The sequence below is a fragment of the Marinobacter sp. NP-4(2019) genome (assembly GCF_003994855.1).
In the GTDB taxonomy this organism is placed as follows: Bacteria; Pseudomonadota; Gammaproteobacteria; order Pseudomonadales; family Oleiphilaceae; genus Marinobacter.
Genome location: NZ_CP034142.1, coordinates 1,729,463 through 1,787,133, shown reverse-complemented (window position 1 = coordinate 1,787,133; position 57,671 = coordinate 1,729,463). Strand labels below are relative to the sequence as shown.

The 57,671-nt window shown below is 57.4% G+C and carries 53 protein-coding genes and 2 rRNA genes (2 of these 55 running past the window's edge); 23 read left to right on the top strand and 32 right to left on the bottom strand.

Annotation, left to right across the window (positions count from 1 at the left end; translation table 11 throughout):
* Positions 1 to 740, bottom strand: partial view of a DUF2066 domain-containing protein gene (locus EHN06_RS08155; protein WP_127331852.1) — the 5' portion only. Its footprint begins 511 nt before the window's first position; the window shows 740 of its 1,251 coding nt (coding positions 1-740); it begins with the start codon at positions 738 to 740; its stop codon lies beyond the left edge, outside the window.
* Between the two features lie 193 nt (positions 741 to 933).
* Between EHN06_RS08155 and purM the strand changes: the two genes are divergently transcribed.
* The 3 genes from purM to EHN06_RS08140 all read left to right on the top strand — a co-directional run bounded on the left by purM (position 934) and on the right by EHN06_RS08140 (position 3,545).
* Complete coding sequence (gene purM, locus EHN06_RS08150) at positions 934 to 1,998, top strand: phosphoribosylformylglycinamidine cyclo-ligase (protein WP_127331850.1); 1,065 nt, start codon at positions 934 to 936, stop codon at positions 1,996 to 1,998.
* On the top strand, positions 1,995 to 2,669 hold the full coding sequence (purN, locus tag EHN06_RS08145; protein ID WP_127331848.1) for a phosphoribosylglycinamide formyltransferase: 675 nt from the start codon (positions 1,995 to 1,997) through the stop codon (positions 2,667 to 2,669). The genes purM and purN overlap by 4 nt, the downstream gene beginning before the upstream one ends.
* A 78-nt stretch (positions 2,670 to 2,747) precedes the next feature.
* Complete coding sequence (locus EHN06_RS08140) at positions 2,748 to 3,545, top strand: DUF3108 domain-containing protein (RefSeq protein ID WP_127331846.1); 798 nt, start codon at positions 2,748 to 2,750, stop codon at positions 3,543 to 3,545.
* Here the strand turns inward: EHN06_RS08140 and EHN06_RS08135 are convergent.
* From EHN06_RS08135 to apbC, 4 genes are all read right to left on the bottom strand, one after another.
* Positions 3,542 to 4,813: a valine--pyruvate transaminase gene (locus EHN06_RS08135; protein ID WP_127331844.1), complete on the bottom strand. Its 1,272-nt coding sequence runs from the start codon at positions 4,811 to 4,813 to the stop codon at positions 3,542 to 3,544. The genes EHN06_RS08140 and EHN06_RS08135 overlap by 4 nt on opposite strands.
* Before the next feature lie 62 nt (positions 4,814 to 4,875).
* Positions 4,876 to 5,475 carry a YjaG family protein gene (locus tag EHN06_RS08130; RefSeq protein WP_127331842.1) on the bottom strand — a complete coding sequence of 200 codons (600 nt, stop codon included), beginning with the start codon at positions 5,473 to 5,475 and terminating at the stop codon, positions 4,876 to 4,878.
* A 40-nt stretch (positions 5,476 to 5,515) separates the two neighbouring features.
* Entirely contained in the window at positions 5,516 to 6,082 is a 567-nt protein-coding gene (dcd, locus tag EHN06_RS08125; protein ID WP_127331840.1) for a dCTP deaminase, read from the bottom strand.
* Positions 6,083 to 6,412: 330 nt separating this feature from the next.
* Complete coding sequence (gene apbC, locus EHN06_RS08120; protein ID WP_127331838.1) at positions 6,413 to 7,513, bottom strand: iron-sulfur cluster carrier protein ApbC; 1,101 nt, start codon at positions 7,511 to 7,513, stop codon at positions 6,413 to 6,415.
* Positions 7,514 to 7,702: 189 nt separating this feature from the next.
* Here apbC and metG point away from each other — a divergent pair, with 189 nt between their 5' ends.
* The 8 genes from metG to nth are packed head-to-tail and all read left to right on the top strand — an operon-like array spanning position 7,703 to position 15,920.
* Complete coding sequence (gene metG, locus EHN06_RS08115; RefSeq protein WP_127331836.1) at positions 7,703 to 9,736, top strand: methionine--tRNA ligase; 2,034 nt, start codon at positions 7,703 to 7,705, stop codon at positions 9,734 to 9,736.
* 37 nt (positions 9,737 to 9,773) lie between these two features.
* Positions 9,774 to 10,355 (top strand): electron transport complex subunit RsxA, encoded by a 582-nt coding sequence (gene rsxA, locus EHN06_RS08110; protein ID WP_127331834.1) that lies wholly within the window; start codon positions 9,774 to 9,776, stop codon positions 10,353 to 10,355.
* 27 nt (positions 10,356 to 10,382) lie between these two features.
* Positions 10,383 to 10,961: an electron transport complex subunit RsxB gene (gene rsxB / locus EHN06_RS08105; protein WP_127331832.1), complete on the top strand. Its 579-nt coding sequence runs from the start codon at positions 10,383 to 10,385 to the stop codon at positions 10,959 to 10,961.
* Positions 10,961 to 12,781: an electron transport complex subunit RsxC gene (rsxC, locus tag EHN06_RS08100; RefSeq protein ID WP_127331830.1), complete on the top strand. Its 1,821-nt coding sequence runs from the start codon at positions 10,961 to 10,963 to the stop codon at positions 12,779 to 12,781. The genes rsxB and rsxC overlap by 1 nt, the downstream gene beginning before the upstream one ends.
* Positions 12,782 to 12,803: 22 nt before the next feature.
* Positions 12,804 to 13,856, top strand: coding sequence for an electron transport complex subunit RsxD (gene rsxD / locus EHN06_RS08095; protein WP_127331828.1), 1,053 nt, complete (start codon positions 12,804 to 12,806; stop codon positions 13,854 to 13,856).
* Positions 13,857 to 13,859: 3 nt separating this feature from the next.
* A complete protein-coding gene (rsxG, locus tag EHN06_RS08090; RefSeq protein WP_127331826.1) occupies positions 13,860 to 14,561 on the top strand; it encodes an electron transport complex subunit RsxG in 702 nt (233 codons plus the stop codon).
* 2 nt (positions 14,562 to 14,563) lie between these two features.
* Positions 14,564 to 15,280, top strand: a complete 717-nt coding sequence (locus EHN06_RS08085; RefSeq protein WP_127331824.1) for an electron transport complex subunit E — start codon at positions 14,564 to 14,566, stop codon at positions 15,278 to 15,280.
* Position 15,281: 1 nt separating this feature from the next.
* The gene (gene nth, locus EHN06_RS08080) at positions 15,282 to 15,920 is read left to right on the top strand and encodes an endonuclease III (protein WP_127331822.1); all 639 of its coding nucleotides are present in this window, start codon (positions 15,282 to 15,284) and stop codon (positions 15,918 to 15,920) included.
* Positions 15,921 to 15,993: 73 nt separating this feature from the next.
* Here the strand turns inward: nth and EHN06_RS08075 are convergent, their stop codons facing one another.
* The 17 genes from EHN06_RS08075 to EHN06_RS07995 form a co-directional block, all read right to left on the bottom strand.
* Positions 15,994 to 16,569 carry a chalcone isomerase family protein gene (locus EHN06_RS08075; protein ID WP_127331820.1) on the bottom strand — a complete coding sequence of 192 codons (576 nt, stop codon included), beginning with the start codon at positions 16,567 to 16,569 and terminating at the stop codon, positions 15,994 to 15,996.
* Positions 16,570 to 16,770: 201 nt separating this feature from the next.
* On the bottom strand, positions 16,771 to 17,769 hold the full coding sequence (gene rpoS / locus EHN06_RS08070; protein ID WP_127331818.1) for an RNA polymerase sigma factor RpoS: 999 nt from the start codon (positions 17,767 to 17,769) through the stop codon (positions 16,771 to 16,773).
* 192 nt (positions 17,770 to 17,961) lie between these two features.
* Positions 17,962 to 18,360, bottom strand: a complete 399-nt coding sequence (locus EHN06_RS21760; RefSeq protein WP_228257472.1) for a murein hydrolase activator EnvC family protein — start codon at positions 18,358 to 18,360, stop codon at positions 17,962 to 17,964.
* A 679-nt stretch (positions 18,361 to 19,039) separates the two neighbouring features.
* Complete coding sequence (locus EHN06_RS08060) at positions 19,040 to 19,924, bottom strand: DUF368 domain-containing protein (protein WP_127334387.1); 885 nt, start codon at positions 19,922 to 19,924, stop codon at positions 19,040 to 19,042.
* Between the two features lie 53 nt (positions 19,925 to 19,977).
* Positions 19,978 to 20,634: a protein-L-isoaspartate(D-aspartate) O-methyltransferase gene (locus EHN06_RS08055; RefSeq protein ID WP_127331816.1), complete on the bottom strand. Its 657-nt coding sequence runs from the start codon at positions 20,632 to 20,634 to the stop codon at positions 19,978 to 19,980.
* Positions 20,634 to 21,398, bottom strand: a complete 765-nt coding sequence (surE, locus tag EHN06_RS08050; protein ID WP_127331814.1) for a 5'/3'-nucleotidase SurE — start codon at positions 21,396 to 21,398, stop codon at positions 20,634 to 20,636. The genes EHN06_RS08055 and surE overlap by 1 nt, the downstream gene beginning before the upstream one ends.
* 67 nt (positions 21,399 to 21,465) lie before the next feature.
* Positions 21,466 to 22,566 carry a tRNA pseudouridine(13) synthase TruD gene (gene truD / locus EHN06_RS08045; protein ID WP_127331812.1) on the bottom strand — a complete coding sequence of 367 codons (1,101 nt, stop codon included), beginning with the start codon at positions 22,564 to 22,566 and terminating at the stop codon, positions 21,466 to 21,468.
* A complete protein-coding gene (gene ispF, locus EHN06_RS08040) occupies positions 22,563 to 23,042 on the bottom strand; it encodes a 2-C-methyl-D-erythritol 2,4-cyclodiphosphate synthase (protein WP_127331810.1) in 480 nt (159 codons plus the stop codon). Before ispF ends, truD begins: the two co-directional genes overlap by 4 nt.
* Positions 23,043 to 23,072: 30 nt before the next feature.
* On the bottom strand, positions 23,073 to 23,774 hold the full coding sequence (ispD, locus tag EHN06_RS08035; RefSeq protein ID WP_127331808.1) for a 2-C-methyl-D-erythritol 4-phosphate cytidylyltransferase: 702 nt from the start codon (positions 23,772 to 23,774) through the stop codon (positions 23,073 to 23,075).
* Between the two features lie 9 nt (positions 23,775 to 23,783).
* Complete coding sequence (locus EHN06_RS08030) at positions 23,784 to 24,056, bottom strand: septum formation initiator family protein (protein ID WP_127331806.1); 273 nt, start codon at positions 24,054 to 24,056, stop codon at positions 23,784 to 23,786.
* Positions 24,057 to 24,259: 203 nt separating this feature from the next.
* Positions 24,260 to 25,555 (bottom strand): phosphopyruvate hydratase, encoded by a 1,296-nt coding sequence (gene eno, locus EHN06_RS08025; protein WP_127331804.1) that lies wholly within the window; start codon positions 25,553 to 25,555, stop codon positions 24,260 to 24,262.
* Between the two features lie 210 nt (positions 25,556 to 25,765).
* Positions 25,766 to 26,611: a 3-deoxy-8-phosphooctulonate synthase gene (kdsA, locus tag EHN06_RS08020; protein WP_127331802.1), complete on the bottom strand. Its 846-nt coding sequence runs from the start codon at positions 26,609 to 26,611 to the stop codon at positions 25,766 to 25,768.
* Positions 26,612 to 26,613: 2 nt separating this feature from the next.
* Positions 26,614 to 28,242: a CTP synthase gene (locus EHN06_RS08015; protein WP_127331800.1), complete on the bottom strand. Its 1,629-nt coding sequence runs from the start codon at positions 28,240 to 28,242 to the stop codon at positions 26,614 to 26,616.
* Positions 28,243 to 28,329: 87 nt separating this feature from the next.
* A complete protein-coding gene (tilS, locus tag EHN06_RS08010; protein ID WP_127331798.1) occupies positions 28,330 to 29,688 on the bottom strand; it encodes a tRNA lysidine(34) synthetase TilS in 1,359 nt (452 codons plus the stop codon).
* A complete protein-coding gene (gene accA / locus EHN06_RS08005) occupies positions 29,672 to 30,625 on the bottom strand; it encodes an acetyl-CoA carboxylase carboxyl transferase subunit alpha (protein WP_127331796.1) in 954 nt (317 codons plus the stop codon). Before accA ends, tilS begins: the two co-directional genes overlap by 17 nt.
* A 149-nt stretch (positions 30,626 to 30,774) precedes the next feature.
* On the bottom strand, positions 30,775 to 34,257 hold the full coding sequence (dnaE, locus tag EHN06_RS08000) for a DNA polymerase III subunit alpha (RefSeq protein WP_127331794.1): 3,483 nt from the start codon (positions 34,255 to 34,257) through the stop codon (positions 30,775 to 30,777).
* Positions 34,258 to 34,301: 44 nt separating this feature from the next.
* Complete coding sequence (locus tag EHN06_RS07995) at positions 34,302 to 34,769, bottom strand: TlpA family protein disulfide reductase (RefSeq protein WP_228257435.1); 468 nt, start codon at positions 34,767 to 34,769, stop codon at positions 34,302 to 34,304.
* 69 nt (positions 34,770 to 34,838) lie between these two features.
* Between EHN06_RS07995 and arsC the strand changes: the two genes are divergently transcribed.
* The 4 genes from arsC to EHN06_RS07975 are packed head-to-tail and all read left to right on the top strand — an operon-like array spanning position 34,839 to position 38,015.
* Positions 34,839 to 35,192: an arsenate reductase (glutaredoxin) gene (arsC, locus tag EHN06_RS07990; RefSeq protein ID WP_127331790.1), complete on the top strand. Its 354-nt coding sequence runs from the start codon at positions 34,839 to 34,841 to the stop codon at positions 35,190 to 35,192.
* A 13-nt stretch (positions 35,193 to 35,205) separates the two neighbouring features.
* On the top strand, positions 35,206 to 35,808 hold the full coding sequence (wrbA, locus tag EHN06_RS07985) for an NAD(P)H:quinone oxidoreductase (RefSeq protein ID WP_127331788.1): 603 nt from the start codon (positions 35,206 to 35,208) through the stop codon (positions 35,806 to 35,808).
* 44 nt (positions 35,809 to 35,852) lie between these two features.
* A complete protein-coding gene (locus EHN06_RS07980; protein WP_127331786.1) occupies positions 35,853 to 36,221 on the top strand; it encodes a DUF2069 domain-containing protein in 369 nt (122 codons plus the stop codon).
* A 12-nt stretch (positions 36,222 to 36,233) separates the two neighbouring features.
* Complete coding sequence (locus EHN06_RS07975; protein ID WP_127331784.1) at positions 36,234 to 38,015, top strand: GspE/PulE family protein; 1,782 nt, start codon at positions 36,234 to 36,236, stop codon at positions 38,013 to 38,015.
* Between the two features lie 8 nt (positions 38,016 to 38,023).
* Here EHN06_RS07975 and EHN06_RS07970 read toward each other — a convergent pair whose 3' ends face one another.
* The 8 genes from EHN06_RS07970 to smrA form a co-directional block, all read right to left on the bottom strand.
* Positions 38,024 to 39,070 (bottom strand): DUF3080 domain-containing protein, encoded by a 1,047-nt coding sequence (locus EHN06_RS07970; protein WP_416332545.1) that lies wholly within the window; start codon positions 39,068 to 39,070, stop codon positions 38,024 to 38,026.
* 54 nt (positions 39,071 to 39,124) lie between these two features.
* Complete coding sequence (mtnC, locus tag EHN06_RS07965; RefSeq protein WP_127331782.1) at positions 39,125 to 39,817, bottom strand: acireductone synthase; 693 nt, start codon at positions 39,815 to 39,817, stop codon at positions 39,125 to 39,127.
* On the bottom strand, positions 39,817 to 40,374 hold the full coding sequence (locus EHN06_RS07960; RefSeq protein ID WP_127331780.1) for a 1,2-dihydroxy-3-keto-5-methylthiopentene dioxygenase: 558 nt from the start codon (positions 40,372 to 40,374) through the stop codon (positions 39,817 to 39,819). Before EHN06_RS07960 ends, mtnC begins: the two co-directional genes overlap by 1 nt.
* Positions 40,371 to 40,997 carry a methylthioribulose 1-phosphate dehydratase gene (locus EHN06_RS07955; protein ID WP_127331778.1) on the bottom strand — a complete coding sequence of 209 codons (627 nt, stop codon included), beginning with the start codon at positions 40,995 to 40,997 and terminating at the stop codon, positions 40,371 to 40,373. Before EHN06_RS07955 ends, EHN06_RS07960 begins: the two co-directional genes overlap by 4 nt.
* Before the next feature lie 54 nt (positions 40,998 to 41,051).
* Positions 41,052 to 43,265, bottom strand: coding sequence for a xanthine dehydrogenase family protein molybdopterin-binding subunit (locus EHN06_RS07950; RefSeq protein ID WP_127331776.1), 2,214 nt, complete (start codon positions 43,263 to 43,265; stop codon positions 41,052 to 41,054).
* Position 43,266: 1 nt separating this feature from the next.
* On the bottom strand, positions 43,267 to 43,746 hold the full coding sequence (locus EHN06_RS07945) for a (2Fe-2S)-binding protein (RefSeq protein WP_127331774.1): 480 nt from the start codon (positions 43,744 to 43,746) through the stop codon (positions 43,267 to 43,269).
* A gap of 82 nt (positions 43,747 to 43,828) precedes the next feature.
* Positions 43,829 to 44,023 carry a hypothetical protein gene (locus EHN06_RS07940; RefSeq protein ID WP_127331772.1) on the bottom strand — a complete coding sequence of 65 codons (195 nt, stop codon included), beginning with the start codon at positions 44,021 to 44,023 and terminating at the stop codon, positions 43,829 to 43,831.
* A gap of 66 nt (positions 44,024 to 44,089) precedes the next feature.
* Entirely contained in the window at positions 44,090 to 44,671 is a 582-nt protein-coding gene (gene smrA, locus EHN06_RS07935) for a DNA endonuclease SmrA (protein WP_127331770.1), read from the bottom strand.
* Positions 44,672 to 44,832: 161 nt separating this feature from the next.
* Here smrA and EHN06_RS07930 point away from each other — a divergent pair, with 161 nt between their 5' ends.
* From EHN06_RS07930 to EHN06_RS07895, 8 genes are all read left to right on the top strand, one after another.
* Positions 44,833 to 46,749, top strand: coding sequence for a putative nucleotidyltransferase substrate binding domain-containing protein (locus EHN06_RS07930; RefSeq protein ID WP_127331768.1), 1,917 nt, complete (start codon positions 44,833 to 44,835; stop codon positions 46,747 to 46,749).
* A gap of 17 nt (positions 46,750 to 46,766) precedes the next feature.
* Positions 46,767 to 47,474 carry a PolC-type DNA polymerase III gene (locus EHN06_RS07925; RefSeq protein WP_127334385.1) on the top strand — a complete coding sequence of 236 codons (708 nt, stop codon included), beginning with the start codon at positions 46,767 to 46,769 and terminating at the stop codon, positions 47,472 to 47,474.
* 209 nt (positions 47,475 to 47,683) lie between these two features.
* Complete coding sequence (locus EHN06_RS07920; protein WP_127331766.1) at positions 47,684 to 47,947, top strand: DUF4212 domain-containing protein; 264 nt, start codon at positions 47,684 to 47,686, stop codon at positions 47,945 to 47,947.
* Between the two features lie 6 nt (positions 47,948 to 47,953).
* Positions 47,954 to 49,720: a sodium:solute symporter family protein gene (locus EHN06_RS07915; protein WP_127331764.1), complete on the top strand. Its 1,767-nt coding sequence runs from the start codon at positions 47,954 to 47,956 to the stop codon at positions 49,718 to 49,720.
* 97 nt (positions 49,721 to 49,817) lie between these two features.
* Positions 49,818 to 50,324 (top strand): hypothetical protein, encoded by a 507-nt coding sequence (locus EHN06_RS07910; RefSeq protein ID WP_127331762.1) that lies wholly within the window; start codon positions 49,818 to 49,820, stop codon positions 50,322 to 50,324.
* 52 nt (positions 50,325 to 50,376) lie between these two features.
* Positions 50,377 to 53,895 carry a PAS domain-containing hybrid sensor histidine kinase/response regulator gene (locus tag EHN06_RS07905; protein WP_127331760.1) on the top strand — a complete coding sequence of 1,173 codons (3,519 nt, stop codon included), beginning with the start codon at positions 50,377 to 50,379 and terminating at the stop codon, positions 53,893 to 53,895.
* Positions 53,892 to 55,535, top strand: a complete 1,644-nt coding sequence (locus EHN06_RS07900; RefSeq protein WP_127331758.1) for a tetratricopeptide repeat protein — start codon at positions 53,892 to 53,894, stop codon at positions 55,533 to 55,535. Before EHN06_RS07905 ends, EHN06_RS07900 begins: the two co-directional genes overlap by 4 nt.
* 5 nt (positions 55,536 to 55,540) lie before the next feature.
* The gene (locus EHN06_RS07895; RefSeq protein ID WP_127334384.1) at positions 55,541 to 56,245 is read left to right on the top strand and encodes a sensor histidine kinase; all 705 of its coding nucleotides are present in this window, start codon (positions 55,541 to 55,543) and stop codon (positions 56,243 to 56,245) included.
* Between the two features lie 129 nt (positions 56,246 to 56,374).
* Here the strand turns inward: EHN06_RS07895 and rrf are convergent.
* Together rrf and EHN06_RS07885 are read right to left on the bottom strand one after the other, a co-directional pair.
* Positions 56,375 to 56,489: ribosomal RNA gene (gene rrf / locus EHN06_RS07890) — 5S ribosomal RNA — on the bottom strand.
* 85 nt (positions 56,490 to 56,574) lie between these two features.
* Positions 56,575 to 57,671, bottom strand: a 23S ribosomal RNA gene (locus EHN06_RS07885) (it continues 1,796 nt past the right edge of the window).

The following is a 57,671-nucleotide window of genomic DNA, read 5'->3' as shown; positions in this document are numbered from 1 at the left end:
CCAATGACTTTCTCTGCCAGCTCCCTCTGATTTCCGGCGGTCACAGACTGTTCGCCTTCGTCCATTCCCATGCCGTCGAATATCCAGCCGGCACGCCATTGACTCCCGGAGCGACTCACCCGGACCAGTGCCATCAAATCATGATCGAGACTCTCTGAAGCCGATTTCACGCGGTTGGTAAACTGCCCCCAGATATCTGACAGCAGCTCACGGTCCCCCGCCATCGACTCAGGAGGAAGATTGATTGGTAATCCGCGATCAGCAGCGGCCTGGCGGAAGGCCACTGCCCACTGACTGCGAGTGTCGTCAGCACCTGCGCCGGAGGTTAGCAACGCCCGGGAGCCGCGATCCTCAACCGCAATCCAGGCCAACGTCAGGGGCCGGTTTGCCCCCCATACCGGGGCATCAACCGACGCCAGAGCCCTGTTAACGCCCACCGCACCAAAGCTCATCCGGAGGCGATCGCCCTCTTCCCCGCGAAGCAGTTGATAGGACTGGAGCAGGGATTCGGCATCCTCGAGGAGCGATTGCACACCCGCCTTACCGCGAATGCCGCTGCTTCCGGATACCCGGATAAAGACCTGTTCGAGACCATCGGCGTAGCCTTGACGGAGTTCCTCGGGCTGTCCCCCTGCGACCGGCACCTCCACCGTGTACAGTCCGGTCACGGTCACCGCTCCGGCGGGAAAGGCCGCCAACAGCGCCAGGGCACCGGCTAACGGCAAGATACGCCTGAACATACGCGTGGCCCGTGTCGAAATTCGTCCTGATAATGACATGAAACACCCTGCAATTCGCCTGAATGGCGCATAGGATACACCAAGGCCCAAGTCGTGAGTAGCTAACGGGGATTTCGGAAAATCAATTTGGAGCGCCACCCCTCACCTGTTAAAATCCGCCGCCTGACCCACTGGCCAAACGGTTAAGTACACCATGAGCGAACAGAAGCCCTCCCTCACCTATCGCGATGCCGGCGTTGATATCGACGCAGGTAACGAACTCGTCAACCGCATCAAGGACACCGCAGCCCGCACGCGGCGCCCGGAAGTGCTTGGAGGGCTGGGCGGTTTTGGCGCCATGGTTTCCATTCCCGCCGGCTACCGCGAGCCTGTACTGGTATCCGGCACTGACGGCGTTGGCACAAAGCTGCGGCTGGCCATGCAACTGCAAAAGCACGACAGCATCGGCATTGATCTGGTCGCCATGTGCGTGAACGATCTCGTGGTCGGCGGAGCCGAACCCCTGTTTTTCCTCGATTACTACGCTACCGGCAAGCTGAATGTCGATGTCGCTGCCCAGGTGGTGGCCGGCATCGGTGAAGGCTGCGAACAGGCAGGCTGCGCACTGGTGGGCGGAGAAACCGCGGAAATGCCGGGCATGTACGAAGGTGACGACTATGACCTGGCGGGCTTCTGTGTCGGCGTAGCCGAACGCAGTGAGATCATTGACGGTAGCCGGGTACAGAATGGTGATGCACTGATCGCATTGGGTTCCTCGGGACCGCACTCCAACGGCTACTCGCTCATTCGCAAAATCATTGAGGTCAGCAAGGCCAACCTGAACCAGCCTCTGGGCGACAGCACCCTGGCCGACGCACTGATGGCCCCCACACGCATCTACGTCAAGAACCTGCTGCAACTGTTCCGTGAAGTGGACGTGCGGGCACTGTCACACATCACCGGTGGAGGTCTGCCAGAGAACATTCCCAGGGTACTTCCGGATGGCTCCGTCGCCGCAATCGACACCTCAAGCTGGACACTGCCAACGGTCTTCCAGTGGCTTCAGGATGCCGGCGGCGTTGCCATTGAGGAAATGTATCGTACCTTTAACTGCGGCGTCGGCATGATTGTCTGTGTACCGGCCAACCAGAAAGACCTCGCTCTCGACACACTGAACTCCATGGGCGAAAAGGCCTGGCAGATTGGCGTGATCGAAAGCGCGGACGACGCCTCAGCAAAATCCGTCGTTCGCTACGCTCCGGGACTGCTTGCAGAATGAATGCCGATCCAGCACCAAAACCCCGTATTCTGGTTCTCGCTTCTGGCAGCGGGACCAACCTTCAGGCGTTGATTGACGCCAGCCGCGAACGGGACTTCCCGGGACAAATTGTGGCGGTTGGTTGCAACAATCCACAGGCGTTTGCGTTGGAGCGGGCAGCCCAGGCCAACATTGATACGTTCGTGGTGAACCATAAGGATTACGGATCACGGGAAGAGTTTGATGGCGCGCTAATGGCGGAGATTCGCCGCCACAACCCGGATCTCGTCGTCCTGGCGGGATTCATGCGCATCCTGACGACTGATTTCGTGCGGGCATTGCGGGGCACCATGCTGAACATCCACCCCTCCCTGCTGCCCAAATACACTGGATTGAACACTCACCAGCGCGCCCTTGAGGCGGGTGACAAGATCCACGGCGTTTCCATCCATTTCGTCACCGAGGAACTGGATGGCGGCCCCGTCGTCGCCCAGGCGGAAGTCACGATCGATCCGGATGACACACCGGAATCCCTCGCGGAGAAGGTCCGGGAAAAAGAGCACCTGCTGTACCCGATCGTGGTGCGCTGGTTCTGTGAGGGACGCATCCAGCTTGGCAGCGACTATGTGCTGTTTGACGGCGAGTTGCTGAAGCAACCCATGCGACTACCCGATGAGCGGGTTGCTCACTAAACAGATTGTCATCCTCCCGCGTGACCGGACAGGCTACACTGGCTGCATCATGTAGCCATGCGCAACAGGAGTGACACCATGACTGCGTCCCTTAGGGGCAGATTTCCCGCCATCGTTTTCGCTTGGGCGACCCTGACACTGCCAGCCATCTCCGCGCTGGCAGAGGAGGCACGGCAGCATACCGGCGACTCACAGCAGCAAACACAGCAAACTCGCACCCAGGAACCCGAATACCCCCCTCTCCTGCCACTGAAGGCCAGCTACAGCGCGTCCATGGACAAGGGCATCTCTCTCAGCGGCAGCGCCACCCGAAGCCTGGCAGAGCGCGAGGACGGCACCTGGATCTACAGAACCGATGTGGACTCGTTCATTGCGGATATCGAGGAGTCACTGGTCCTGCGCTGGGAAAACAATCAGGTGGTGCCCCTCAGGTACCGTTACAAGCTGTCGGGTTTCCTGATCCGCGATCGTGAGGAAGCCATTGATTTTGACTGGGACAACCGGGTGGCAACCGGCCACCATGAGGGAGACAGCTTCTCTGTGGCGCTGGAGGATGGCGCACTGGATCCAATGGGCTATCAGCTCCAACTCCACCAGGACATACGCGCAGGCAAGAGAGAGATGGTGTATCGCGTGATTGACGAGGGTGACTTTGACACCGACCGTTTCGCGGTGATTGATGAGGAGACACTGCAAACCGACCGGGGCAAGATCACTACCGTCAAGGCTGAGAAAGTTCGCGACGCTGACAGTAAACGCCAGACCCTGATGTGGTTCGCTCCGGATCAGGAATACCTGCTGGTCCGGCTGTTACAGGTTGAGCCGGACGGCAGCCGCTACGAAATTACCATTGATGAAGCGGAAATCCGGCGCTAGCCCCGATGGGTCGCCCACACCGCCCTGACCTCTTCCGCAATAATGCGCAGGCCTTCCGCCACTCTGTCATCATCCTGTGAGTAGGTGACCCGCAGGCACTCGTGGCGGTGTTTCCAGCTTTCGTCCGGCAGACCGGGGAAGAAGTAATGACCGGACACTACCAGCACACCCCGGGCCTTGAGACGCTGATAGAGTTCCAGACTGCTGATCGGCAAATCCGGGAACCATAACCACAGGAACATGGCCCCCTCGGGCTTGTGGACATACCAGTGGCAGCTGTCCTCGCCCATGGCTTCCCGGAAAACAGCCACCGCTTTCTCCATCTTGGCCTTGTAGAACGGGCACACCACATCCCGACTCAGGGACAGAATCTCACCGGAACGCACCAGTGGGTCTGCCAGCATCGCGCCAAAGCTGCCAGTGGCCAGGTTCATGATGGCATTGATTCCGGAAAGTGCCTTGATTACTGGTTCAGCGGCAATAACAATCCCGGTGCGGGCCGCTGGCAAACCGAGCTTGGACAGGCTCAGACAGAGAATGATCTGCTCGTTCCAGGTCGGCGTCGCATCGACAAACAAAAGGCTCGGGAACGGCGTGCCATAGGCGCCATCCACGATCAGCGGCACATCATGCTGGCGAGCCAGTTGCTCAAGCCGCGCCAGTTCTTCATCGGTGATGACGTTGCCGGTCGGGTTGGTGGGCCTGGATACGCAAATGGCACCGGTTTCGCCCGTGACTTCGACTGCGTCGAAATCCACCCGGTATTTGAATTCATGGGCGTCGGTAAACGAGATATCCGGCTGTACGGCATGGAACAGGCCTGGCTCGATGCCGGCATCCGCGTAACCGATGTATTCCGGCGCCAGCGGCAGCAGTATGTGCTTTCGCAGGCCGTCGCCATATTCTCCGCCAAACATGTTGAAGAGCATGAAAAAGGCGGCCTGGCTGCCATTGGTAAGCGCGATGTTCTCGGGGGTGAGCCCCCAGCCATACTCACGGTTGAGCAGATCCGCCAGGGAGGCGATAAACTGCTTTTCACCCTGGGGCGGATCGTAGATGCCCACAAGGCGGCGCATATCGGCCGGTGTCTGACAGATATCCGCCAGTATTTCCTGAACCCTCTGTTGAATCTCGGGAATATGTCCCGGATTGCCTCCTCCCATCATGATCATGTCGTCACCGGAGGCCAGCGCATTACCCAGGTCATCCATCAACGAGGTGATGCCGGCATCGGCGGTAAATTTCCGACCAAAAGCTGAAAGTTTCATGAAGCTTTCCAATTCAACAAGGGGTTACGGGTTCAGTGTAGGACAGACGGGACACCAGCGATTCAGCCTTCCAGAGAAACACCCAGGTTGCTCACGCCTTCGTTGGCGGCTTGCTGGCGCAATCGCTCGACAAACTGGCTGGTGGGTGTGCGCTGGCGCTTGAGGTCAAGTACCAGATCCCGCTGGAATGCCTTGTCTTCTTTCATCAGCGGGTGCTGGTCCAGCAGCCTGACCAGCTCGTCCTCATCGAGGTCTTCACCTTCGGACATTTCCACGAAGTTCATGACCGTCGTGGTGGCAATTCCGGAGGCTTCCGTTGCCCGATGCTTGCCCGGATTGAGTCGGTTCAGCAGCGCCTGTTCCAGCAACTGGCAGAAATCGAATGCCGGATAGACTCCGTAGGCGTCGTAGGCGTTCACGTCCGGCGACAGGGTCTCCAGCTTGGCCAGTAATTGTGGAATGGCGGCTTCGGAGGCGTCCTTCTGCAGCATCTCCCAGCCCAGGTCCATGAGCTGGCGCATCTTGGCGCCGGTTTTCAGTCCGACGGCATCGGCAAACAATGCGTAGTTGGGGAACGAGCGCTCGGCCAGCGCCAGCAGGAAGGCGCATTCCCGCCAGCCCTGGAGTTGTGACACCGCTTTTAGAAACTGATTGGCGTTCAAGTCAGCCTCCGGTATTGCTCGGGAAATCGGCAGGATTTCCTCATGTCTTGGGCAACGTGACGCCGGTCTGGCCAAGGTATTTGCCGCCCCGGTCCTTGTAACTGGTTTCGCAGATTTCGTCGGACTCGAAGAACAGCATCTGGGCCACGCCTTCGTTGGCGTAAATTTTCGCCGGCAGGTTGGTGGTGTTGGAAAATTCCAGGGTGACCTGCCCTTCCCACTCGGGCTCCAGTGGTGTCACGTTGACGATGATGCCACAGCGTGCGTAGGTGGATTTGCCCAGGCAGATGGTGAGTACGCTGCGGGGGATGCGGAAGTATTCTACGGTCCGCGCCAGTGCAAAGGAGTTTGGCGGGATGATGCAGACGTCACCGGTGTAGTTCACGAAGCTGTTGTCGTCGAAGTTTTTGGGGTCGACGGTGGCTGAGTGGACGTTGGTGAAGATTTTGAATTCGTTGCTGCAGCGTACGTCGTAGCCGTAGCTGGAGGTACCGTAGGAGATGACCCGGCCTTTTTCGGTTTCACGGACCTGGCCGGCCTCGTAGGGCTCGATCATGCCGTGTTCGGCGGACATCCGGCGAATCCACTTATCGGATTTGATGCTCATGGGTGAAGGTCTCGTATCCACTGGGAAAAATTGACGCCGTAGTTTACCCGTTACCGAGGTGTCTGTCGAAGCCCGTCAATCTCTCAGACCCGGGGGCTGCAGTCGCGGAAATCACTGACCAAAAACCGCTACAAGCACCCCTGCGGGGTCCAGCCAGCAATCACAGATTGCTGTCGTTCGGCTGTCGCATGAAGCTTCGCTTCATAAACGCTCGGCCTCACCCATGTGCGATTCTCTCAGGCCATCCCTGGCCTTCGAAATTTTTGGTCAGTGATTCCCGCAACTGCGAACAATCTCCGCAGTGAGGTTCAGCAAGCCCAAAATCCGGTATTAGTGCTCGGTCACCGATACGCTGGAAATCGACCCGCTCAGGTTCCGCTCTCTGGTAGACAGCTCTGCCCCAACCCTCCGGGCAATATCCCGGTAACGGCGGGCCACTTCCGAGTCCGGCTCGGCGACTACAGAGGGGATGCCGCCATCGGTCTGTTCGCGGATGGTCATGTGCAGGGGCAGTTGGCCAAGTAACGTAGTGTCGTACTCTTCCGCAATGCGTTCGCCGCCGCCGTGGCCGAACAGGGGTTCTTCGTGGCCGCAGTTGCTGCAGATGTGGACGCTCATGTTTTCCACCACGCCCAGCACCGGGATGTCGACTTTGCGGAACATTTCGATGCCTTTTTTGCCGTCCAGCAACGCGATGTCCTGCGGGGTGGTGACGATGACGGCGCCAGTCACCGGAACTTTCTGGGCCAGGGTGAGCTGGATGTCGCCGGTGCCGGGGGGCATGTCGACGATGAGGTAGTCAAGTTCGTTCCACAGGGTCTGTTGCAGCAGTTGCATGACGGCGCCGCTGACCATGGGGCCGCGCCAGACCATGGGGGTTTTGTCGGTGACGACGAAGGCCATGGAGTTGGCCTGCAACCCGTGGGCGTCCATGGGGACGAAGTATTTGTTTTCGCGGGTGTCGGGGCGTTTGCCCTCGGGTACGCCGAGCATCATGCCGATGCTGGGGCCGTAGATGTCGGCGTCGAGGATGCCGACTCTGGCGCCTTCGGCCTGGAGGGCCAGGGCGAGGTTGACGGCGGTGGTGGATTTGCCAACGCCGCCCTTGCCAGAGGCCACGGCGATGATGTTTTTCACGCCGGGCACCGAGGGCAGGTCTTTCTGGACTTTGTAGGCGTGGATTTTCTGGCCGACGTGAACCTCAGCGCTTTCAACGCCTTCGACGTCTTCCAGGGCGTTGGTGACCAGTTGTTTCAGGGCGCCGGCGATGCCTTTTGACGGGTATGGCAATTCCACCATGAGGGTCACTTTGCCGTTGTCATCCGCGGTCAGGGACTTGACGGCGCCTAGTTCGTATAGGTCCTGGTTACGGTATGGATCGCGGTACTCGCGAACTGCCGCTTGTAACGCCTGTTCTGAAATCTGGGTCATCGGGTTCTCCGGAATAAGCTCATGCTCTATTTTAAGCACGGAAACAGGTGTTTCGGATGAAAAATATCTGTCCGGAAGGTATCATCTGTGCCCGTTTCTGGCCATACAGAGTCTTTACCCGGATCAAGGGGTATCTCTGTTTCACTGATTAACGCCAAATCCTTATTCATTAAAGGTTCGGATATCAACATGACGCAAGCGAGTTCAAAGCAACAGCGCGATATTCTGGTCACCAGCGCCCTGCCTTATGCCAATGGCCCCATTCATCTGGGCCATCTGCTGGAATACATTCAGACGGACATCTGGGTGCGCTACCAGAATATGCGGGGCCAGAACTGTTACTACGTTTGCGCTGACGATGCCCACGGTACTGCGATCATGCTGCGTGCCGAACGCGAGGGTATTACTTCCGAGCAACTGATCGATCGTATCCGTGAGGAGCATCAGCAGGATTTCAGCGGCTTCCATATCCGCTTTGACAACTATTACACCACCCATTCCGAGGAGAACCGTCAGTTTTCAGAATACATCTACCGGCAACTGCAGGAAAACGGGCATATTGCGACCCGCAAGATTACCCAGTCCTACGATCCGGAAAAGAACATGTTCCTGGCGGACCGGTTCATCAAGGGCACCTGCCCCAAGTGCAAGACCGAGGACCAGTACGGGGATAACTGCGAAGCCTGTGGTGCCACCTACACGCCGGCGGAGCTGATTAATCCGCGTTCCGCCGTGTCTGGCGCCACGCCGATTGAGAAGGAGTCCGAGCACTATTTCTTCAAGCTGCCGGACTTTGCCGATTTCCTCGCGAAGTGGACCCGTAGCGGCACGTTGCAGCCGCAGGTGGCCAACAAGCTGGCCGAGTGGCTGGACGCCGGTCTGCAGGAATGGGACATCAGCCGTGATGCGCCCTACTTCGGGTTCGAGATTCCGGACGCCCCGGGCAAGTATTTCTATGTCTGGCTGGATGCACCGATCGGGTACCTGGCCAGCTTCAAGAACCTGTGCAACCGGGAAGACATAGACTTCGAGCATTTCTGGAAAGCCGATTCCACCGCCGAGGTGTACCACTTCATCGGCAAGGACATCATCAACTTCCACGCACTGTTCTGGCCATCGATGCTGCACGATGCCGGTTTCCGTACGCCGACAGCCGTCTGGGCTCACGGTTTTGTGACCGTCAACGGCAAGAAGATGTCCAAGTCCCGGGGCACGTTCATCATGGCCCGCACCTATCTGGACCATCTGAATCCGGAATACCTGCGTTATTACTTCGCCGCCAAGCTCACCAGTGGCGTGGATGACATGGACCTGAACCTGGAGGACTTCGCCTCGCGGGTGAACTCGGATCTGGTCGGCAAGGTGGTCAATATCGCCAGCCGCAGTGCCGGCTTCATCACCAAGCGTTTCGACAGCCAGCTTGGCAAGGTCACCGAGCATGACAAGCTGAAAGAGTTTATCGATGCCGGCGATGACATCGCCGACTTCTATGAGGCCCGCGAGTTTGGCCGCGCGATGCGTCGCATCATGGAACTGGCGGATATCGCCAACCAGTACGTGAACGACGAGCAGCCGTGGGTGATTGCCAAGCAGGAAGGTCAGGACGAAAAGCTGCAGGCCATCTGCACCAACGCCATCAACATGTTCCATCTGTTGATGACCTACCTGGCGCCGGTCCTTCCGGCAACCGCGAAGGCCTCCGAAGCGTTCCTGAATGCCGGGCTCGACTGGAACAACCGCAGCGAGCGACTTGAGAACCACAGTATCAACAAGTTCAAGCCGCTGATGAACCGTGTGGATATGGCACAGATCGAAAAAATGTTGGATGCGTCCAAAGAAGAGATGCCCGCAGCGACCGCAAAACCCGCCGAGACCGCCAATCTCGAACCAGTCGCCGAGGAGATAGAATTCGGAGACTTCGCGAAAGTGGATCTTAGGGTTGCAAAGATTGTCAAAGCGGAGCACGTGGAGGGCGCCGACAAACTGCTGCGGCTGACTCTGGATATCGGGCATGGTGAGCGGAACGTGTTTGCCGGCATCAAATCCGCCTACAAGCCGGAGGAACTGGAAGGCCGTCTGACGGTGATGGTTGCCAACCTGAAGCCGCGTAAGATGAAGTTCGGCCTGTCCGAAGGTATGGTTCTGGCAGCCGGTCCCGGTGGCAAGGACATTTTTATCCTGTCGCCGGACTCCGGGGCCACCCCGGGCATGCGGATCATGTAAGGCACCTGCGTAAAGGCAGTGCGATGGAGCAAAGCGAATGACCGAGTATTTGCTGATTCTGGTCAGCACCATTCTGGTGAACAACTTTGTACTGGTTCAGTTCCTGGGACTGTGCCCGTTCATGGGGGTGTCCGGCAAACTGGAGACCGCCATGGGTATGTCCCTGGCAACCACCTTTGTGCTGACCCTTGCCTCCGTATGCAGTTACCTGGCCTACACCTACCTGCTGGAGCCTCTGGATCTTGCGTTCCTGAAAACCATCACCTTTATCCTGGTGATTGCGGTGGTGGTTCAGTTCACCGAAATGGTGGTGCGCAAGACCAGCCCCCTGCTCTATCGGGTACTGGGCATTTTTCTGCCGCTGATCACCACCAACTGCGCGGTGCTCGGCGTGGCGTTGCTGAACCTGAACAAGAACAACAACTTTGTGGAATCTGTCCTGTATGGCTTTGGCGCGGCCGCCGGCTTCTCGCTGGTTCTGGTGCTGTTTGCCGCCATGCGTGAACGTATTGCCGTTGCCGATGTGCCTGTCGCCTTCCGCGGCGCCGCCATTGGCATGGTGACCGCAGGGCTGATGTCATTGGCGTTCCTGGGCTTTACCGGCCTGGTCGGCGTTTGACGGGTAAGGTTTAAGGGTATCGGTTTTATGTGGACAAGCATCCTCATCGCTGTTGTAGTTCTGCTAGCTCTGGCCATGGTATTTGGCGGCCTGCTGGGCTTTGCTGCTGAGCGTTTCCGGGTAGAAGGCAACCCCCTGATCGACCAGATCGACTCCCTGTTGCCACAGACCCAGTGTGGCCAGTGCGGCTACCCCGGCTGCCGCCCCTACGCGGAGTCCATTGCCGAGGGCGGCCCCATCAACAAATGCCCACCGGGCGGCGAAGGCACGATCAAGTCCCTGGCTGATCTGCTGGATGTGGAGCCAGAACCGTTGGATGCCGAGCACGGTGTCGAGCAGGAGAAACGGGTAGCGGTCATTCGCGAAGATGAGTGCATAGGCTGCACCAAGTGCATCCAGGCCTGTCCGGTCGACGCCATCCTGGGTTCCGCGAAGCACATGCATACGGTGATCGAGAGCGAATGCACCGGCTGTGACCTGTGCGTAGATCCGTGCCCGGTCGACTGTATCGACATGATCACCATCGAACCGGACATCCGGGCCTGGACCTGGAATCCGCCGCAGACGGACATCATTGCCACCGATCGCCAGGGGGCCAGCGCCTGATGACACAACTCTGGGATTTCGCCGGTGGCATTCACCCGGCAGAGCACAAACATCAGTCAACAGGTCGCCCGATCCGCCAGGCCGGACTTCCGAAGCGGCTGGTACTGCCCCTGCAACAACACATTGGCGCGCCTGCCGAGGCCATTGTGACCGAAGGCGAGCGCGTCCTTAAAGGCCAAAGAATTGCCGAGGTATCCGCTGGCATGGGGGTTCCCGTGCATGCACCAACCTCTGGCACCATTGAGTCCATCGCCCGCTTGCCGGTACCCCACCCCTCCGGCATGGACGACTGGTGCATCACTCTCATTCCCGACGGTGAAGACCGGTGGTGCCAGCGCCATCCGATTCCGGACTATCGCAAACTGGAGCGGGATGAGGTTCTGGACGCCATTCGCACGGCCGGTATCTCTGGCATGGGCGGTGCGGGCTTCCCGACCAATATCAAATTGAGACCGCCCAAGGACCGTAAGGTCAGCACCCTGATCCTCAACGGCGCAGAGTGCGAGCCCTATATCACCGCCGATGACATGACTATGCGCGAACGGTCGGACGAGATCATCGCCGGCCTGAAGATCATGGCGTGGATTCTGCGCCCGGAACGCTGTGTGATTGCGATCGAGGACAATAAACCCGAAGCCGTCGCGGCCATGAAAGAAGCGGCCGAGGGCACTCAGATCGAAGTGATCGTGGTGCCGACCAAATACCCTTCCGGCGGCGAAAAACAGCTAATCCGGATCCTCACCGGCATGGAGGTGCCCAGTGGTGGCATCCCGGCGGATATTGGTGTTATGTGCCAGAATGTGGGAACCGCCATCGCCGTGGCCCGGGCCATTCTTGAGGGTGAACCGCTGATCAGGCGCGTGGTCACTATTACCGGCGAAGCGGTTGCCGAACCTGGCAACTTCGAGGCGCTCCTGGGCACCCCCATCCACGACCTTCTGGACCTGGCCGGATTGCAGCGAGCGCAACTCCACCGCCTGGTCCTCGGCGGCCCAATGATGGGTTACACGCTGAATTCCGCCGATATACCGGTGGTCAAGACCAGTAACTGCGTCATTGCCGCCACCGCACAAGAACTGCCGGAGCCGGAACCGGAACAGCCCTGCATCCGTTGTGGACAGTGCGCTGAGGTCTGTCCCATGGAGCTGCTGCCGCAACAGCTGTTCTGGTACGCCAAGGCCGGGGAATTCGAGAAAGCGGAACATACGAACCTGTTCGACTGCATTGAGTGCGGAGCCTGTTCCTATGTCTGCCCCAGCTCCATCCCGCTGGTGCAGTACTACCGTTACGCCAAGGGCGAAATCCGGGTTCAGCAGGCAGAGCAACTGAAAGCCGATCACGCCCGGGAACGCTTTGAAGCACGCCAGGCCCGGCTGGAACGGGAGCAGCAGGAGAAGGAATTGCGCCGCAAGGAACGCGCCAAGGCTGCCGCGGATGCCCAGGCCAAGAAGAAAGAGGAAGCAGAGCAAGCCGCTGCCCAAAGCGAAGCCGTCGATGAAAAGGCTGCCAAGGCGGCTTTGGTCCAGGAAGCCCTGGCTCGCAAGAAAGCCAGTAAACCAGCCGCGCCCGAAGCACAAACCACCGCAGAGAGCTCTGCGCCGGCACCCGATATTCCCGCCCTGGAGAAACAGCTGACCCAGGCGAAATCCAAGCTGGAAACCATGCAGTCGATGCTTGAGGACGCCAGGGCCCAGCAAGCCGACAACGTCGACAAGCTCGAACGCGCGGTTGCCAAGAATCACGAACGGGTAAAACGGGCGGAAGAAGCCCTGACTGAGGTCACTACGGACACGGCCCCGGTTACCCAATCCACCGAATAACGGACATCAGGGCCAAGTCTTCATGGCATTAGCACAACAGTCTTCTCCCCATGCCCGCAAAGCCCGGTCAACCTCCCGGCTCATGCTTTGGGTGATTATGGCCACCGTGCCCGGCTTGCTGGCGCAAACCATTTTCTTCGGCTGGGGCAACCTGATCAATGTGGTGTGGTGTATTGCCGTTGCCCTGGCAGCGGAAGCCGCCATGCTGTCGATTCGCAAGAAGCCGCTGGCGTTTTTCCTCAAGGACAATACCGCCGCCGTTACCGGCCTGTTGTTGGGGCTCTCACTGCCACAGTTTGTTCCTCTCTGGGTCTCGGCGATTGCCGTGATCTCCGCCATTGTGATGGCCAAACAGCTATACGGCGGGCTCGGTTCCAATCCATTCAACCCGGCCATGGTGGGTTATGCGCTGGTGCTGATTTCCTTTCCCGTGGCAATGACGACCAACTGGGCCCAGCCCGGCCTGCTCTGGGAGTCCGCACCCGGTTTTGGTGAAACCCTCAACCTGCTGGCGTCTGCTCAGCAAACCGTTGTGGATGGCTACACCATGGCCACGCCGCTGGATGAGTACAAGCACAAGATAACCACCCACACAGCCACCGAAGTACTGGCACACCCCACCTTCGGCGAGGGCATTGCCCGCGGCTGGGAGTGGGTCAACGTGGCGTTCCTGCTTGGGGGCCTGGTGCTGATCGGTCTTAAAATCATTACCTGGCACATTCCTGTCAGCCTGTTGGCTGCCATTGCCGTGATGAGCCTTGCCTTTGGTAGCAATCCTGACCAGTACGCACCGATTTCCCTGCATATGCTGGCCGGCGGAACCATGCTTGGCGCCTTCTTTATCGCCACCGATCCCGTATCCGCTGCAACCAGTCATCAGGGTAAACTGATATACGGAGCCGGCATCGGAGTGTTGATTTATATAATCCGCAGTTGGGGCAATTACCCGGACGCGGTTGCTTTCAGCGTGCTGCTGATGAACTTCGCCGTCCCCTTTATCGATCACTACACGCCGCCACGCACCTATGGTCACCATAAGGCGCGGCGAGGTGTTCCCGGCAAGACCAAGGGGTAATCCATGGCAGCCATTGCACAATCCGTCCGTCGCAGCGCTATTGGCCTTGGCCTGTTCGCGGTCATCACCGGTGGCACCATTGCCGTTACCCAGGTAATGACCGCTGACCGCATCGCCGAACAGGCCGCTCGCGCCGAAGCCAAAGCCCTGTTCGAAATTATTCCCGAAAGCCGTCACGACAATGACTTGCTCAGGGATACTGTACAACTGCCGGCAAGTGATCGCCTGTCCCAGTCAGGTCCTATAACGGCCTGGGTGGCACGTTCCAACGGTCAGCCCGTCGGAGTGATTCTTCCCGCTGTTGCGCCAGACGGCTATTCCGGTGATATCCGCCTACTGGTTGGCATAGATCTCAAAGGCAACGTCCTTGGCGTGCGGGTGACCAGTCACCGGGAAACTCCGGGGCTCGGCGATGGCATTGAAACCAAGAAGTCCGACTGGATCTATTCGTTTGAAGGGCGCAGCCTCGGTGACCCGGCGCCAAACCGCTGGAATGTCAAAAAGAACGGCGGGGTGTTTGACCAGTTTACCGGTGCTACCATCACACCCCGGGCCGTGGTCAAGGCCGTTCAGAAGACATTGATCTACTTTCGCCAGAACCGGCACGAACTGCGCAAAATTCTCAATGAACCTCCGGAAAAACGGAGCACACCCATCATTCCCGACGCCGTGGCTGGCCAACATCAAGACGCGGAGCATTCCTGATCATGGCAACCAAAACCAATTCGGAAATCGTTCGTGAGGGCCTTTGGACCAACAACCCGGCGCTGGTCCAGGTGCTCGGCCTGTGTCCATTGCTGGCGGTCACAAGCACCGTGGTTAACGCCATCGGGCTAGGACTGGCAACCCTTATGGTGTTGATGGGATCAAACCTGGCAGTGTCCGTTATCCGGAACTTTGTCAGCGAATCCGTGCGCCTGCCCGCATTTGTCATGATCATAGCCTCGTTCGTCACCTGTGCTGAATTGCTGATGCAGGCCTTCACCTATGAGCTGTACCAGATCCTCGGCATTTTCATCCCGCTGATCGTCACCAACTGTGCCATCCTGGGCCGTGCCGATGCGTTCGCCTCCAAGAACGGGCCATTACCGGCCCTTCTGGACGGGGTCATGATGGGCCTGGGTTTCCTTGCCGTACTGATTGTCCTTGGCGCCATGCGTGAGCTGATTGGTCAGGGCACCCTGTTTACCGATATGGACTTGCTGCTCGGTCCCGTGGCGGCGGACTGGGGCATTCGCCCCCTGGAAAACTATCCGGATATGCTCTTCATGGTACTGCCACCGGGTGCGTTCGTCGGGCTGGGGCTATTGATTGCCCTCAAGAACAGCATCGATAATCAGATCAAGGAACGCCGTAGCGCCAGGGTTACCGATCCGGTCACCACTGGCAGCAAGCGGGTACGGGTCACCGGGCAGGTATCCTGATATGAACCGGGAAAAGCGCATTGAGATTTTCACCCGGCTGCGGGACAACAACCCCAAACCCACGACCGAGCTGAACTACTCGACGCCCTTTGAGCTGCTGGTCGCGGTAATACTGTCGGCCCAGGCTACCGATGTCGGGGTCAACAAGGCCACGGACAAGCTGTTCCCGGTGGCCAATACACCGGCAGCCATTCTCGCCCTGGGAGTGGACGGCCTGAAGGAATACATCAAGACTATTGGCCTGTTCAACAGCAAGGCGGAAAACATCATCAAGACCTGCCGGATACTGCTGGAAAAGCATGGCGGCGAGGTGCCCGATAATCGTGAGGATCTCGAAGCCCTGCCGGGCGTCGGCCGGAAAACGGCGAACGTGGTACTCAATACCGCATTCGGCCAGCCAGCCATGGCCGTGGACACTCACATCTTCCGGGTTTCCAACCGAACCGGTATCGCCCCCGGGAAAAACGTTCTGGAAGTGGAAAAGCGTTTAATGCGTCTGGTGCCCAAGGAGTTTCTTCTGGACGCCCACCACTGGCTGATTCTTCACGGCCGCTACATCTGCACCGCCAGGAAACCCAAGTGTGGTGCCTGCCCCATTGAGGACCTGTGCGAGTTCAAGCATAAACGGGATTATCAGTAACGGGATAATACATGCAGTGGTGTCGGGTAGCCGCCAGGGGAGTCCGCCCGGCGGCTGGCAGTGCTGCAACGAATTAACGCAGGCCGAGCATACTGGCTTTCAGTTCTTTCTGGGCAGGTTTATCGGACAACCAGATGCCGAACAGGGCCTTCTTGAACTCCAGGTCACCCACGGTATCCCGGACTTCGCCATTCTTGAGGACCCGCACACCCTCTGACGGCAGGTAGACAAGATCAAAGACATCCCCCTCCTTGATCTCTTCCGCAAAGACCGACATGAACTGGTCGACATCGTCCCGGATTGCAGACAGATCACCATCGGTCGCATTTTTGAAACCTTCCATGGTGGCCTCGGTCATGCGGTCGCTGGTTATCATGCCGGAAATGATATGCAGCGTAATCGCCTGCGGTTCATCGGCGTTGATAACCGCCTGCCCATCATCGATACTTTCCGGCACGTAAAGCCCGCCCACATACAGATCCATGAACCACTTGGAACGGGTACCGGCTCCGTTGAGCTTGAGTTTGGTATCCATGGCGGAATAGGTTTCAGGGATATCCACGCCTTCCACGGTCAGGGCCGACACGGGGGCCGCAAGCGCAGCAGACAGGGCCAGTGAGACAACACTTGTTGATAGAGCCTTTTTCATCATCCTTTCCTTTTCAGTCGTCATTATTGAGTTATTTTATTTTTGTACCGGGTTTCGACAGCCTATCCCTGCCCGGAAAAATTATTCTAACAGGGGAGATAAAGGCCATTGCGCCACCTGGTTCTCATTTGCGCGCGTACTGAAACAGAAAAGCCGGCCATTTTCCATGGCCGGCTTTCAGGGATGGCAAAGCTCTAATGGTTACATGAACAGCAACGAGCCAGACAGGCCTTCCTTCTCAAGGATCTCGCGAAGACGACGCAGAGCCTCGACCTGTATCTGACGCACACGTTCACGGGTCAGGCCAATCTCCTGACCGACTTCCTCAAGGGTACTGACGGGATAGCCGCGTAAGCCAAAGCGACGGGAGAGCACTTCCTGCTGTTTTTCACTGAGCTGGTCAATCCACTTCTCGACACAGGAGCACATGTTGTTGTCCTGCAGGAGGTCAGCTGGGTCCGAAGCGCCTTCATCCGCCACAGTGTCCAACAGGGATTTCTCGCCCCCCGCCCCTATTGGCGTATCCATGGAAGCCACCCGTTCGTTCAGCCCGAGCATGCGCTTAACATCATCCACGGGCTTGTCGACCATTCGGGCGATTTCTTCCGCTGAAGGTTCGTGGTCCAGCTTCTGGGTGAGCTCACGGGCCGCTCGCAGATAAAGGTTGAGTTCCTTGACCACGTGAATGGGCAAACGGATGGTGCGGGTCTGGTTCATGATGGCCCGCTCAATGGTCTGGCGAATCCACCAGGTTGCGTAGGTCGAGAACCGGAACCCCCGCTCGGGATCAAACTTTTCCACCGCACGGATCAGGCCGAGATTGCCTTCCTCAATCAGGTCCAGCAATGTCAGGCCCCGGTTAACATACCGGCGGGCGATTTTGACCACCAGCCGCAAGTTACTTTCAATCATGCGTTTACGACCAGACTCCTCACCCTTGCGGGCCAGTCTGGCGAAATACACTTCTTCTTCAGGAGTGAGCAATGGAGAGAAGCCAATCTCGTTCAGATACAATTGGGTTGCATCGAGTTGTTTCTGGCTCGTGAAATATCGGCCCTGGGCCGGGATATCCTGTTCAACTTCTGCCACTTCCGTGTCAGAAGATTCCTTATCGACCTTGTCTTCTGCCAGAAGCTGCTCTTCGGCCTCTTCAACGTCACTCACACGATCGATGATCAGTTCTTCTTGCTCTGCTGACATATCTTTGCCCCGCCTCTCAATAATCCTGGTTGTCCGCTCACGACTTCTTATTATTGTGAGCACCTGCTGTGTTCGCGTTTTCTGTTCAGGACATTTAGCTATTGGCTGGTTACTACCGTAACCATTATTTTTGTTCTTTGCTGTCGGCTTTTTTGTCAGTGCCGGGATGTCTGTATCTGTCAGAATACCCGGTCAGCGTGGCGGCAAGAAATGTCTTGGATCAACCGGATTGCCATTTTTCCGAATCTCGAAATGCAATTTGGGTCGATCCGTGCCGCTGCTTCCAAGCTCTGCAATTACCTGCCCGGCTTTTACATCCTCCCCTTCCTGCACCAGAATCTTCCGGTTGTGGGCGTAAGCACTCAGATAGTGCTCATTATGATTCACAATAATCAGATTACCGTACCCAAGCAATCCACTACCGGCATAGACCACATTACCACCTGCGGCTGCTCTTACAGGATCTCCCGGATTTCCAGCAATATCAACACCTTTATTGACTTTCCCCGAAGTTGAATAACCTGCAATTACGGTGCCAACGTGAGGCCACCGCCAACTGACGTTTGACACCGTTTGCGTCTGGCTGTTCAACGGCGTCTTCCGGTCCGGGGCCCTGGAAACCGTTGGCCTGGGCTCTGCTTTCGGGGCCGTCGCTCTGCCAGTCTGTCGTGACGGTGGCTTTGCCGGTGACGGCTTGGCATGCCGCTTATTCTGGGCCGATGATGTGACAGTTCCGCGAACGTCCAGACGCAGGACCTGGCCGGCTTTCAAATGCCAGGGGGCGCTTATACCATTGGCATTGCCCAGCTCACGGTAGTCCCGGCCGTACCGCCAGGCGATGCTGTAAAGCGTTTCCCCGGGCTTGACCACATGTCGTCCCCAGTAAACCGGAGGGTTATAGCGGTCATCCTGATAAATAGCGTTGGTGTTGCAGCCACTGATCAGTGGGGGAACAAAGAGAAGAACCAGAAGCAGGGGGAGCCAGGAGAGCGGGCAAACGGGCTTTTCAGACCACAAGAATACCCGGGTACCGGAGGGGAACCGCAGTATTGCTGCACAATCAGCCTTGGGGGACCCAGGTAAACATCTCACAGGTATAAGAATAACCCCGTTATGAAAAATCCGTATTAAAAATACGGCAGTTTCTAAAGTTCTTGGAGTAACTGCTTAATATATTGCACATTTTATAGCCAATTCCAAGTTACTCCCTCGCCATATCTGTTACCGGGCGAAACACCCCCGACGACGAAAAAGTAACAATCCCGGGGATTTATGCCCTGGCACGACTTCCCATCCACTCCATCAGTAACACCACGACAAAACCGAGAACAGCCACGCTGATCGCCAAGGGCCATTGGGAATCCAGCCCGGTCAGTTCGCTATAGTAGCCGGGGGTGACACTGACCTCGTTAAGGGGAACCCGCTCACCGGCACTGTTGGTTCGCCAGCTCAGTGTTTCCTTCCAAGGCCAGACCTTATTGAGCGCACCGATCATAAAGCCGGTCAGCAACGCCAGCACGGCATCATGAAACCGGTGGAATGCCCAGGTAATCAACCGCGCGATGGACAACAGTCCGATCACACAACCCAGGGCAAACAATAGCAGGGAGCCCGCTTCGATGTTTCGGATTGCATCCAGTACCGGCGAGTACATACCAATGATCACCAATATGAAGCTTCCGGAGATACCCGGAAGGATCATGGCGCAGATGGCCAGAGCGCCTGCTCCGAGGAACACCAGGCCGGAAGGGTCCACCTGCCCCGCCGGTAACGTAGTCACCCACCAGGCAAACGCAATACCGGCAAGCAGGGGGGCCAACAGAATCGGTGATAGCTCACACACCTGACGTCCAACGTGCCAGACCGATGCGATAATCAAACCGAAGAAGAAGCTCCAGATCAGGATGGGGTATGCCTCCAGGCCATAGCTGATGATGGAGGCCAATGTCGCAATGCTGGCCAGGATTCCGGTGAGCAGACTGATCAGGAATGTGCCATCACACCGGAACCAGAACCCTCGCAAGTCTCCACGGAACAAGTGACATAACACTGCTTCCGGGACTGCATTGATCGCTTCCAGTAACCGAAAATAGATGCCCGTAATGAACGCAATGGTACCTCCGGACACCCCCGGCACGATGTCCGCAGCCCCCATGGCAATACCCCGGAGAAACACAGCAAACGGATGATGTTGGCGAACGCTCTCTGTCACCGGACAACTCCGCCCAACAAGGGCACAAAGTTCACCGCCTCAATCTCTGTGGTTTCAAAGCTGTCGCCATAACGTACCATTTTGACTAATGTCTGCTCTTCTTCTCCGACCGGGGCAACGATGACGCCGCCATCGGCCAGTTGAGCCCGGAGTTCAGCGGGAATTTCCGTGGGCGCAGCCGTCAGCATAATGCCGTCGAACGGGCCTTTATCCGGCCATCCCATGCCGCCGTCGGCGTGCTTGAGCAGGGTATTGCGCAATTCCAACTGACGCAGCCGGTCCCGCGCGCGATCTTGCAGGGGCTTGATTCGTTCCACGCTGAACACCTGACCCACCAGCCGAGCGAGAATCGCGGTCTGGTAGCCGGACCCGGTTCCCAACTCGAGCACGCGTGAGGGCGCGTGCTGCATCAGGATTTCCGTCATCCTCGCGACAATATAGGGCTGGGAAAGCGTCTGGCTGTATCCGATCGGCAGGGAGGTATCCTCATAGGCCCGGTGTGACAGCGCTTCATCCAGAAAAATATGGCGCGGCACGTCCGCCATCACATCCAGTACACGCTGATCAGTGATGCCCGCGTCCCTGAGGCGCTGAATCAGTCGCATACGGGTCCTGCGGGAAGTCATGCCAATACCCTGAAGCTCTGCAACCATCAACGGCCCTCCCCCGACGTCATATCATCAACCCACTCCCGGAGAGAAGACAACGCTTCATGACGCGTCATATCGACATGGACCGGGGTAATGGAAACGTAACCTTCACGGACCGCATGGAAATCGGTGCCCGGACCGGCATCACTGCCCTGCCCGGCGGCCCCGATCCAGTATCGCTCTTTCCCCCGGGGACAGGTCATGGGGACGGCACCCTCGGCGCGGTCCCGATGACCCAGCCTGGTCACACGGAATCCCGCTATGTCACCCCATGGTACGTCCGGAACATTGACATTCAGGATGCATCGGGGACCCAGGGCCAGGGGTTTCCTGCCTTCAAGGAGAAGACGAACCACCCGGGCAGCGGTCTCGTAGTGGAAATGACCATCGTTGACAAGAGAGACGGCAATGGCAGGCAAACCCAGGTTGCGGCCTTCAGTCGCCGCCGCCACCGTGCCGGAATAAATGATGTCATCGCCCAGATTGGCGTGGGTGTTAATGCCGGATACGACCCGGTCAAATGGCTCGCTGAACAGGCCATTCACCGCAAGATGGACACAATCCGTCGGGGTTCCGTCCACCGACCGGAACCCCGACGGATGTTGCTCCACGGTCAGGGGACGGTTCAGTGTCAGGGCATTGCTGGCCCCACTGTGATCCCTGTCGGGAGCAACGACCTCCAGCTCTCCGAGGCCTTCCAGCCCATCGTAGAGAGCCTGAAGCCCTGGTGAATGAACACCGTCATCATTGGATAACAGTATGCGCACAATTTTCTCCGCTAGCCTTTGTGCACCGGGTCATCACACCTGAACGCAGATTGCCTGCCCGGACACTTTATTGATCGGGGTCTTTTGCCCCTTCTTGCAACTCAAAAATATCTGCCAGGATTGTGGTGGCGTATTGTCCAGGCGCCAGCCAGAAACTGATCCGCAGGATATCCTCCGCCAACCACTGCCAATTCAGCTGCCCTGGCCTGGCAATCAGGGGGCGGCGCTCCGGCTTCATCCGGGTGACAGAAAACAAGGCTTCCAATCCAGGATTTTCAGCGACAACTTCGCGCTCAAAAGCCCCCTGTTCCGCTACCGCCTCAGTGCCTCCGTCACCCCACAAGGGGCCAGTCACAACCAGCTCCGAATCAGGGCCGGAACCCGGCTCACCCTCCAGAGCCTGGCGCCAGTTTCCGGCGGCAACCCGGCGGCCAAGCACTTCATTGAACAACCATGACCGGGCAGCAGAAAAGTACAATACGTTTTTACTGTCCTGACTGCCAGAGCCCGAACGCCCGCCCCCTCGTTTTTTACCGCCTTTTCGGGCGCGACGATTGAGCTTTGACGGGTCAATGGTCAGCGCACGATCAAGATTGGTGCCACCATGACCGAACCGCTGGGGGCCAAAATAGTTCGGAGCTCCCACCTTACTCAGCTCAGCCAACGCTTCGTCAATAGATCCTGCGGTAGCTGTCACCCCACGAAGCGTTATCTCGAAATGATTGCCCCGATGGTCTCCCCGGCGGAGTTTACGAGCATAACGGGTCCACGCGATAACGGGCCAACGCCCCGTTACCTGCGCGATGAAGGCTTCATCATCAACCTCCATGCCCGGACGGTAGATGCTATACCACTGTCGGGTCACGGCATGACGGTCCTTCAGGCCACAAAAGCCTACATCAAAATGTCGGCAGCCTGACAACAACGCCAGTTGGCGGGCAACATACTCGGTATTGTCACCGGTCTTTTCCAGCAACAGACAGAGATGCTCGCCACCGGTGACGTCACCTTCCGACGAACCTTCAGCGGGAAATCCGGGCACCCCCAGATCTTCAAAAACCCGAAAATCCTCTGGAGTGCTCTTCAACTCGGCCCGGGCAACCCGGTGTCCCCTTGATGTTGGCCAGTCCAGAGTCCAGTTGCCGCTTTCCCCTGTCTTGTCGCTCACGAGGATACCGGCTCCAGCAGGCAAATTGCCTGACAGGCAATGCCTTCACCACGCCCGGTAAAGCCGAGTTTTTCAGTGGTCGTCGCCTTTACACTGACCCGGCTGGCGGGGATACCCAGGTCTTCGGCAATGTTCAGCCGCATGGATTCAACATGGGGCGCCATTTTGGGCGCCTGAGCAATAATGGTGGTATCGACGTTCACCACGGAAAATCCCTCCTCGGTGACCCGGCTCATGACGCGACGCAACAAATCCCGGCTATCGGCTCCGGCCCATTCATCACTGCTATCAGGGAACAGATGCCCGATATCACCGAGGGCCACCGCGCCCAGGAGCGCGTCCGCCAGCGCATGCAAAAGCACGTCGCCGTCAGAATGAGCTTTCAGGCCGTGACTGTGGGGAATCCGGACACCACCGAGAGTAACAAAGCTGCCTTCACCGAAGGCATGGACATCGAAGCCCTGACCAATACGCATAGAGACTTTCCCGAAACCGTGCAGGCAAATTCAGAGCTGGCTGAGGATAAATCCCGCCAGGGCGAGATCCGCCGGGACAGTCACCTTGATGTTGTCCGGGCGTCCTTCCACCAGTATCGGCATGTTACCTGAAAATTCCATGGCAGAGGATTCATCCGTCACAGGCTGGGCATTTTCCGCGGCCAACTCCAGCGCGTTGACCAGCTTGGCGTATCGGAACATCTGGGGTGTCAGGGCTCGCCAAAGAGCACGCCGGTCAACGGTCTCCTGGACTTCCGGAGGGGTGGCGCGGTTGCCCTTCTTGAGCGTATCGGCGACGGGAGAGGCCAGGAGGCCGCCGACATTGTGATTCTGCAGAGAGGTGATTAACCGGATCAGGTCGTCCCGGTGGAGACACGGGCGGGCGGCATCGTGGACCAGCACCCAATCATCCGCATCCGCCTGAGGTGCCAGCGCACGGAGCGCGGCAAGCACCGAGTCCGCCCGTTCAACACCACCACGACAAGTCTGAATTCGGGAATCACTACTGGCTTCGGTGTTCGCCCACCAGCGATCGTCCGGATGGAGGGCGACCATGCAGCCATCGAACGAAGCTGAGTCGAGGGTACGTGACAGGGTGATATCGAGAATAAAACGACGATCAATCCTGAGGTACTGCTTGGGGCATTCGGCCTGCATGCGCTGACCAATACCGGCGGCAGGCACGATCAGCCAGAATCGGGGATTCGTCATTGGCGTGTATCAGTTTTCAACAACCAGGAAAAAGGTTTCGTCGTCACGGATCAGCCCCAGGTTCATCCTCGCACGCTCTTCCACCGCACCCTGCTCGTTATGCAGATTCCGGACTTCAGCGTAAAGGCGTTCGTTGCGGGCGGACAGTTCGGCATTCTCTTCCCGCTGCTCGGAAATGGACTGCTCCAGGGCCCATACCTGCGCGAAGCTGCCCTCCCCGATCCACAGGCGCACCTGCAGCAGGAGTATCAGCACAGCCATGATGGACCAGAGCACCTTCATTGCTAATTCCGTTTAATAAAAGCCGAACAAAAAACCAACACTGAATGTTGAGTATAGACCTTAGAGTAGATTAACAACAAATTATGCTAAATGGTTGTGCAGAAAGGCCATCGTGAATGAATTTTCATTCAGAACACGATGGCCTTAACATTTTGTTACCTGAAATAAGCGCTAATACAGGTAAAAAATGACTCCGTCGGGCCTCAACCCTGACCCTTGATCTCGGTCAGACCACGGTATGGCGCCTGGCCTTCCAGGGCTTCCTCGATGCGCAGAAGCTGGTTGTACTTGGCTACGCGATCCGAGCGGCACAGGGAACCGGTTTTGATCTGGCCCGCGCAGGTTGCCACCGCCAGGTCGGCAATGGTGGTGTCCTCGGTTTCACCGGAACGGTGGGAGATCACTGCCGTGAAACCAGCGTCCTGGGCCATCTTGATGGCGTCGAGGGTTTCACTCAGGCTACCAATCTGGTTGAACTTGATCAGGATGGAATTACCAACGCCCTTGTCGATACCCTGCTTCAGGATTTTGGTGTTGGTTACGAACAGGTCATCACCCACCAGCTGAACCTTGCTGCCCAGCTTGTCGGTCAGCACTTTCCAGCCGTCCCAGTCGCTCTCGTCCATGCCATCTTCGATGGAGACGATCGGGTAACGTTCGCACAGACCGGCCAGGTAATCGGCAAAGCCTTCGGAGTCAAAGCTCTTGCCTTCACCGGACAACTGGTACTGACCGTCCTTGTAGAACTCGGAAGACGCACAGTCCAGGGCCAGGGTCACATCGGATCCCAGCTTGTAACCGGCTTTCTCAACCGCTTCCTGAATGACCGCCAGTGCCGCTTCGTTGGACGGCAGGTTAGGAGCGAAACCACCTTCGTCACCCACTGCGGTGTTCAGACCCTGGGCCTTCAGTACTTTCTTCAGGCTGTGGAAGATCTCGGCGCCAATTCTCAGGGCCTCCGCAAAGCTCTTGGCAGCCACCGGCTGAACCATGAACTCCTGGATATCCACATTGTTGTCCGCGTGCTCACCGCCATTGAGGATGTTCATCATCGGAACCGGCATGGAGAACTTGCCGGAAGTGCCGTTGATGTCCGCAATATGCTCGTACAGCGGCTTGCCAAGAGAAATCGCAGCTGCCTTGGCCGCCGCCAGGGAAACCGCCAGAATGGCGTTAGCGCCCAGGTTAGCTTTGTTCTCGGTGCCGTCCAGTTCCAGCATGGTGTCGTCCAGACCACGCTGGTCTGCGGCGTCTTTACCGATCAGCGCGTCACGGATCTTGCTGTTCACGGCTTCAACGGCCTTACGGACACCCTTGCCCAGATAACGGGAAGAATCGCCATCACGCAGCTCCAGCGCTTCGCGGGAACCGGTAGATGCGCCGGAAGGCGCGCAAGCACGGCCCAGCGTTCCGTCCTCAAGAATCACGTCCGCTTCAACGGTCGGGTTACCGCGTGAATCCAGTACCTCACGGGCTTTGATGTTGGCAATCTTGGTCATTCTTCTGGGTCTCCGGTTTTATCTTCTAGAATCGGTGTAAGGTTAATTTCTGGATTTGGTGCAAGAGCAAGCGGGTGGTTGGGCTTTGCGAAAACCGCTACGAGCACATCCATGTGCGCTTCTCTCAGGCCATCCATGGCCTTCGAAATTTTCGCAAAGCCCAACCACCCGCTCGCTCACCAAGTCCTGATGAAACGTCGACACCGCCAATCAGGCGGTGTCGATAGGTTTAAAGCTCTTAACAAGATCATCCACTGCCTTGACCCGCTGGAGGAATGGCTCCAGTTGGCTCAGGCGCAAGGCACAGGGGCCATCGCATTTGGCCTTATCCGGGTCCGGATGAGCTTCCAGGAATAAGCCGGCCAGCCCTTGAGACATACCGGCCAGTGCCAGGTCCGTGACCTGCGCACGACGACCGCCAGCAGAATCAGCTCGCCCGCCAGGCATCTGCAGTGAATGAGTCACATCAAACATCACCGGCACATTCATGGACTTCATGATGCCGAAGCCGAGCATGTCGACCACCAGGTTGTTATAACCAAAGCTGCTGCCCCGCTCGCACAGGATCACCTTGTCGTTGCCGGCTTCTTCACACTTGGTGATGATGTGCTTCATTTCCTGGGGTGCGAGGAACTGGGCCTTCTTGATGTTGATAACTGCACCGGTTTTGGCCATGGCGACCACCAGATCAGTCTGGCGGCTCAGGAAGGCCGGCAACTGAATGATGTCACACACCTCTGCCGCAGGCGCAGCCTGGGCCGGTTCATGGACATCGGAAATGATGGGGACACCGAATTTGCTCTTGATGTCCGCCAGTATTTGCAGTCCTTTCTCCAGGCCGGGGCCACGGAAAGAGTTCACGGACGAGCGGTTGGCCTTGTCAAAGGACGCCTTGAACACATACGGAATACCCAGCTTGCCAGTGGCCTCAACGTAGGCCTCTGCCACTTCCATGGCCAGCTCGGGAGATTCCAGTACGTTCATACCACCAAACAACACAAACGGCTTGTCGTTGGCGACCTCGATTCCGGAGACGTTTACCGTGCTCTGTGCCATGCTCAGGATTCCTTTTTATGAGCCAGTGCTGCCTGGACAAAGCCCTTGAACAGGGGATGCCCGTCACGGGGCGTTGATGTAAATTCCGGGTGGAACTGGCACGCCACAAACCAGGGATGATCCGGGGCCTCAACCACTTCCACCAGACGACCGTCGGCCGAGCGGCCGGAAATCTTCAAGCCGGCCTCTTCCAGATTGGGCAGGAAATGATTGTTTACTTCGTAACGGTGGCGGTGACGTTCACGGATGGTTTTCTTGCCATAGCAGTTGGCAATGGTGGAACCTTCGGTCAACACACAGTCCTGCGCACCAAGGCGCATGGTGCCACCCAGATCGGATTCCTCTGTACGTTCTTCGCGCTCGCCGCTGGCATCAAGCCATTCGGTAATCAGGCCAACCACCGGTTCCGGTGTATGCTGACGGAATTCTGTGCTGTGGGCGTCCTTGAGGCCCGCCACGTTACGGGCATACTCAATAACGGCTACCTGCATGCCAAGACAAATACCCAGATAGGGAACTTTGTTTTCGCGAGCGTACTGCACTGTGCGAATCTTGCCTTCCACACCACGCTCACCAAAGCCGCCTGGCACCAGAATAGCATCGGCACTGTCGAGTGCCCCGGTGCCGTCACGTTCGATGTCCTCGGAATCAATGTAATTGATCTTGACCTTGGTACGGGTTTTGATACCGGCGTGCAGCAAGGACTCAATCAGTGACTTGTAGGCATCCAGAAGCTCCATGTACTTACCGACCATGGCGATGGTCACTTCGTCTTCGGGATTCATAAGGGATTCGACAACGTCGTCCCATTCACTCAAGTCAGCAGGACGCGCGTCCAGGCTGAACCGTTCAATCACCAACTGGTCCAGACCATGTTCGTGAAGCATGCGGGGAATGGCGTAGATGGACTTGGCGTCCTGAAGCGGAATGACCGCTCGCTCTTCCACGTTCGTGAACAGGGCAATCTTGCGACGGGAACTGGCGTCCACCTCGTGCTCCGAACGGCACAGCAGGATATCCGGCTGCAGACCGATGGAACGCATTTCCTTCACGGAATGCTGGGTGGGTTTGGTCTTGATCTCTCCGGCGGTGGCGATATATGGCACCAGCGTCAGGTGCATGAACAGGGCCCGTTGAGGTCCAACCTCTACCTTCAATTGACGACACGCCTCAAGGAACGGCAGGGACTCGATATCACCCACGGTGCCGCCAATTTCGATCAGGGCCACATCAGAACCGGCCGCACCTTCCACCACACGACGCTTGATCTCGTCGGTGATGTGAGGAATCACCTGCACGGTGCCGCCCAGATAGTCTCCACGACGCTCCTTACGAATAACCTCTTCGTAGACACGGCCGGTTGTGAAGTTGTTGCGACGAGTCATGCGGCTGCGAATGAATCGCTCGTAGTGCCCCAGATCGAGGTCGGTTTCCGCGCCATCTTCGGTGACGAATACTTCACCGTGCTGAAACGGGCTCATGGTGCCGGGGTCCACGTTGATGTACGGGTCCAGCTTGAGAATGGTGACCTTCAGGCCGCGTGCCTCGAGGATCGCAGCCAGTGAAGCCGATGCGATACCTTTCCCCAAGGAGGACACGACACCGCCGGTGACGAAAATATAACGCGTCATGCAGATTCCATGATTGTCTGGTTCGGTGAAGGAGGGAGATTGTCATCTCAAGATGGGACGCCAGACTACCAGAAACCCCCACCTTACTCAATCAAATTCCCGCTCCACAACAATGCGCCAGCCGGCGGCTGGGGCCTCCCCACAGTATTTACCGGAGAGCCACAGATCGCCAACGGCAACCAGCTCGCCCCCACCTTCCGGTCCCTCGAACAGCAAGGGAATCCGCGCCCTTTCCCAGGGTGGCACATGTTGCTCCTGCAACCACTTTTTCAGTGGTTTCGAGGGGCCATCGGGGCGAGTTCGTATACGTTCGCCGCCCTGCCTCGTAGATATTCGTATTGGCGGAGGGCCATCACTCGCGGTAGCCGTGGCAGCCAGGGTAAACCGCCAAGGGCCGATCTGAACCGAGTGCCCGGGTATCAAGGATTGCGGAACCGGCAAATCCCCGGGCTGCTCAGGTACCAGGTAAAGCCAGCCATGGAAGCGGCGCAGGGAGAATCCATCACCCCGGAGCTCAGGCTCTTTATCTTCAGCGGAGCACATCAGGTCATCCAATACCTGCTGCCAGTTTGCCACCGCCGGGCAGCGGTAACCCGATCGGGCGATCCACCAGTGCACGAGGTTTTTTTGCTCCGCCAGGCTTAGACTGAGCATTTGGGAGATCTTTAAGCGCCCTTCACCCCCCGACACCAAATCATAGTGAATCCGTGCCAGCGACGCCGCCAGCTCCTGCTGGTCGCGACAGGCCCTCGCACTGTGTCCGAGACGTTTGATCAATGACGGCCAACGGGACTTGAGCAACGGTATCACCGAGTGACGCAGGAAATTGCGATCGTATTTCTGATCGGTATTGCTGGGATCTTCCACCCAAACCAGACCTGCCTGCTGCGCCCATCCATAAATCTGCTGGCGACTGAAGGCGAGAAATGGCCGATGCAATTCTCCCAGGCCGAGAGGCCGACTGGACGGCATCCCCGCCAGACCAGCCACGCCACTACCTCGCAGCAAACGGAACAAAACAGTTTCTGCCTGATCATCGCCATGGTGCGCCATCAACATCAAGTGGCCGGGTGCCAGAATACGTTTAAAAACGTCATAGCGCGCATGGCGGGCCGCCTCCTCGATACCGCCGGTCGTTGATTCGTCGGCAGCCTTCGCAGATACCGTTACCCGCTCAACTGTCAGGGGAATACCCACGCTTTTACACAAATCCCTGCAGAACCGCTCGGTTTCGTCGGCATTCCTCTGAAGCTGGTGATTGACATGGATCGCGGCAACGTTGCGATCACTGCCCAGGCAGTGGGATACGAGGTGGAGAAGAAGAACCGAGTCGAGGCCACCGCTGAGGGCGACCCACACACAGGAAGTATCAGGAAGGTGCCTGACCGACTCACACAATGCCGCCGGCCAGGAAAACTGCGGGGCGGGTTTACCGCCCGGTGTCATATCGGGTCAGCCGCTCGTAACGGCGGGATACCAGTTCATCGGTGGGAAGACGGCTCAGTTCGGCAACCCCTTTCTTCAGGGTTTCCCGAAGCGACTCGGACATCTTCTCGGGATTCCGGTGAGCACCGCCCAGGGGTTCCTTAATGACGTTATCCGCCAGCCCCAGATCCTTCAGGCGACTCGCCGTCACACCCATGGCTTCCGCTGCCTGCGCCGCGTACTCAGCGCTCTTCCACAAAATGGAAGCACAGCCTTCCGGGGAAATTACGGCGTAGGTTGAGTATTGCAACATGTTCAGCTGATCACAGACGCCGATCGCCAGTGCGCCACCAGAGCCGCCTTCGCCAATCACCGTAGAAATGATCGGCGTTTTAAGGCGGGACATCACTCCCAGGTTGAACGCGATCGCCTCACTCTGGCCCCGCTCTTCGGCGCCGATACCGGGATAGGCGCCCGGGGTATCGATAAAGGTCAGGATCGGCATGCTGAAACGCTCGGCCATCTCCATCAGGCGCAGCGCCTTGCGATACCCCTCCGGACGAGGCATACCGAAGTTACGCTTGACCTTGTCACGCACTTCCCGGCCCTTCTGATGACCGATAATCATCACCGGCTTGTCGTCCAGGCGGGCGGTTCCCCCTACAATCGAGAGGTCATCCGCATACCGGCGATCGCCGTGCAGCTCGTCAAAATCATCGAAGATCATTTCGATGTAGTCGAGCGTATAGGGGCGACGTGGATGACGCGCCAGACGCGCCACGTCCCAGGGTTGCAGGTCGGAAAAGATACTCTCCGTCAGGCTGACGCTTTTGCTTTTCAGCCGGTTGATTTCATCGGAGATGTTGATGTCGGTGTCGTTCCCGACCATGCGAAGCTCTTCGATTTTCGCTTCCAGGTCGGCAATAGGCTGTTCGAAATCCAGATAGTTAGGGTTCATGATGTTCCATCATTTGATTGCAGGACGGAAATTTATCCCGTCAAACCAGAATTTTGGACAAAGATAGCAGTGCCCGCTCCGAGGCTAAAGCGGACATTGGTATGAGTCCGCAGTCTGACAAATATTTAACGTTGCACCTGCCGCACCCTTCAATCATAGACCAGTTCCACGGACTGGTCGCCCACGAGGTAGCGTAACTCCAGTAACAGGTCGTCATCTGGCTGAACTCGCCAGGCTTCTCCCAGTTCTATACGGGTTCTTGCTTCCGGGCTGCTGTACTCGATCCACACAGGACTCCCCTCACACCGGAACGGCTCCAGGGTGGTGCCCAGCTTGTCCAGCAGTCCGTTCTGCAACTGGTCGGCATGCAGCGACAACTTCAAGCCGCGGCTGAACTGTTGGCGCGCGGTGCCGACGTCCATGACGGAATTGACCCGCATCTTCATCTGACCGGAGTAATCGTCATGGCTGACCTGCCCTTCCACCACAATCACCTGATCCGACTGCAGCAGTTCACGGTTCTCGAAAAACGCTTCCGAAAACAGCGTGGCTTCGATGCGCGCACTGCGATCATCCAGGGTTATAAAACACATGGTGGACCCGGTGCGGGTCTTCATGGTCCGCTGGGCCACCACAAGGCCAGCTACCCGTTGAGGTGATTTGTTGGGCTTGAGATCGGCAATCGATGAGCGCACAAAACGGCGCACCTCTTTCTCGTACTCATCAAACGGATGACCGGTGAGGTACAGACCCAGGGTGTCCTTCTCACCCTTCAGCCGCTCTTTTTCCGGCCATTCGCGGACATGGGCAACGTCCTCGTACGGATCTGTGTCACCGCCCGCTTCCAGGGTCTCCCCGAACATGTCCACCATGCCCACGGCGTCGTTACGGGACTGCTGTCCCGCCTGTTGCACCGCCTTGTCAATACTGGCCATCAGCTGTGCGCGCCCGGCCCCGAGCTTGTCCATGGCACCGGAACGGATCAGGGCTTCCATCGCCCGCTTATTCACTTTCTTCGGGTCCACCCGGCGGCAGAAATCGAAAATGTCCTGATAAGGCTCGCCATCGGCCCGGCCTTCCACGATGCTCTGAATCGGCCCTTCCCCCAACCCCTTGATAGCGCCAAGACCATATACGATCTGACCTTCGTCGTTAACGGTAAAGGTGTATTCAGAACGGCTGACGTCCGGTACCAGAAGGTCCAGCTTCATGTTCCGGCACTCTTCCACCAGCGTCACAACCTTGTCGGTGTTCTGCATATCGGCGGTGAGTACCGCGGCCATGAATTCGGCCGGGTAATGGGCCTTCAGCCACAGCGTCTGGTAGGACACCAGGGCATAGGCGGCGGAGTGGGACTTGTTGAAGCCGTAGCCGGCAAACTTTTCCACCAGGTCGAAAATGTTCTCGGCCAGGACCTTGTCGATGCCATTCTTTTCACAGCCATCAAGGAAAATCTGCTTCTGCTTGGCCATTTCCTCGGGCTTCTTCTTACCCATGGCCCGGCGCAGCATGTCCGCGCCACCCAGGGTGTAACCCGCCATCACCTGGGCAATCTGCATGACCTGCTCCTGGTACAGGATGACCCCGTATGTGGGCTCCAGTACCGGCTTCAGACCTTCATACTGATAATCCGGGTGCGGGAAGGACATCGGCTGACGGCCGTGCTTCCGGTCGATGAAGTCGTCCACCATGCCCGATTGCAACGGGCCGGGACGGAACAGTGCCACCAGGGCGATCATGTCTTCCAGGGAATCCGGCTGCAGGCGGCGGATCAGGTCTTTCATCCCGCGGGATTCCAACTGGAATACCGCCGTGGTTTCCGCTTTCTTCAGCATGTCGAAGGACGGCACATCGTCCAGCGGAATCTCATTGATATCCAGCGGCGGCAATCCACGCTTTTCGCGGCGCGGATTGATCATTTTCAGGGCCCAGTCGATGATGGTCAGGGTCCGCAGCCCCAGGAAGTCGAACTTCACCAGGCCGGCGTCTTCCACATCACCCTTGTCGAACTGAGTCACCAGGCTGCCGCCTTCGTCATCACAGTACAGCGGTGAGAAGTCGGTAATCTTGGTGGGCGCGATCACCACGCCCCCGGCGTGCTTACCGGCGTTCCGGCACACACCCTCCAGCTTCAAGGCCATATCCCAGATTTCCTGGGCTTCCTCGTCCTGCTCAAGGAAGTCGGTCAACTGGGGTTCCTGCTCAAGAGCCTTCTCCAGGGTCATCCCCGGTTCGAACGGAATCATTTTGGACAGCTTGTCCGCCAGGCCATAGGACTTGCCCTGAACCCGAGCCACGTCCCGCACTACCGCCTTGGCGGCCATCGTGCCGAACGTAATTATCTGGGAAACCGCCTCACGGCCGTATTTTTCCGCCACATAGGCAATCACCCGGTCCCGCCCTTCCATACAGAAGTCGACGTCGAAGTCGGGCATGGATACCCGTTCCGGGTTGAGGAAGCGTTCGAACAGCAGATCGTATTCCAGTGGATCCAGATCGGTAATCAACTGAGCGTAGGCCACCAGCGAACCGGCACCGGAGCCCCGGCCCGGACCCACCGGAACACCGTTATTCTTGGCCCATTTGATAAAGTCCATAACGATGAGGAAGTAGCCCGGGAACCCCATCTGGGTAATGATATCCAGTTCGAAGTTCAGGCGCTTGTAATACGCTTCCCGCTTGGTGTCGTATTCCGGATCATCCTTGCTCAGGGTCTTGGCCAGCCGTTCCTCAAGACCGTCTTCCGACACCTTGCGGAAGTACTCATCCATGGTCATCCCTTCGGGGATCGGATAGTTCGGCAGGAAGTATTCGCCCATACGCACTTTTACCGAGCAGCGCCGGGCAATCTCGACGGTGTTTTCCACGGCTTCGGGGATGTCCGAAAACAGCTCGATCATCTCGTCCGCACTGCGGAGATATTGCTGGTCACTGAACCGGCGGTCACGGCGGGGATCATCCAGGGTCCGGCTCTCGCCGATACACACCCGGGCTTCGTGGGCCTCGAAATCCTCGGTCTCCAGAAAATGAACATCGTTAGTGGCCACCACCGGGATCCCCAGGGAATCCGCCAGCTCGACGCTCAGGTGCAGGCAATCTTCGTCGCCGGCGCGGCCGGTGCGCTGAAGCTCCAGATAATAGGCGTCAGGATAGAGATTCAGCCAGTATTTGGCACGTTCCCGGGCCAGTTCCTGTTTACCCGCCAGCAACGCTCTACCCACATCACCGAGCTTGCCCCCCGAAAGAGCGATCAGGCCTCCTGAACGGGCCTCCAACCACGCCCGTTGAATAATGGGCTTACCAAAACGCTGGCCTTCGGTGTAGCCCTGACTGATGATTTCGGTCAGGTGTAGATAACCGTCATTGTTAAGGGCCAGCAGAGTCAGGCGGAACGGATTTTCCGGCTCCTCAGGATTCTCCAGCCACAGATCGGCACCGATAATGGGCTTGACGCCAGCTCCGGTGGCGGCCTTGTAAAAGCGCACCAGCGCGCACATGTTCGACTGATCGGTGAGACCCACGGCCGGCATACCGAGTTCCGCAACCCGGCTGACCAGCGGTTTGACCCGGACCAGTCCATCCACCATGGAGTATTCGGAATGTACGCGAAGGTGTACAAAGGTTTGCGCCATAACGTCAGGCTATTCCTGCTGTTGAATTCCAGTTGCGATCGGCATCAGCCGCCCGTCAGTTCTCGAATGTCTGCTTCTGTTTGGGGGCCGAAGCGGGTCTCGAGTAGTTCACCCTCAGGGTTCACGACAAAGGTAGCGGGCAACCCTACCGGGGTTTTCCAGCCAAATTCCGGGCCCGGGTCTTCCGCCAGCATGGTATAGCGGATGCCCATGGATTCGCCCAGGTCGACCAGCGCCTGGCCCTTGATGTCGTCAAAGTTCACGCCCAGCACGGTAATGCGGCTACTGCGATCCAGCTTGTTGAGTTCGGGAATTTCTTCCAGGCACGGCTTGCACCACTCGGCCCAATAGTTCACCAGAACCCACTGCCCCCGGAGGCTGTCCCATTCCACAGGCTCGCCCTGTGCCTGCTCGAACGCCACCTTTTCACAACCAGACAGCGTCAACAAACAGGTCACCACGACCAGGGGTGATAAGAGAGTTCGATAACGGGACCTTGCAGGGTACTGCACAGGGAGTCCTCCTGTTAGACTACGGGGCATCCGAAATTCAGGAAAGCCATTTAAAACTCAGGCCAGAAGATGACAGAACCGACCCGTATTTTCCACAACCCCCGCTGTTCAAAATCCAGACAAACCCTTGAACTGCTTACCGATCGCGGTATCGAGCCGGAGATTATACGCTACCTTGAAACCCCACCGACAGAGCAGGAACTCATACACATCCTCGATGTGCTTGGTTATGAACCCCGGCAGTTGATGCGCACCAAGGAAAAAGAGTACAGGGAACTTGGCCTGGATAGCCCGGAACTGGATCGTGATGCGCTGGTCCGTGCCATGGTGACCAACCCCAAACTGATTGAACGGCCGATCGTGATCCGCGGCGATAAGGTTGCCCTGGGTCGCCCGCCGGAAAACGTACTGGCCATTCTCTGATGGGGACCTGTTGATGTCGCCTGCCAAGCCTTACGTACTGGTACTCTACTACAGTCGCACCGGACAGACCGCCGAGATGGCCACCCAGATTGGCCGCGGTGTATCGCGGGTGAACGGTGTGGAAGCTCGCATTCGCACGGTACCACCGGTTTCTCCGGATACCGAGTCATCGCTGGCGCCGGTTCCCGACAGTGGTGCTCCATACGCCAGCAAGGACGACCTCAGTGGCTGCGCCGGCCTGGCCATTGGCAGCCCGACCCGTTTTGGCAATATGGCGGCGCCGCTCAAGCATTTCCTGGACAACACCGGGGATCTTTGGCTGAACGGCACCCTGTCCGGCAAGCCAGCCGGGGCCTTTACCTCCACCGGTAGCCTCCACGGCGGCCAGGAAGCCACCTTGCTCAGCATGATGCTGCCACTATTGCACCATGGCATGGTGCTGTGTGGCGTGCCCTATTCTGAGTCTGCGCTGAATGAAACCTCATCCGGCGGGACGCCCTACGGCCCTTCTCACTGGGCCGGCACCGGCGAGCAGCAACCACTGACCAGCCACGAGAAAACGGTTTGCCAAAGCTTTGGTGAACGGCTGGGCACCCTGGCCCTGAAACTCGGCTAAGCCTGAATTCAAACCATTGACCCGATTATTGACGGAAAGCATCCATGCTCCACAACCCGAAAGCACGCGTAACCGCCAGATTGACCATCGCCCTGTACATCGGGGTGCTGGCGACACTCCTGATTAGCACATTCTACCCTTCGCAGGTCGAGGGCGTGTCGGTCCCGCTGATGCTCTCGGTGAAGCTGCTGCCCCTGTTGGCGTTCGCGGTGCCTGTTTTTCGTGGCCATAACCGTGGCTACATATGGCTGGCCTTCGTGGTGATTTTCTACTTCACCCAGGCCGTGGTATCCGCCTGGCTGAGCGAAGGTGCTGCCGCCCCGGTGATCCTGACCATCCTGACATTCCTGCTGTTCACTGTCGCCATGGTACATTTGAAGGTGAACCGGCCGATTCCGCCTCAGGGCGCATGATCAGGACCACTTATGGGTAACCTTCGCGCACCAGCCCCTCTCAGAAGCACGCTCACCCTCCGTGACCTGGCAACGGCCCTGGTCACCAGTGGTGAGATTTCCCAGGAGGACGCGGATCGTATCCTGAAGGCCAATATGGGCACGGATACCGATCGTCGGCACCCCCTGGAACTGGTTGCGCAGGCCAGCCTCAAGAGTCAGAACTCTGGCCATACCCTGGACCTTGAACGCCTCACCCGTTGGTTAGCGGAGTGGGCGGGACAGCCCTGGTACCATATCGATCCACTGAAGATTGATACCCCATCCATCGCCAGGGTGATGTCCTATGCCTTCGCCCAGCGCCACGGCATTCTCGCCGTCGAAATCAGGCCGGATGAAGTGCTGATTGCCAGTGCGGAGCCCTTCAAGAGTGATTGGGAAAACAATCTGCGCCAGGCGGTACAGAAGGACATTCACCGGGTTGTGGCCAACCCCGAGGACATCCGCCGCTACACCGTCGAGTTCTACCAACTGGCGAATTCCGTCAGCAAGGCCGGCGGTCGCCAGGGAAGCGGCTCCGCCGGTAACCAGAATTTTGAACAACTGCTGGATCTGGGAGCGAGCGAAAATCCCGATGCCAATGATCAGCACGTGGTCAAGATTGTGGACTGGCTGCTTCAGTATGCCTTTGATCAGCGCGCCTCCGACATTCACATTGAGCCGAGGCGCAATGTTACCCAGGTGCGCTTCCGGATCGACGGCGTGCTGCACAATGTGTATGAATTCCCGGATCAGGTGGGCGTGGCCGTCACCAGCCGGCTGAAAATCCTCGGGCGCCTCAACGTCGCGGAAAAACGTCGCCCCCAGGACGGCCGCATCAAGACCCGCAAGCCGGACAACAGCGAGGTGGAGTTACGCCTGGCCACCATGCCCACGGCGTTTGGCGAAAAAATGGTGATGCGGATTTTCGATCCCGAGGTACTGCTTAAATCCTACGAACAGCTGGGGTTCTCGAAGGAAGACCGGGAACGCTGGCACGATATTACAGACCGCCCCCACGGCATTGTTCTGGTCACCGGCCCCACAGGGTCGGGCAAAACCACTACGTTGTACTCCACCCTCAAACAACTGGCCTCCTCTGAGGTGAACATCTGTACCATTGAAGACCCGATCGAGATGGTGGAACCGGCCTTCAACCAGATGCAGGTCCAGACCAACATCGAGCTGACGTTTGCATCCGGAGTCCGCGCCCTTTTGCGCCAGGATCCGGACATTATCATGATCGGTGAGATCCGTGACCTCGAGACAGCTGAAATGGCGGTGCAGGCAGCGCTGACGGGGCATCTTGTGCTCTCGACCCTGCACACCAACGACGCACCCAGTGCAATCACGCGCCTGATGGAACTGGGCATTCCACCCTACCTGATCCGAGCGACGGTTCTCGGGGTAATGGCGCAACGCCTGGCACGCACCCTGTGCCCCCACTGCAAGGCCTCGGGTCCGGTGGATAACCAGGCATGGAAAAGCCTGACACGCCCGTGGAAAGCCCCAACGCCAGAACAGGTCTACCAGCCGGTCGGCTGCCTGGAATGCCGTAACACCGGCTATTATGGTCGTGCCGGGGTTTATGAAATCCTCAAGTTGTCCGGCGACCTGAGCGCCCAGATCACCGATCAGTGCGAACTGGAGCAGTTGCGGCTCGACGCCTACAAGACCGGAATGAAATCCCTGAGATTGAGCGGGGCGCAGAAAGTGGCTGCCGGTCAGACCACCATTGAAGAAATACTGCGAGTCACTCCCGAAAGCCAGCGCTGAGCACCCGGTCAACTACCGGGGCGCAGGCCACACTGCTCCAGCAGTTGCTGCCAACTCGTGGTGTGCTCGGCCATTGCCCGATCCAGATCCTGCCAAAGGCTGTTGCCCCCGGCTGATGCCAGATACTGGCTCGACCACCCCCGAAACGACTCCGTTCGAACCTCCGACTGTATTTCCGAGAGTGTCGCCAGTGGACGAATAAGCTCCTCCCGGGCACGACGCACGTCACTCATGTACGGCTGAACCGTCTCGATGTACACGCTGAAAAACATACTCTGGACGATTTTGGACTGGCTGTTGGGCTTGCCGTCAAGACACAGCGGACGCTCCCCCAGCCGTGACCGGATAATGGCTGTGGCGTCATCCAGCCTGGCAATCAGCAAGCCCGCGCTGTTCAGCAACTGCCCTGCCCGGAATTCTGCCTGCCAGCGCTGATGCACCTCGCCCACATATTCCAGAGATTGGTCGAGTCGACCTTCCAGAAGCGCCTGCACCGTTGAGTTGAGGCGATTGATATCGGCTGACAGGTCCGACACCGGATTGCCTTCGGCAGCAACGGGGAAATACCCCTTGGAGAGGGTGAACAGCGTCTCGATTTCTTCCGTCGCCCAGGTGGCGTTCCAGATGGCTATTGGCAACGATTCGAGCTTGCTGTCTATTGCCTGCTCAACACTTTCTCTGAGATTTTCACGGTCGATTTCCGGCAGGCAGTCGCGAGCGGCTTCAATGAAGCGGAGCTCATAACGAAGGCGATTCAGGGGGTCCATGACCCGCCCCATCACTGAATTTCGCTCACCGACAACGAACTGCAACTGACAGCCATACAGGGACAGGAAGTCCAGAATCCCCAGCTCCAGATCCGGCATGTCCAGGCGGCGGTCACGTCGGCGTGGCATGAGGTGGATCTCGGGCAACTCCGACAACGACACCTCGCCATCAAGCACCCGGGCAACCCTCTCAACGTATTCATCCATCATCGATGGGGCTTCAGAGAACGGGTTGCAGCCAGCTATCACCAGAGTCAGGGAAATAGCCATGAGATGACGCAAAATCACAACGCAGGGCCCTCCCGAACCAGGACGAACAGCCTGCGCACCAGCGCCAACGCCTCAACGCTTCCTGAGCAGGTCATCCACCTCGGCAAAATTCCGGGCGACCACCCGGTCCGTGTCCGGGAGATCCCCTTCCCGGACCAGCCAGGCAGTCTGCATACCGGCTTCCTCAGCAGCTTGCAGTTCCGCCTCCACGTCGGAGAGAAACAACACCGTTTCCGGCTCAACACCCAGTTGCTGCAGGATGTTGCGATAGGACTGGGCCTCCTTTTTTCCCCCGACACGGGTATCGAAATAACCGGAGAAGAACGGCGTGAAGTCCCCTGCTTCGCTGAACCCGAAAATCAGCTTCTGGGCCTTAACGGACCCTGAGGAATAGACAAACAGCCTGAGCCCCCGATCATGCCAGCGCTGGAGGTAGTCCGCCGCATCCGGGTATATATGGCCATGAAAAGCGCCCTGCTGATAGCCCTGCTCCCAGAGCATGCCCTGCAGAGTCTTCAGGGGCGTTTCCTTGCGGTCGTCGCGAATCCATGACTGAAGAACGTCAATCAGTCCCTCAATGTCACTGCGATCAACACCCGAGCGTTGCGCAACCGCATCGAGCTGTTCGGCGATGGCGGGATTATCCGCTTCTCCCTCACGGACAAAATCCGCGATGTGTTCCGCCGCATAGGGAAACAGCACCTCGTGGACAAACGAAATGGAGCTGGTGGTGCCCTCGATGTCAGTGAGTATCACCCGGATCATCAGGCCGCCCCAGCCAGTTTTTCGTATCGTGGCAGCCGGCTGGCGATGTCTTCACCGGTGAAATTCGCCACCCAGCCGTCAGGATTGGAAAACAGGCGGATACAGGTGAACTTCGGTTCCGGCCCCATATCGAACCAGTGGCGGGTACCGTCAGGCACACTGATCAGATCGTTCTTCTGACAGAGTACCGCGAAAACCTGATCGTCCAGATGCAGGTAGAACAGCCCCTGACCACGCACGAAAAAGCGGACTTCGTCTTCGCTGTGTACGTGTTCGTCGAGAAATTTCTGGCGCAGTGTGTCTTTCTGGGGGTTATCCGGATTCAGACTGATCACATCGGCGGTCTGGAACCCGCACTCCTGTTTCAGGGCAGCCACTTCCGCCTGATAGGCTTCCAGAATGCTCTCCTGATCGGCATCCTCGGGCAGGTCACGGGTTGGCCATTGCTCAAACCGAATGCCCTTGTCGGCAAGTAACCGCTGAATCTCGCCGGCGTCTTCCGTCACGGTCTGAGGTTGCTCAGGCTGGTTCTGGTTAAAAATACTCAGGGTAGTCATGGACGGAGCCTCATGGTTGCAAGTTCACACTCAAACAGGAATTCAAACGCTTCAACGTGCCTCAGGCAGTCTGCCATGGTCCTGCCCCAGGTATAAAGACCGTGACCCCGGATCAGGTAACCGGGCTGGTCCGGATGGTCCCGGAACCATTGTTTTGTCCGTTCGGCCAATTGCGGAATGTCCTGTGTATTGTCAAACACCGGCACTACCAGGGTGTCTTCGTGGGTGTCGTGGCCGGGGAACGCCTTCTGCAGCTCATACCCCTGTAACTGCAGCGACTGCTCCGCTGGCAGGATACGGCTGAGCACCGTCGCGTTCACCGAATGGGTATGGAGCACTGCCCCGACATCCGGAAACAGTTCATACAATACGGTGTGCAACCGGGTTTCCGCAGACGATCGACACTGACTCTGGACCGCTTGGCCGTCCAGATCCACCACCATGACATCGCCGGCTCCCAGTTCCCCTTTATGGCGACCGGACACCGTGATGGCAATGTGGTCGGCATCAATGCGGGCGGAATAATTACTGCTGGTCGCAGGGGACCAGCCACGGCCATACAGAAAGCGCCCGGCGTCAATAATGGACTCAGCCGCCTGGGCGTATCGGGTTACATCGAACAAGGGCACTCTCCATATCCATCATATCAGTCGCCGCAGCAGCGACATCCGCCGACATTATAGGGATGACGTGGTCGCTTTCAACGGAAGCTTGCGCTGTCGCTCACCGGTCAAGGCAAACAGGGCATTACCCAGTGCCGGAATCACCGGGGGTACCCCAGGCTCGCCCACGCCTGTAGGCGCCTCATCGCTGTCCACAATATCCACGATTATCTCCGGCAATTCGTAGTTACGCATCAACGGGTAATCGTGGAAATTGCTTTGCTGAACTTCGCCATCCTGCAATGTAATTTCCCCGTGAAGCGCTGCTGTCAGGCCGAAGATGATCCCACCCTCAATCTGGTCCCTGACGATCCCCGGATTAACCACCTGCCCACAGTCCACCGAACACCAGACCCGGTGAACATGAATACCGTCATTCTCGATACTGGCCTCGACAACCTGAGCCACGTAGGTTCCAAAACTCTGGAACAGGGCTATGCCCCGCGCTCTCCCGGAAGGTGCCCGGTTTTTCCAGCCGGACATGACCGCCACCCGGTCCAGCACCGCACGGTGCCGGGGTTGATGATCGATCAGGGCGCGACGGAATTCATAGGGATCTTTGCCAGTTTCATGGGCCAGTTCATCCATGAAGGTTTCAGTCGCAAAACCATTGTGGGAATACCCCACGGACCGCCACCAGGTAATAGGCACGCCCGGGTCGGTATGGGTGTGACGGACTTCGACGTTTGCCACCTTGTAGGGGTAGTCAATGGCACCCTCGATGGCGGATATGTCTTTCGGTGTGGCGATGCCTTCCGCCATCAGACCCACCTTGCCCAGGGTGTTGTACAGAAATTTCGGAGACCACGGATATTGCGCGGGCGCCGCGTTGCGGACATACCAGTCCAGGATTTGTGGTCCAACGACCTGATGGTGCCAGCCGGTGACCTCGCCTTCGGAAACCGTGGCTTTCATACGGTGCAGCATGGCAGGACGATACAGGTCATGGCGAGTATCCTCCTCCCTGGACCAGATAAGCTTGACTGGCTTTTTCAGGCTGTAGGCAACAGCGGCTGCTTCCTCGATATAGTCCTGGGTCAGACGCCGCCCGAAACCACCCCCCAGAAAGGTGGTGTTGATGGTGATATCGTCAGGCGACAGGTCGCTTACCCGAGCCGCGGCAATACGCCCCAGATCCGGCGCCTGAGTTGGCGCCCAGACTTCCATGGTGTCACCACGATACCAGGCCGTCGCATTCATTGGCTCCAGGGTAGCATGGGCCAGGTAAGGCTGCTCATAACTCGCTTCCAGGACCCGCTCCGCCCCGGACGCTGCATCGGCGAAATCCCCGTCATTGCGTTCCCGCTCACCGGCATCGTCTTCGGCAGCCTTGCGGTAGTGAGCAAACACATCGTCAGTGGAGAGTCCCAGTGCATCGGAGGTATCCCACTCTACCTGTAGATTCTCCTGCGCCTTGCGGGCCTGCCAATACTTGCCGGCCACGATGGCCACGCCACGCTCGATTTCCAGCACCTTCAGCACACCCGGCATGGCCTGGATGTCACTGGCGTTGAAGGACTGAACCCTCGCGCCATAACGGGGTGGCCGGGTCACGACCGCATAGACCATCCCCGGCAATTCGACATCAATGCCATATTCAGCCGTGCCCGTGGATTTGGCCCTGGCATCCAGGCGGCCACGCGCCTTGCCGATATACCGCCACTGACTCTGGGGTTTCAGTGCGATGTCATGACGAACGGTTTCGGAAGACGCCAGACTGACAAGCTTACCGTAAGGCAAAGTGTCCACGCCGTTGGGATGGCGAACGTGACCCTCAAAAGCAGTACACTCCGCATGATCGACTTCCCATACCCGTGCGGCGGCCAGAATCAGCATTTCCCGGGCTTCTGCACCCGCTTGTCGTAGGGGCATCCAACTGGTGGCGATACTGGTACTGCCGCCGGTCAGTTGGAGTTTATACAAGGGGTTACGGTACTCGGATGCGACCGGCGCAAATTTGGGGGTGATTGCTGCCGGGTCGACCTCCAGTTCCTCCGCAATCAGGGTGGTCAATCCGGTATAGGTGCCCTGCCCCATTTCCACCCGGGCGAGGGTGAAGTACACCTTGTCGTCGGTGGTCAGTTCCAGCCAGGCGTCCGGTTTCCAGGCCCCCTCATCCTCTCTGAAACCGGTCTGAATACCGGAACAACCCGGCAGGGTAAGGGCAAACACGAGACTGCCGGACGTTCCGGCGCTGATCCTGAGGAAATCCCGTCGATTCAGGGTCATCTTACGCGCCCTCCCGGTCAACAGAATCACCACTGGCAACGGACTCAACAGCCGCAATGATTTTCGAGTAGGTACCACAACGACACAGGTTGCCGCTGAGCGCGGCGATAATATCGTCCCGGTTGGCGGTCGGGTTATGTTCCAGCAGGTTTGCCGCCGTCATGATCTGCCCGGACTGACAATAACCGCACTGGGGCACCCCATGCTCAACCCAGGCTTTCTGCAGTGGATGCAGATTGCCGCCGGGGGAGAGCCCTTCAATGGTTGTCACTGACTTGCCTGAGGCCATCTCCACCGGTGTGGAACAGGACCGCATCGGCTGGCCGTCAAGATGAACCGTGCAGGCACCACACAAACCAGCACCACACCCGAACTTGGTTCCCTTCAGTCCCAGCTCGTCTCGGATAACCCATAACAGGGGCGTGTCACCATCGACCTCAACTGTTCGTTTCTCTCCATTGACCGTCAGGCTCAGGGCCATGTCATCTCTCCCTTGCTGGCACCGTATACTCTATGTGCTGGCACCTTTCATTTTTGTTTTAGCCATATAGCCCGTTTCAGGCTTATTTCACAACAGCCTTGCCATCCTGATCATTCCATATCTTGCGATCACCACCGTCCATCTTGCCCTTGGAGTCCCAGACTTCGCGATTTTCCGTGGCTTGTTCCACTTTGCCATTATCATTCCAGATCACACGATCCTTGCAGCCCACCAGAGCCAGGGATACGCACACCAGGAAAAACAGTTTCTTAGTCATTACTTCCTCCAGATCCGGTCTTCCGGAACCCGATGATTTACTCAGAATGGGAATGAACGCAGCACGTTACCGGCTGCCATGCACTTCACGGTTATGTTGCTTGTCCCGTTCGCTCTTGCGAACCATGACATAGACGGCACCGGTGCCGCCATGGTGTTTCTGGGCCGAATGAAAGGCAAGCACGCCGTCCAGCTCTGGCAGCCACTTGGCAAGATAACTCTTTAATTGGGCAATGCCATCCGGGTTCCTCTCTCCTTTTCCGTGCAGGATAATCACGGAGCGAAGACCGTAGCGGACACAATCGTTAACAAAGCCAAACACTTCACGACGGGCCTCTTCAACGGTCATACGGTGCAGATCCAGTCTTGCCTCTATCGGATATTGCCCCAGTCTCAACTTGCGAAATACCCCATGCTGGACGCCGGGACGCTGCCAACTCAGGACATCGTGAGCCGTGAGCGGTTCCACCATGTCTGACGTCAGCGGATTGGTGTCTTTCATCGGCTGGTCCACGGCAGAACGCTGCCGCTCCAGGTGGCCGGGCGTTAACTCCCTGGGCGTTTTCACCTCTGCGCGATTGGGCTTGCGGATGCGCCGTACATCCTTCATTTCTTCCAGAAAACTCAGGCGCTCGTCTTTGGTCGTCATGATAATATGGTTCAGCGTTGGGGTTAACGAAACTTTACCACCGGGTCCCACTGGCATAAAGCCACTGATCCTTGTGAAGCAAGCTGCGACGAAAATCTTAGGGCTGTTCCCCGCCCTCTGATCTACACTCGGGAGCAACAATAAACAGGACGGACGATAGTATGGTTGCCGCCTCAACGGATACACCGCGCCCCCAGAACACCCGTGCAATCATGATGTTCCTGCGGGAACATGCGCCGTTTTCCAGCATGGATGACACCCACCTGGCGCACTTTGCCGAACATGCGTCACTGCGATTCTACGCCGATAACGATATCGTGCTGTCCCCGGAAGAAGGGCCTGTTCGACGTTTCTACGTGGTAAAACAGGGGCGCATTCGCGGTGAACGCCACAATGAAAAAGACGGCAAGACAGACACCACCTTTGAAATCACCCAGGGCGAATGTTTCCCGTTGGCAGCACTTGTTGGCGAACGCCCCACCCGCACGCTCCACCGGGCTGCCGGTGACACCTTCTGCCTTAGCATCGAACACGATGCGTTCGTCACACTGCTCTCGGAAAGCGATCCCTTTCGTGATTTCTGTCTGCGTGGGGTCAGCAGCCTGCTGGATCAGGTCAACCAGAGAATCCAGTCCGGTGCCATGGCCTCCATAGGCTCGGGCACTTCACTGGACACCCCGCTGGAGCGGTATGCCTTGCGGAATCCGATTGTCTGTTCGCCAGACCTCCCGGTGCGCAAGGCCGTGGCGCGTATGCACGAAAACAGCGTGGGCAGTATTGTCATTACCGACGACAAGCGGCATCCCACCGGCATTTTCACCCTCAGGGATCTACGCACCATGGTGGCCGAGGAAAAAGGCCCCCTGGATACACCGGTCGGCCAGGTCATGACCAGGAACCCGATTTGCCTGACGTCCCATGCAGACGCTTTCGAAGCCGCCATGCTGATGGCAGAACACCACTTCGCCCATCTCTGCGTAGTTGATGAAGAGCACCGCTTGATCGGAGTAGTTTCCGAGCGAGACCTGTTTTCCCTTCAGCGCGTGGACCTGGTCAACCTGGCAAGAACCATTGGCACCGCCAGCCACCTGCGTACCCTGGTCAGTTTACGGGCCGACGTATCACGGCTGGTAGATGCGATGCTTGCCCATGGTGCCGACTCTGGCCAGGTGGTGAAAATTATCACAACTCTCAACGACGTCACTGTCAGGCGGGTATTGGAACTCAATATCAAGAAAAACGATCCCGGTATACCTTTCACCTGGCTGACCTTTGGCAGCGAGGGACGACAGGAGCAGACCCTGCTGACGGACCAGGACAACGGCATCCTGTTTGAAACCCCTGACGGGATGACCGAAGATCAAGTGCGGGAAAAGCTCCTGCCGTTTGCGGAACAGGTGAATCAGGAGTTGGCAGAGTGCGGCTTTACTCTATGTAAAGGCAATATCATGGCAAGCAACCCGAAGCTGTGTCTGAGCGGCAGGGAATGGGATGACTGGTTTATTAGGTTCATCGACGCTTCCACACCGCAAAACCTTGTGTATTCCTCCATCTTCCTCGATATGCGAGCGGTGTTTGGCCCCGACGAACCGCTGGAACATCTGTACGGCAAGGTACTGGCCCGCATTCAGAAAAATGCCCTGTTTCAGAAGATGCTGGCAGGTAACGCCATGAACCGTCGCCCCCCGCTGACCATATTCCGCAATTTCCGTTACGCGCCAGACGGCAGGAAGCACACCATTGACCTCAAGCGTCAAGGGCTCGCCCCCTTCGTGGAAGCTGTCCGGGTATTTGCTCTGGCAAACGGCGTGGAAGAGGCCAACACCCTTGAGCGGATCGACCGCCTGGTCGCCAAGGGGGCGTTTGATCCCAAAGATGCCAATGCCTGGAAAGAGGCTTACAGCCTCATTCAGGCGATTCGCATGCGTGCACATCAGGAGATGCTGAATCGGAACGAGCCACTGTCCAATTACATTGATCCGGATGACCTGAACCCGCTTGACCGTCGGATTCTGCGAGAGTCCTTCCGCCAGGCCCAGCGCCTCCAGCAAAAGCTGGAAGTGACTTATCAACTATGACGGACAGGCTTGGCGATATGCTGGATCAGGTCAGACTATGGATCAGACAACGCCGCGGCGGCATTTCCGGGGTGCACGACCCGGCACACCTCCCCACCCCCAAAGTAGCCGGCGACCAGAAACTGTCCGAGTGCAGGTTGATCGTTCTTGACCTGGAAACCACGGGCCTCAACCCCGGCAAGGATCAAGTGATCGCCATTGGCGCAGTGGCAATCAGCGGTATGGTTATCCGTCTGGACGACCAGTTCGACCTGATTCTTCGCCGCCCCGAGCTGGATATCAGTGAAACGGTGCTTATCCATGGCATCGGCCCCGAGGCTCTGACCCAGGGTCATGAAACCGAAGACGCCCTGCTTCACCTGTTGGAATGGATGGACGGTGATCCGATACTGGCGTACCACACACCGTTCGACCAACGTTTCCTGGAGAGAACCCTGCGACAGTCTCTCGCATACAATCGAAGTCACACGTGGATAGACGTCGCCGAGTTGCTGCCAGCCATGTTCCCGGACGCCAAAACCGGCGGACGTGGTCTGGATAACTGGGCCGACTTCTTCAATCTGGAAGTGAGCGAACGCCATCACGCCGCAGCAGATGCGCTCGTAACTGCTGAATTGACGCTAATTGCACTTAACAAGGCACAAAAAAATGGCGTTTCAACGCTGTCCGAGCTGAGCAACAAGCTTCGCTACTATCGACGCCTTCAAAGCATGCACCGCTTCTGAACACCTCCGATCGACTGTTCAAAAACTGACCAAACCCAAGGCAAATGACTGAGAATTAGACCTTTTGCCAATATCTATATATCCATTGACCAGTAAAGTCAGAGAGGACAACAAGTCGGAGAAGCACTATATGAATAATAAATTCTCTATCAGCTCCATCTCTCCAGTAATACAACTAATCTCCACAACAACAACACAGGAGTGATCCTATGACAGGTCATAGCTACGACGCTGAAAAATACTGGAAGGCGAATCTTCGTCTGATATTCGGAAGCCTGATTATCTGGGCCCTGGTCTCTTACGGCTTCGCAATTCTGCTCCGCCCGCTGCTCGCCGGTATCCCCATCGGCGGAACCGATCTGGGTTTCTGGTTTGCCCAGCAAGGTTCGATCCTGACGTTCATCGCTCTGATCTTCCACTACGCGTGGCGCATGAACAAGATCGACGAAAAATTCGGCGTGCACGAGGAGTAAGAACGAATGAGCCAATTTGCTATCAACATTATGTTCGTCGGGGGCTCGTTCCTCCTCTATATCGCCATTGCTGTCTGGGCGAAGGCCGGCAGCACCAGTGATTTCTATGTCGCCGGTGGCGGCGTTCACCCGGTCACCAACGGCATGGCGATCGGCGCTGACTGGATGTCTGCGGCATCCTTTATCTCCATGGCGGGCCTGATTGCCGCCGGTGGTTACGCGAACTCCACCTTCCTTATGGGATGGACGGGTGGCTACGTCCTGCTGGCCATGCTGCTGGCACCGTATCTGCGTAAATTCGGCAAGTTCACGGTCCCCGAATTTATTGGTGACCGCTTCTACAGTAAGAATGCCCGACTGGTGGCGGTTATCTGCCTGATCGTAGCATCGGTAACCTACGTTATTGGCCAGATGGCTGGCGCCGGCGTTGCGTTCTCGCGCTTCCTGGAAGTCGACGCGACCCTGGGGCTGATCATTGCTGCTATCGTCGTGTTTGTGTACGCGGTACTCGGTGGTATGAAAGGCATTACCTACACCCAGGTAGCCCAGTACTGTGTGCTGATTACCGCTTACACCATTCCGGCTGTCTTTATCTCCCTGCAATTGACCGGCAATCCCCTGCCACCGCTGGGCCTGTTCTCTACCCACGTAGATTCCGGCATGCCCATCCTGGACAAGCTGAACCAGGTTATTACCGACCTCGGTTTCAACGAGTACACGGCTGACATTGACAACAAACTGAACATGGTTCTGTTCACCCTGTCACTGATGATCGGTACAGCGGGTCTGCCACACGTCATCATTCGCTTCTTCACCGTTCCGAAGGTAGCGGATGCACGCTGGTCTGCTGGCTGGGCCCTGGTGTTTATTGCACTGCTGTACCTGACAGCGCCTGCCGTTGCTTCCATGGCCCGACTGAATCTGATGACCACCATCTATCCGGATGGCACCGCTGCTGAGCCCATCGAGTACGATGCGCGGCCAGCGTGGATCAAGGATTGGGAAGTGACAGGTCTGATTCAGTTCACAGACAAAAACGGAGACGGCCGGATTCAGTTGTACAATGACACACCTGAATTCGAGCCCCAGGCCCAGGCTCGTGGCTGGGAAGGTAATGAACTGGTTGTGAACCGGGACATCCTGGTGCTGGCCAACCCGGAAATCGCCAACCTGCCGGGCTGGGTCATCGGCCTGATCGCCGCCGGTGGTCTCGCAGCGGCGCTGTCTACGGCAGCCGGCCTGTTACTTGCGATATCCTCGGCCGTCAGTCATGACCTGATAAAAGGCTCTATCAATCCGGCTATCACCGAAAAAGGCGAGCTGCTGGCAGCGCGTATTTCGATGGCCGTCGCGATTGTCGTCGCTACCTACCTGGGGGCCAATCCACCAGGCTTTGCGGCACAGGTTGTTGCCCTCGCATTTGGTATAGCGGCGGCCTCCCTGTTCCCGGCCCTGATGATGGGTATCTTCTCCAAGCGCGTGAACAACAAGGGCGCCATCGCTGGTATGCTTAGTGGTTTGACCTTCACCCTGATATACATCTTCGTATACAAGGGCTGGTTGTTCATCCCCGGCACGGCGAACCTGCCTGATACTCCGGAAAACTGGGTACTGGGCATCTCCCCGCTGTCTATCGGCGCGGTTGGTGCAATCGTCAACTTTGCGGTAGCCTTCGCTGTATCCAACGCAACTGAAGAACCGCCCGTTGAGATTCAGGAACTGGTTGAGAGCGTCCGTTACCCACGTGGTGCCGGTCAGGCTCAAGACCACTAAGCAACAACACAACCTGATTCATTCTCGGAATTGACAGGTTGAACCTGGACGGGCTTCCTCAATGAGGGAGCCCGTTCTTTTTTGAGGAAACAATTTTATGTTCTGGACACTTGTTGCCACTGTTTTTTGCGGCCTCGGTGCCGCCGGTATCGCTCTCGGCATTCGCGCCGCCACCCGCAACAAAGCCCCACGATGGATTATTCCCGTTTTTGCTGGGGTGGGAATGCTTGGTTACCTCATTCAGGGTGAATACACCTGGTACGACCACAAGAAGGCACAGCTCCCGGAAGAAGCGGTTATTGTGAACACACAGAACGACAGCATCTTCTGGCGGCCCTGGACATTCGTCTTCCCTTATGTGACGTCCTTTACAACGGTGGATACCAAAAGCATCAGCCGTGACAGTGACAATCAAAACGTCGTCCGATTTACACTCTATCGGTTCGAGCAGAAAATGACGGATGCGGTATCCCACCGTATTCATATCATTAACTGTGCCACCCATGAGCTTGTTCCACTGGGCTCCGACGGCAGGCCCCGTGTTGATAACCTTAAAACGCTCGCGTCCGGTGACCCTCTACTGGAGACCGTTTGCTCCGGCTGACACACCGTAAACTGGATACCCAACCCGCTGAAGGTGACGGGAATGCGTAACGATGATTAGTGCCTGGCTGCTGGTTTTAATATCCATAACGTACATTTCGGTTCTGTTTGTCATTGCCTGGGCGGGTGACAGGCATCCCGGCCTGTATCGCCGCAAGCTGGCCCGGACACACATTTATGCGCTCTCGCTGGCCGTTTACTTTACGTCATGGACATTCTATGGCGCGGTCGGGCGTGCTACCCAGGAGGGACTGGGCTTCCTTCCCATTTATCTCGGGCCGCTGATCCTCTTCATTTTTGGCGCTCCCCTGTTGCGTCGCATCATCTATATCAGTAAACGCAACAACAGCACGTCGATCGCCGACTTCATTGCTTCCCGCTATGGCAAATCCCAGGTGTTAGCGGCCATGATCGCCACGTTCGCCCTGATTGGCAGCGTGCCGTATATTGCCCTTCAGCTCAAAGCCATCTCCATGGGGTTCACCGTCTTATCCGAGAACGGCACCGGCCATCAGGCACTCAGCACCGCGGCCTGGAATGACTCTGCCTGGTATATCACGCTTGTGCTCGCCGTATTCACCGTACTGTTCGGTACCCGGCACCTGGAGTCCACGGAACACCATCGGGGGATGATTCAGGCCGTTGCTTTTGAATCACTGATCAAAATCGTGGCATTCGTGGCGGTGGGATTGTTTGTTGGTTACGGCCTTTATGGCGGATTTGGAGACTTGCTCGGCAGGGTCCGGGAGGCCGGACTGACCGGAACTCTGACAACCGATGGCGTCGAGGCACCTGCATTTATTACCCAGACCCTGGTGGCCATGCTCGCAATTATCTGTCTGCCACGCCAGTTTCACGTCATGGTGGTGGAAAACACAGACCACCGGGATTTCGAGACGGCCCGCTGGGCCATGCCCATCTATCTCATCATTGCCAGCGCCTTTGTCCTGCCCATTGCTGCTGCAGGGCTGCTCTACCCCGAAGCCGGCATCACCGATCCCGACATCCTGATTCTGAAGCTGCCGATTCTGGCCGGCGAGGAATGGCTTGCCATTCTCGCTTTCCTGGGCGGTGGTTCAGCAGCAGCCGCAATGGTGATTGTGTGTTCCGTCGCGATCGCCACCATGGTCAGCAACGAAATCATCATGCCGGCACTGCTCAAGTTCTTCCGCCCCAGGATGAATCAGCGCACCGACCTCAGCCATCTCCTGCTGAGCATTCGTCGTGTAGCCATCTTCGTGGTGTTGCTGACGGCTTACGGTTTTTACCGGATGGCAGGCGAAGACTACAGCCTGACTGCCTTCGGCCTGCTGTCGTTTGCGGCTGCGGCCCAGTTTGGACCGGCACTCGTGGGTGGCATCATCTGGCGACAGGGAAATCTCACCGGTGCCAGCTGGGGCCTCGGACTTGGTTTCCTGATGTGGTGTTACACCATGCTGCTGCCGGCCCTCGCCTCCACCGGCTGGCTCACCGATACGCTAATCGATGAGGGGCTATGGGGGATGGCCTGGACGCGTCCGACGGCCTTGTTCGGGTCAGAGTTTGATCCCATCAGCCACGGTATTATCTGGAGCCTGGGGATCAACACCCTCACCTACATTGTCCTGTCTATGCTGACTCGCCAGCGTGTACGCGAGAAGATCCAGATCGCATCCTTCTTCCACGATCCCCAGCCCAAGGCGGAAACGCCCCAGCAACAGACCTGGCAGGGTGAGATCCTGACATCGGATCTCCAGGCCCTCACTGATCGTTTCATGGGGGAGGAACGATCCGAAATCATTCTACGGAACTATGAGCGCCGCAACGCCATTCGCCTGCATCCTCACCGGCCGGCATCCTCACACCTGATGAAGTACATTGAGCGGCAACTGGCCTCGGTAATTGGTGCTTCAACGGCACGGGTGGTGCTTGAATCCACCCTGACCGGCCGCGATATGCAAATCGAGGATGTGGTCAGCATTGTCGATGAAGCTTCCCAGGCAATGACGTTCAGCCGTGAATTGCTCCAGTCAGCCATTGAGAACATCAGCCTTGGTGTATCCGTGGTCAACCATCAGCAGCAATTGGTGGTCTGGAACCACCGGTATCTGGAGCTGTTCAACTATCCCAAGGGCTATGTCCGTGTCGGGCGCCCGGTTGAGGACCTGATGCGCTACAACCTCACCAACGCCAACCTGTCTGCCCGACGGATCGATGAGATCATTGCCGACCGCTGCGGCAGCATGCGCGATGGGCTACCCATGTCCTACGAGCGCCAGCGCCCCGATGGTACAGTCTTGCGGGTTGATGGCAGTCCGATTCCCGGCGGCGGCTATGTCACGACGTTCCAGGACATCACCGCCATGAGGCGCACGGAGCAGGCGCTCAAGGAAACCAATATTTATCTGGAGCAGCGAGTCAAGGAGAGGACCCAGGAACTGCAGGTCATCAACGAGCAGATGCTGAAGGCAAAATCGGTTGCGGAACAGGCAAACCAGAGCAAGACCCGCTTCCTGGCATCCGCCAGTCATGATCTATTGCAACCACTGAACGCCGCCCGCCTGTTTACCTCTGCCCTGGCAGGTAAAGCCAATGACGGCGAGACGAAGGATCTGGTCGATCATATCGACAGCTCCCTGGGGGCTGCCGAGGAAATCATCAGCACCCTGCTGGACATTTCCAAGCTCGATGCCGGCGCGCTGGAACCCGACATCGGAGCGTTTCCGGTTAACGATATCATGCGCCATCTGGCCACCGACTTTTCCGCCATTGCCAAGGATCAGGGTCTCGAACTGCATGTGGTGCCTAGCACCATCTGGATCCGGTCAGATGCCAAGCTACTCCGCCGGGTCATTCAGAACTTCCTGTCCAACGCAATTCGCTACACTCCCGAGGGCAAGATCCTGCTTGGCTGTCGGCGCCTTAAAGGTTATGCCCGCATTGAGGTCTGGGATACCGGTCCGGGGATCCCTGAAGACCAGCTGGCGCATATTTTCGAGGAATTCAGAAGATTCCAACATGGGCGTGACAAAAAAGGCCTGGGGCTGGGATTGGCGATCGTGGACCGTATCAGCGGTATGCTGAATCATCCGGTTACCGTTCAGTCTGTCCAGGGGCATGGCAGTATGTTCGGCATTACCGTGCCGGTCGTTCCGGCAGAACATACTCAAACCACTGTTGCCAAAAGTCAGGGAAGCGCCCGTCGGGTGTCGAGTCTCGGAGGCCTTCACGTGCTTTGCATCGATAACGATCCGGCTATCCTGCAAGGCATGACAGCCCTGCTCGGTAACTGGCAGTGCGATGTCACCGCCGCCGAAAGCCTCAATGATGCCCGTCTTAAGCTGGATGGCCAGGAACCCGATATTATGCTTGCCGATTACCAGCTGGATGATAACAAGAACGGGCTGGACGCCATGGACGCACTCAGGAGCGGATTCAGTAGCAATGTATCTGGCATACTGATTACCGGATATATGGCCCCTGAGGTCAGGGAAGATGCACTAACGAGAGGCTATCAGATTCTCTATAAACCGGTGAAACCCGCAGCACTGAGGGCACTGGTCAACAAGTTACTGAAGCAGAAGCGTCCATGACTAACTCAGACAGACCCAGCGTAGGTAACAGCTTTGGTAAGCTCAATTACCTGATCATTGATGATTTTGAGAACTTTCGCCTGTCCATGCGCCAGATGCTGCGCAGCTGCGGTGCCGACAAGATAGAGTTGGTTGCCCATGCCGCGCCAGCCATTCAGTATTGCGCCTACAACCACGTTGATGTGGTCCTCTGTGACTACAACCTCGGGGAAGGCAAAAATGGTCAGCACATCCTCGAGGAACTGAGGCACAAAAAACTGCTGAAACGGTCTTCCCTGTTTCTGATGGTCACGGCGGAAACGTCGAAAGAGATGGTTATGGGCGCCCGGGAATACCAACCTGACGGTTACCTGACCAAACCCATCAACCGCGCAATGCTCGAGAAGCGACTAAGCGGCCTGATCCATCAACGTAATGCCCTGCTCCCCATTAACCGCGAGATCGATCGGGAAAACTTCCCCGAGGCCATCTCACTGTGCCTGGCAACCCTGCCAAAGCAACCCCGGTACAAAACCTGGCTGCTCAAAACCCTCGCAGACCTTTACCACCAGGTTGGAGACTACAGTCACGCCCTGAAGATATACACGGATGTCCTCGAGCAAAGGGATCTATCCTGGGCCAGACTGGGCCGGGGGAAAGTACTTCTCGATACCCGGGATTTTGACGAAGCTGTCACCGTGCTCAGAGAACTGATCGATAAGCATCCTGACTATATGGAGGCCTATGACCTGCTTGCTGAAGGACTGGATCGCCAGGGCCGTCCGACACAGGCCCAACAGGTGCTTGAAAAAGCGATCGAGCACTCACCGAATGCATTGCTGCGGCAAAAACAGCTGGCCCGGCTCGCTACCTCCAACCAGGACATGGCGACCGCTTCCGATGCCTGGCGCAAGACGGTCAGCCTTGGCACCCATTCGATACATGACAGCCCGGAGCACTACCTGTCACTCGGCCATGCCCTGTCTGACCTGAGCGAGGGTGATTCAGGTGAAGGCGGCAGCGATCAGGCAGACGAGGCAATCACAGTACTTTCCAGAATGGAAAAACGCTTTCCCGAAGACGAGACCCTGCCGCTTCGAAGCAGAATTGTTAAAGCCAGGGTTTATGCCGGACAGGGTCGTCTGCAGGAAGCCGAGAAAACCCTTGAACCCGTTACCCAGTCCCTGGATAACGGAGGGGAATTCGATGCCGACACAGGCATTGATTACGCCAAGACGCTGTTTCGGCTAGGCCGTGAAGACGAAGCCAAACACCTGCTGGGACAACTCGCGCAAAGATACCGTGATGAGCCTGGCACACTGCAAAAAATAGAGAATCTACTGGATGAACCCGTTGGTTTCCGGCAAAAGCTGCAAGCCCGGGCTCACAATCGCGACGGCATCAAGGCGTTTGAATCCGGAGACCTGGAAGCCGCCATTTCAGAGTTTACCAATGCCCTGAAGATCGTTCCCGACCATGCGGCACTCAACCTCAACCTCGTTCAGGTATTAATCAAAAAGTATACCGATGGCCAGGAAGCCCCCCAGTTGTTGCATCAATGTCAGCAACATCTTGAACGCCTCTCCAACTTGCCAGAACAGCATCGACAACATCGTCGCTATCTCGCACTGAGCAAAAAACTGAAAGGAATGATGCCATGAGCAAGATGCCCGAGCACAGTTCCGAGGTCTCCCGGGACAACCATATCGACTTTTCCATGGTGCTGGCTTCCGCCGTCCATGATATGAAAAATTCCCTGGGGATGTTGCTTAATTCACTGGATGGGTTGCGTGGAGACTATGCCGACAGCCTTGGCGAATCGAACCGCTTTAATACCCTGCAATACGAAGCGGAACGCATGCACAACGACCTCGTACAATTACTCGGCATTTACCGGCTTGGCGAGAATAACCTGTCGGCGCATATTGAAGAGCATTTCGTTCCGGATTTCCTGTCAGAACACCTGGCCCGCCACACACCCCTACTCAAGGGCCTGAATATAGAGTATTCCGTGGAAGCGGATGACATCAACGGATTCTTCGACGATGACCTCCTGACCGGCGTGCTGAACAACACGATCAACAATGCCATCCGCTACACCAAAAGCAGGGTTCGGCTAACTGCGAGTGAGAAAGAAGGATACCTGGTCATTGGAGTAGAAGACGATGGGCAAGGCTATCCCGAAAGTATGCAGCACAACGGAACCTTGAACTTCAAATCCCTGGATTTCAAGAGCGGAAGCACTAGCCTCGGGCTGTTCTTTGCGTCCTCCGTCGCCAGACTTCACAGTGAAGGAGAGCGCACCGGATTTATTCGGCTGCATAACGGCGGTAGTTTGGGCGGAGGGGTCTTTGAGATCTGGCTGCCCTAGGGGAAGCCTGACGATGACTTACATTGCTCAGGCCTGCGGGCACCGGATTCACACTCCCCTAGGTCATCACTTTCCTGCAGATAATAAAAAACCCCAGCATCGAGGATGCTGGGGTTTTTGGTATTAGGAGCCTGACGATGACCTACTCTCACATGGGCAACGCCACACTACCATCGGCGCAGGTCTGTTTCACTTCTGAGTTCGGGATGGGATCAGGTGGTTCCAGACCGCTATGGTCGTCAGGCAAAACGGTTGATCACTGGGGGACGAGAGAGAACATGTGATGTTGATTTCGTTGTTGCGTTATCCGCAATTGTCTTGGGTGTTATATAGTCAAGCCGCACGAGCAATTAGTATCGGTTAGCTCAACGCCTCGCAGCGCTTACACACCCGACCTATCAACGTCCTGGTCTTGAACGGCTCTTCAGGGACCTCGAGGGTCCAGGGAGATCTCATCTTGGAAGGGGCTTCCCGCTTAGATGCTTTCAGCGGTTATCCTGTCCGAACATAGCTACCGGGCAATGCGTCTGGCGACACAACCCGAACACCAGCGGTTCGTCCACTCCGGTCCTCTCGTACTAGGAGCAGCTTTCCTCAAATCTCCAACGTCCACGGCAGATAGGGACCGAACTGTCTCACGACGTTCTAAACCCAGCTCGCGTACCACTTTAAATGGCGAACAGCCATACCCTTGGGACCGGCTTCAGCCCCAGGATGTGATGAGCCGACATCGAGGTGCCAAACACCGCCGTCGATGTGAACTCTTGGGCGGTATCAGCCTGTTATCCCCGGAGTACCTTTTATCCGTTGAGCGATGGCCCTTCCATACAGAACCACCGGATCACTATGACCTGCTTTCGCACCTGCTCGACGTGTCTGTCTCGCAGTCAAGCGGGCTTGTGCCATTACACTAACCGCACGATGTCCGACCGTGCTTAGCCCACCTTTGTGCTCCTCCGTTACGCTTTGGGAGGAGACCGCCCCAGTCAAACTACCCACCACACAGTGTCCTCATCCCCGATCAGGGGACCAAGTTAGAACCTCAAACATGTCAGGCTGGTATTTCAAGGTTGGCTCCACGACGACTGGCGTCGCCGCTTCAAAGCCTCCCAGCTATCCTACACAAACATGCTCAAAGTTCACTGTGAAGCTATAGTAAAGGTTCACGGGGTCTTTCCGTCTAGCCGCGGATACACCGCATCTTCACGGCGATTTCAATTTCACTGAGTCTCGGGTAGAGACAGCGCCCCCATCGTTACGCCATTCGTGCAGGTCGGAACTTACCCGACAAGGAATTTCGCTACCTTAGGACCGTTATAGTTACGGCCGCCGTTTACCGGGGCTTCGATCAAGAGCTTCGCACGAATGCTAACCCCATCAATTAACCTTCCGGCACCGGGCAGGCGTCACACCGTATACGTCCACT

Coding starts and splice junctions, on each gene's coding strand:
- purM (WP_127331850.1), top strand. CDS start 934: ATGAGCGAACAGAAGCCCTCCCTCACCTATCGCGATGCCGGCGTTGAT.
- purN (WP_127331848.1), top strand. CDS start 1,995: ATGAATGCCGATCCAGCACCAAAACCCCGTATTCTGGTTCTCGCTTCT.
- EHN06_RS08140 (WP_127331846.1), top strand. CDS start 2,748: ATGACTGCGTCCCTTAGGGGCAGATTTCCCGCCATCGTTTTCGCTTGG.
- EHN06_RS08135 (WP_127331844.1), bottom strand. CDS start 4,813: ATGAAACTTTCAGCTTTTGGTCGGAAATTTACCGCCGATGCCGGCATC.
- dcd (WP_127331840.1), bottom strand. CDS start 6,082: ATGAGCATCAAATCCGATAAGTGGATTCGCCGGATGTCCGCCGAACAC.
- apbC (WP_127331838.1), bottom strand. CDS start 7,513: ATGACCCAGATTTCAGAACAGGCGTTACAAGCGGCAGTTCGCGAGTAC.
- metG (WP_127331836.1), top strand. CDS start 7,703: ATGACGCAAGCGAGTTCAAAGCAACAGCGCGATATTCTGGTCACCAGC.
- rsxA (WP_127331834.1), top strand. CDS start 9,774: ATGACCGAGTATTTGCTGATTCTGGTCAGCACCATTCTGGTGAACAAC.
- rsxB (WP_127331832.1), top strand. CDS start 10,383: ATGTGGACAAGCATCCTCATCGCTGTTGTAGTTCTGCTAGCTCTGGCC.
- rsxC (WP_127331830.1), top strand. CDS start 10,961: ATGACACAACTCTGGGATTTCGCCGGTGGCATTCACCCGGCAGAGCAC.
- rsxD (WP_127331828.1), top strand. CDS start 12,804: ATGGCATTAGCACAACAGTCTTCTCCCCATGCCCGCAAAGCCCGGTCA.
- rsxG (WP_127331826.1), top strand. CDS start 13,860: ATGGCAGCCATTGCACAATCCGTCCGTCGCAGCGCTATTGGCCTTGGC.
- EHN06_RS08085 (WP_127331824.1), top strand. CDS start 14,564: ATGGCAACCAAAACCAATTCGGAAATCGTTCGTGAGGGCCTTTGGACC.
- nth (WP_127331822.1), top strand. CDS start 15,282: ATGAACCGGGAAAAGCGCATTGAGATTTTCACCCGGCTGCGGGACAAC.
- EHN06_RS08075 (WP_127331820.1), bottom strand. CDS start 16,569: ATGAAAAAGGCTCTATCAACAAGTGTTGTCTCACTGGCCCTGTCTGCT.
- rpoS (WP_127331818.1), bottom strand. CDS start 17,769: ATGTCAGCAGAGCAAGAAGAACTGATCATCGATCGTGTGAGTGACGTT.
- EHN06_RS08060 (WP_127334387.1), bottom strand. CDS start 19,924: ATGGGGGCTGCGGACATCGTGCCGGGGGTGTCCGGAGGTACCATTGCG.
- EHN06_RS08055 (WP_127331816.1), bottom strand. CDS start 20,634: ATGGTTGCAGAGCTTCAGGGTATTGGCATGACTTCCCGCAGGACCCGT.
- ispF (WP_127331810.1), bottom strand. CDS start 23,042: ATGCGTATTGGTCAGGGCTTCGATGTCCATGCCTTCGGTGAAGGCAGC.
- ispD (WP_127331808.1), bottom strand. CDS start 23,774: ATGACGAATCCCCGATTCTGGCTGATCGTGCCTGCCGCCGGTATTGGT.
- EHN06_RS08030 (WP_127331806.1), bottom strand. CDS start 24,056: ATGAAGGTGCTCTGGTCCATCATGGCTGTGCTGATACTCCTGCTGCAG.
- eno (WP_127331804.1), bottom strand. CDS start 25,555: ATGACCAAGATTGCCAACATCAAAGCCCGTGAGGTACTGGATTCACGC.
- kdsA (WP_127331802.1), bottom strand. CDS start 26,611: ATGGCACAGAGCACGGTAAACGTCTCCGGAATCGAGGTCGCCAACGAC.
- EHN06_RS08015 (WP_127331800.1), bottom strand. CDS start 28,242: ATGACGCGTTATATTTTCGTCACCGGCGGTGTCGTGTCCTCCTTGGGG.
- tilS (WP_127331798.1), bottom strand. CDS start 29,688: ATGACACCGGGCGGTAAACCCGCCCCGCAGTTTTCCTGGCCGGCGGCA.
- accA (WP_127331796.1), bottom strand. CDS start 30,625: ATGAACCCTAACTATCTGGATTTCGAACAGCCTATTGCCGACCTGGAA.
- dnaE (WP_127331794.1), bottom strand. CDS start 34,257: ATGGCGCAAACCTTTGTACACCTTCGCGTACATTCCGAATACTCCATG.
- arsC (WP_127331790.1), top strand. CDS start 34,839: ATGACAGAACCGACCCGTATTTTCCACAACCCCCGCTGTTCAAAATCC.
- wrbA (WP_127331788.1), top strand. CDS start 35,206: ATGTCGCCTGCCAAGCCTTACGTACTGGTACTCTACTACAGTCGCACC.
- EHN06_RS07980 (WP_127331786.1), top strand. CDS start 35,853: ATGCTCCACAACCCGAAAGCACGCGTAACCGCCAGATTGACCATCGCC.
- EHN06_RS07975 (WP_127331784.1), top strand. CDS start 36,234: ATGGGTAACCTTCGCGCACCAGCCCCTCTCAGAAGCACGCTCACCCTC.
- mtnC (WP_127331782.1), bottom strand. CDS start 39,817: ATGATCCGGGTGATACTCACTGACATCGAGGGCACCACCAGCTCCATT.
- EHN06_RS07960 (WP_127331780.1), bottom strand. CDS start 40,374: ATGACTACCCTGAGTATTTTTAACCAGAACCAGCCTGAGCAACCTCAG.
- EHN06_RS07950 (WP_127331776.1), bottom strand. CDS start 43,265: ATGACCCTGAATCGACGGGATTTCCTCAGGATCAGCGCCGGAACGTCC.
- EHN06_RS07945 (WP_127331774.1), bottom strand. CDS start 43,746: ATGGCCCTGAGCCTGACGGTCAATGGAGAGAAACGAACAGTTGAGGTC.
- EHN06_RS07940 (WP_127331772.1), bottom strand. CDS start 44,023: ATGACTAAGAAACTGTTTTTCCTGGTGTGCGTATCCCTGGCTCTGGTG.
- smrA (WP_127331770.1), bottom strand. CDS start 44,671: ATGACGACCAAAGACGAGCGCCTGAGTTTTCTGGAAGAAATGAAGGAT.
- EHN06_RS07930 (WP_127331768.1), top strand. CDS start 44,833: ATGGTTGCCGCCTCAACGGATACACCGCGCCCCCAGAACACCCGTGCA.
- EHN06_RS07925 (WP_127334385.1), top strand. CDS start 46,767: ATGCTGGATCAGGTCAGACTATGGATCAGACAACGCCGCGGCGGCATT.
- EHN06_RS07920 (WP_127331766.1), top strand. CDS start 47,684: ATGACAGGTCATAGCTACGACGCTGAAAAATACTGGAAGGCGAATCTT.
- EHN06_RS07915 (WP_127331764.1), top strand. CDS start 47,954: ATGAGCCAATTTGCTATCAACATTATGTTCGTCGGGGGCTCGTTCCTC.
- EHN06_RS07910 (WP_127331762.1), top strand. CDS start 49,818: ATGTTCTGGACACTTGTTGCCACTGTTTTTTGCGGCCTCGGTGCCGCC.
- EHN06_RS07905 (WP_127331760.1), top strand. CDS start 50,377: ATGATTAGTGCCTGGCTGCTGGTTTTAATATCCATAACGTACATTTCG.
- EHN06_RS07900 (WP_127331758.1), top strand. CDS start 53,892: ATGACTAACTCAGACAGACCCAGCGTAGGTAACAGCTTTGGTAAGCTC.
- EHN06_RS07895 (WP_127334384.1), top strand. CDS start 55,541: ATGCCCGAGCACAGTTCCGAGGTCTCCCGGGACAACCATATCGACTTT.